The following is a 54,996-nucleotide window of genomic DNA, read 5'->3' on the forward strand; positions in this document are numbered from 1 at the left end:
GGCGGCAGTTCGGTACCGGCGTCGAGCCGGTAGCCACCGTCGGGACCCTTGACGGCCGCGATCGGATACCCGAGTTCGCGCAGGCGGTCGACATCTCGGCGCACGGTCCGCGGGCTGATGTCCAGCCGCTCGGCCAGCAGCGCCCCCGGCCAGTCCCGGCGGGCCTGCAGCAGCGAGAGCAACGACAGCAGCCGCGCTGAAGTTTTCGGCACGCGGTTCATTCTGCCCGAAGAAGAGGCCACAACCTGGCCGCTACCCCTGACATCGTTCAGTACAGACCGGGCAGGGAGCCCGGTCGAAGCGAAAGGGGCCGGACATGTCGGTCAAGACCACCCTCCACCTGAACTTCCGCGGCGAAGCCCGAGCGGCGCTGGAGTTCTACCAGTCGGTCTTCGGTGGTGACCTCGCCGTCGTGACCTACAAGGACGCCGGCAACCTCGACGAACCGGCCGAGGCCGACCAGGTGATGTGGGGCCAGGTCGCCGCGGGCAACGGCTTCCACGTCATGGCCTACGACGTGCCCGCGCGCCTCGCCTTCGACCGCGGCGAGAACTCGTTCTTCGCCTCGGTGCGCGGCGAGAGCGTCGACGAGATCACCGGCTACTGGGAGAAGCTCACCGGCGGCGCGACGGTCGTCCAGCCACTGGGCCCGGCGGGCTGGGCACCCGTCTATGGAATGCTCAAGGACCGCTTCGGCGTGGTCTGGGTCCTGGACGTCGTGAGCGACTACAACGGCTGAGGAACCCACCATGACCGTGCTCACCGCCCGGGCGCTCAACCGCGCCACGCTGCACCGGCAGCTCCTGCTCGAACGCGCCGACCTGCCGGTGCTCGACGCGATCGCCCACCTGTGCGGTCTGCAGGCGCAGGAACCGCAAGAGCCGTTCACCGGGCTCTGGTCGCGGGTGCGCGGGTTCGGCCCGTCAACGCTCTCGGACCTGCTGACCAGCCGGGAAGCGGTGCGGACGCACCTCATGCGCCGCACCGTCCACCTCCTGACCACCGAGGACGTGCTCGCCTGGCGGACACGGCACGACGCCATGCTGCGCCAGCGCGTGCTCGGCACCTACCGCCGCGAACTCGGCGGCGTGGACCTCGACGAACTGGCGGCGGCGGGCCGCGCGGTCATGGCCGACGGTGAACCACGGTCGATGAGCGAACTGGCGCGGGCGGTGGCCCGGCGCTGGCCGGAACCGGGACCGCGGCCACTGGGCGAACTGCTGGTCGCGGCCCTGATCCCGATGGTGCAGCTGCCCCCGCGCGGGCTGTGGCGGACGAAAGGGGGAGTACGCAACCTCCCACTGGCGTCCTGGGTGGGGCGCGAGGTCGCCCCACCCGCGCCCGAGGGCACCGATCCGGCCGGGGAAGCGCTGGTCCGGCGTTACCTGGCCGCTTTCGGCCCGGCCGCGACGGCTGATCTGCGTGCCTGGAGCGGACTCGCCGGACTGCCCGCCGCGGTGTCCGCGGTCCGCGGCGAACTGGTCGGCTTCCGCGACGAGCGAGGCCGCGAACTGCTGGACCTGCCCGGCGCCCCCCGTCCCGACCCGGACACACCCGCGCCGGTGCGGTTCCTGCCGGCGTTCGACAACGCGATCCTCGGCTACCACGACCGCGGCCGGATCATCGACGACGAGCACCGCGGACTCTCCGTCGCGGGGGAGCGCGTCGTCCTGGTCGACGGCCGGGTCTCGGCGATCTGGACCGTCGGCAAGGACACCGGCACGGTGCTCGTCACCCCGCTGCGGCCCTTCTCCCGGACCGAACGCGAGGAGGTCATGGAGGAAGGTTCGGCGCTGGCGGCGTTCCTGTCCGACAAGGACAGCGACCGCGTGGAGCTCACCGGCTGAGCTCAGGCGTAGTCGCCGTCCTCCAGGCGGTCGGCGAATTCGGCCGCCCACGTGGCTTCGCCGTCGAGCTGGGCCGCTTCGAACCGGTAGCTCTCGGCGACGTGCCGCGGGATGGGACCGCCGGCCAGGATCGACCGGACTCCGTCGCGGATCGACCCGGCCCGCGCCCGCAGCTCTTCGGCACGCCGCCGCATCGCCGCGGCCAGTTCTCCGGCGGGCAGGTGCGGGAAGAACGCCAGGCCGATCAGCAACGGGTGGTTCGGCACGCGGGTGTCCCACAGGTTCTCCCGCAGCAGCCGCTGGAACTCCGCCTCGCCCGCGTCGGTCAGCCGGTAGGTCGTGCGCTCGGGACGCGCGCCCTGCCGGTCGGTGCCGACGACCTCGAGCAGCTCTTCCTTCTCCAGCGACTTCAGCGCGTTGTAGATCGAGCCGGGCGCGACATTGGCCCACTCCGCCGCGCCCCAGGACAGCAACTCGCGGCGCAGGTCGTACCCGTGCACCGGCCCGGTCTCGCGGAGCGCGCCGAGCACGAGCAGCCGTGTGGTCGCGGCCATCAGCCGTTCCGCCCGATCATGGACCCAGATTACTCAGCGCGATCTTTCCGTTCGATCCGGAACTGTCGGTGTGCCGTGCTTGGGTTCGTCGTGAGGGCGAAAACGCCGTCTGACGAGGGAGGACACATGGGCGAGCACATCGGGTCGAACGGCACGCGCACCTGGTACGACGTCCAGGGGGAGGGCGAGCCGCTGGTCCTGCTGCACGGCGGGTTCAGCGACGCGCGGGAGTTCACCGGGAACCTGGACGCGCTCAACGAGCACTTCCGGGTGTTCCGGTTCGACCGCCGCGGCCACGGGCGCACCGCCGACGCCCCGGGGCCGATCACCCACCAGCGGATGACCGAGGACACCATCGCGTTCCTGGAGCAGGTCGTGCGCGAGCCGGTGCGGCTGGTCGGCTACAGCGACGGCGGGTTCATCGCGCTACTGGTGGCGCTGCGCCGCCCGGACCTGGTGCACCGGCTGGTGCTGATCAGCTCCGCCTTCGCCACCGAGGGCTTTGTGGTGCAGCCCGACCCGGACGGGCAGATGCCGCAGGAGCTGATCGACTCCTACGGCGAGGTCTCCCCGGACGGCGCGGCACACTTCCCGGTGGTGTTCCGGAAACTGACCGACCCGGCCAACCCCGACCCGTCCCGCACCGCCGGCGAACTGAGCGGGGTGGGCTGCCGGACCCTGGTCGTCGCCGCGGACGACGACCTGGTCCACGCCGAACACACACTGGCCCTCTACCGGGGCCTGCCCGACGCGCAACTGGCGGTGATCCCCGGCGCCTCCCACGCGATCCTGCAGGACCAGCCCGAGCTGACCACCGCGGTCGTCACCCGGTTCCTGACCACCGACCCGGCACCCACGCTCATCCCGATCCGCCGGGCCCCCGCTCAGGCCGTGGCCCCGTAGGCGATGGTCAGCGCGACGGCGGCACCGGTGCAGGCGAAGGTGCGCAGATGATTCCACGCGGTCCAGCGGGACAGGTACCGCTCCCGCCAGAAGGTGACGCCGTCGGCGCTGCCGGCGTCCGCCGCGTCGAGGGCGTTGTTCAGCGGCACGTTGAACACCATGGTGACGGCGAACATGCCGAGCACCAGCAGCAACGCGCCCCCGAGCCGCCACCCGCCGCCCGGCTGGTCGGAAAACGGGGTGACCACCACGAGGAACAGGCAGATCACCGTGGTGCTGCCGAACACCAGGCCGAACAACGGGTTGAGGATCCGGCGGTTGACCCCCTGCATCGCGGTGATGCCCTGGGCCGGCGGCAACTGGCCGAGCACGGTCATCATGAAGGTGGAGAAGACGAAGAACAGGCCGCCGTTGAGGCCCGCGCCGACGGCGGCGGCCAAGGTCAGTGCGGAAATCAGCGCGTCAGGCATCACGGGCTCCTTGAAAGCTTGCGGGGAAGCAGAATTTCACAGCTGCCGGTAGGCGTGGGCGAGTTCGGGCACGAAGTCCTCGAACCGCGTCGGCGTGGAGTTCTCCGCGGTGCGCTCGCCGGTGGCGGCGACCGTGCCGTCGCTGAACGCGGCGGTCATCTCCACGTGCAGCCGCGCCGAATTCGCCGAGAAACCGGCCTGCCGCAGAGTATCGGCCATCTCCGAGGCCGGCATCGGCACGTACGGCAGCTGCGGCAGCCCGAGCGCCTCGCCGAGGATGCGGGTCGCCTCGGTGTAGCTGAGGTCGCGCTCGCCGAGCAGTTCCCGCACCACCACCCCGGTCCAGTCTCGCTTGCGCAGCGCGTCCGCGGCGACCTCGGCGATGTCCCGCGCGGCGATCATCGGGATCTTCGCCTCCGGCGCCACCGAATCGGCGTTGATCCCGGCTTCCTTGATCAGCCCGAGCACAGCGTGGAAGTTCTCGAAGAACGAACCCGGCCGCAACAACAGCACACTGGTGTTTTCCAGCTCGCGCAGCCGGCGCTCCTGCGTGTGGAGGCTGGTGATGAACCCCGTGCCGGACGGGCGGTCCGCGCCCACACTGCTCAGCGAGACCACGTGCCGCACCCCGGCCCGGCGGATCGCCTCGACGATCGCCTCGCCCTTGCGGTCCTGCTCGGCGTGGAAGTCTTCGACGTCCGGCGCCGTGTGCAGCAGCGTGTAGACCGCGTCGGCGCCGCGGAAAGCCTCGGTCAGGAACTCCGCGTCACCCGCGTCGCCGACGGCGAGTTCGGCACCGGCCGCCCGCAACGACTCCAGCCGCTCGGCCGAGCGGCCCACGGCCCGCACCGATTCGCCCGCCGCCAGCAGCAGTTCGGCGATCTTGCCGCCGGTGTTCCCGGTCGCGCCCAGAACGGTGATCATGGTGTCCTCCTTGGTGGGGTTCTTGCTGTGCGTCCAACTATGGCCGGGCACCGCTGGACAAACCATGATCGTGCATCGCGGTTTCCTGCTCGTTCGTCCAGTAGTCGTGGACGATCGATCTTCCGGGGCCGCATACTCGACAACCATGAAGACGGGCGACATCCCAGCGCCGGCGGATCCACTCGGCGAAGCACTGCACTTCCTGCGGATGAGTGGCGCGTTCTACTGCCGCTCCGAGTTGAGCGACCCGTGGAGCGTGACCATTCCGGCGATCCGGGACTGCGTGTGGTTCCACGTCATGACCGCGGGCAGCTGCACACTGGCGGTCGAGGGTGCCGAGCCGCGCGAACTGCGCCCCGGCGACCTGGCGCTGGTGCCGCACGGCCGCGGGCACACCCTCTGGACCGACCCCGGCCTGCGGCCCAACGCGATCGAGTCGCTGCCGCACGAGTACGTCAGCGACCGGTACGCGATCCTGCGGCACGGTGGTGGCGGCCCGGTGGGCGGCATCATCTGCGGCGCGGTCCGCTTCGACCACCCCGCGGCCAGCAAACTGATCGAACTGCTGCCGCGGCTGATCCACGTGGCCGCGGTCGACTCCCCCCACGCCGAATGGTTGCAGAGCAGCCTGCGGCTGATGATCGCCGAGGCCGCCCAGCCGCGCCCCGGCGGCGAAACGGTGATCACCCGGCTGTCGGACATCCTCGTCATCCAGGCGATCCGGTCCTGGATGGAGACCGACCCGGTGGCGCGCACCGGCTGGCTCGGCGCACTGCAGGACCGCCAGATCGGGCGGGCGATCTCGCTCATCCACCGCGACGCCGCCCGCGATTGGACCGTCGCCGCGCTGGCCGACGAGCTGGCCATGTCGCGCTCGGCGTTCGCCGCCCGGTTCACCGAGCTGGTCGGCGAGCCCGCGATGCACTACGTCACCCGGTGGCGGATGAACGTCGCGCTGAGCACCCTGCGGGAGGACGGCGCCACCGTCGCGGAACTGGCGGGCAAGCTCGGCTACCAGTCCGAGGCGGCGTTCAGCCGCGCGTTCAAGCGGGTGATGGGGGTGTCGCCGGGCTCGGTCCGCCTTCGCGAACGAAGTAGGACCGAAGCTGACCTACTTGCCTTCTAACTTGGGGTCCACCACGACACCGAGGAGAACGACATGAGCAAGACCGCCGCCGTGAACGGGGTTCCCGCCGGGTACACCACCGTCACCCCGTGGATCATCTCGGCCGACACCGGCAAGCTGATCGAGTTCGTCACCGCGGCTTTCGGCGCCGAGGAAGTGTTCCGCGTCGCCGACGAGCACGGCTACATCGGGCACGCCGAGTTCAGGATCGGCGACGCCATGGTGATGGCCTTCGACAAGCGTCCCGACTGGCCGGACACGCGGAGCTTCCTGCGCCTGTACGTGGCCGACTGCGACGCCACCTACCAGCGCGCCCTCGACGCGGGCGGACGTTCGTTCACCCGGCCCACCACCGCACCGTTCGGCGACCGGGTGTGCCGGGTGCTCGACCCCTTCGACAACCTCTGGTGGGTGCACACCCGCGTGGAGGACGTGGACCCAGCCGAACTCGAGCGCCGCGCCACCGACCCGGAGTGGATGGCCGCCATGGCGTACCTGCAAAGCGCCGACCTGGCCGACCTCGCCCGGTAACCAGCCCAGGCGCCGGACATCGGCTCGACGCGCCGGGCAACCGCCCGATCACGCCGACCCGATGCCCGGCGCCCGCGGCCACCACCGCAGCGGTACTGACAGCCGCGCGCCTGCGGCACCACCGCAGCGGGCCCCACACCCGGCGGCGATGCCGCCCAACTCGCGCCCGCGGCGGCGGCCGCATCGCGGGCGGTGCTAACCACCCCGTCCGGCGGCGGCCACCATCGCGGCAGGGCCAACCAGCCCCGTGCCCGACGGCGGCCACCGTCGCGGGCCTGGCAATCAGCCCACACACCCGCCGCAGCCACCGCCCATCGCGGGAGGTGCTGACCAGCCCGCGCCGGCGACCACCATTACGGCAGTGCCGACCCACCCGGCGACCGCTCATTGCGGGCGCTGCCGCCAGCCCGCGTCCACGCTTGCGGCGACCATCGCGGCGATGCTGACCAGTCCGGCGCCCGGCAGCGGCGCCATCGCGGGCGGTGGCGACCAGCTCCCGAACCCGGGCAGCGGCCACCGTCGCGACGGTGCTGACCAGTCCGCGCCCGGCGGCGACCGCCAGTAGCGGTGCGGGCGCTGCCGATCAGCCCGCACCCGCGGCCACCGTCGCGGCGGTGCTGAACAGCCCTGCGTCCGGCAGCGACTCCATCGCGGGCGGTGGCCACCAGCCCCCGAACCCGGCGGCGGCCACCGTCGCGACGGTGCTGACCAGTCCGGCGCCCGCAGCGGCGCCGCCATCGTGCGATGCCGAACACGGCAGCGGGCGCAGTCGCAGCGGTGCTGATCAGCCCGAAGCGCCCGCGCCAGCGATTGCCCCAATGCCCGGCGGGGCGCCATCGCGGCAGGGCACATCAGCTGGTTAGCGGAGGCGTTCGAACCAGCGCACCGGCCATTTTTCGCCGTAGACCTCGCGTTGGGTGGGCATTCCCTCCATCCGGTGGAAGCCCGCCTTCTCCGCGACGCGCTGCGAGCCGAGGTTGTCCGCGTGGGTGTAGAGCCGGAGTTCGGTGATCGGCCAGTGGGTCAGCGCGCGGGCGCACAGTTCGTCCAGAGCCTGCGTCGCCACGCCTTGGCCGCGGGCCTGCGCGCTCACCCAGTAGCTGACGACCGCGGTGTCGCCGTTGCGCAGGGCGGCGACATTGGCCAGTCGCTGACCGGAAATCGCGTTCACCGCGACGAAACCGAGTTCGTCGTCCGAGCTGGTGAGCCGGTCGAGTGCTTTCCGGAACTCCTCCACGGTCAGCGTGGCGGACTCGGTGGTGAACCGGCGGATCTCCGGATCGGCGACCTGCCGCACGTACCACTCGGCGTCGTCGGGCGACCAGTCCCGCAGGGCGATTTCGGTAGGCACCAGCGCTCCGGTCGTTTCGTCGCTAAGCTGATCAATCGATGACCCTAGTCCTGCCAGGGCGGCTTCAAGCCTGTTTTGTCGTGGAAGCCGAAAAATTCGCCTGGTGGGGGGTTGACAATCCGGCGGCCGCCGTGTCTCGGGTGGGCTTACCCGGCGGCGAGCCGACGAACTTGCGCCTCGCGCTTCCGGTGGACGGCGAAGTGGTCCCGGCCGAGGTCCCGGCGGTTCTCGTGGCGCCGGAACCGGCGCTGACAGCGCTGGCGGAGTGGGCACCACCACCTGACGCGGGGGAGTCGGTGCACGCGTGGTCGCGGATCGCCGCCGCGTTGCGCCGCGGGGCTCCGGCGGACGAGCTGAGCCTGCCCACCGCCGGGCACGCCGCGCTGGGACTGGACGGGACGACCATCTGGTCCGCCAAGGCCGCCGTCGACGCGGCCCGCCGCAGCCTCACCGCCGAGGGCATCGCGCTGCGGCCGTACCAGCGCGCCGGGGTGGCGTGGCTCCAAGGCGCCGACGGGGGCGGGGTGCTCGCCGACGAAATGGGCCTCGGCAAGACGGTGCAGGCCATCGCCCTGCTCGCGGCCCGCCGCGCTGGGCCGCACCTGGTGGTCTGCCCGACCTCGCTGCTGGGCAACTGGGCCCGCGAACTCGCGAAGTTCGCCCCCGAGATCACCATCGGCGGCGGCGAACCCGGCTCGGTCGAGCTCATCAGCTACGGCCGCATGCGCTCCGGCGCCGAACGGCTCGCCGCGATCGCGTGGGACGTGGTGGTGCTCGACGAAGCCCAGCAGATCAAGAACCCCGACTCGCAGACCGCCCGTGCCGCGCGCACGCTCGACGCCCGGCTGCGGGTGGCGATGACCGGCACGCCGGTGGAGAACCGGCTCGACGAACTCTGGTCGCTGCTCGCGTTCACCAACCCCGGCGTGCTCGGCACCCGCGCCCGCTTCCGCCGCCGGTTCGCCACCGCCGTCGAGCAACGGCGCTCCAGTTCGGCCGCCGTGCGCCTGCACGAGGTCGTCGGACCGCACATCCTGCGCCGCCGCAAGACCGAGGTCGCGCCCGAACTGCCGCCCAAGCTCGAAGTCACCGTGGTCTGCCGGATGACCGGCGAACAGGAACGCCGCTACCGCGCCGGCCTGGACGACGCCTTCCGCGACGGACTCGGCTCCGGCATCGAACGCCGCGGCCGCATCCTCGCCCTGCTCACCCGGCTCAAACAGATCTGCAACCACCCCGAACCCTCGGCCGAGCAGCTCGACGGCCGCTCGGGCAAACTCGACCGCGTCACCGAGATGCTCGCCGAGATCGCGGACAACGGCGATCGCGCGCTGGTGTTCACCCAGTACCGCGAAACCGGCGAGATGCTCGGCAGGCACCTCGGCGCGCCGTTCCTGCACGGCGGGCTCTCCCTGCCCGCCCGCGAGGAACTGATCCGCCGGTTCCAGGAGGACGACCAGGCACCCCCGGTGCTGATCCTGAGCCTGCGCGCGGCCGGGTTCGGGCTCAACCTCACCCGCGCCACCCACGTCGTGCACTACGACCGGTGGTGGAACCCCGCGGTCGAGGACCAGGCCAGCGACCGCGCCCACCGCATCGGCCAGACCCGCGCGGTCACCGTGCACACCCTGCTCACCGAACGCACGCTGGAGGAGACGATCGCCGAACTCCACGCCGGGAAACGCGACCTGGCCGGGATCGCCACCGGTGAGACCCGCACGATCGAGAAGGACCTGGCGAAGCTGTCCGACGAACGGCTGCGGGAAGTGCTCGAACCGGGAACGCGCCGATGAGCGGGGAATTCGGCATCACCGTCTGGGGCCGCGACTGGGTGCGCCTGGCCGAGCCGACGTCGGTCACCCGCCCGGACTCGCGCCTGCCCAAGGCCCGTTCGCTGGCACGCCGGGAACAGGTGCGAGAGGTCGGCTTGGCGCCCGGGGTGGTCACCTCCGCGGTCGACGGGCACCGGGTGCGGATCACCGTGCCGCAGTGGGACGCCGCCACGCTCGAAACCGCCCGCGAGAAGCTGCGCGGGGACGACCTGCCCGACGCCGCGCACGCCGATCTGCCCGGCATGAGCCAAGTGCGCGCGGACTGCGACTGCGCCCAGCGCCGCAACCCGTGCCTGCACGCACTGGCCACCTTCTACGAGGTCGCCCGGCGCCTCGACGAACGCCCCCGCCTCGCGGTGGTGCTGCGCGGGCTCACCGGCCACGCCCCGGCCAGGGACGCCAGCCGCATCCCCCTCGGGCTGATCGACCCGAACACCTTCTACGGCGGCTGAACCGTGCCAGGATCGGCTGGGTGCGCATCCTGTTCACCTTCGCCGGGGGTACCGGCCACTTCAACCCGCTCGCGCCGATCGCCAGGGCCGCCGAAGCCGCCGGTCACCAGATCGCCTTCACCGGGCAGGCGGCACTGCTGGAAACCGTGCGGGCCGCGGGTTTCACCGCGTTCGACACCGGCGGCGACACCTTCGGCTCCCGCGAACGCCGGCCACTGGCCGAGATCGACCTCGACCAGGAGGAACAGGCGCTGCGCGAGGGATACGCGCGCCGGGTCGCCGGCGAACGCTGCCCGCGCATCATCGAACTCTGCCGTCATTGGCGAGCCGACGTCGTGGTGTGCGACGAAGCCGACTTCGGCGCGGTGGTCGCCGCGGAAAGCCTCGGCCTGCCACACGCCACCGTGCTGGTCATCGCCGCCGGTTCCCTGATCCGGCCCGGCCTGGTCGGTGAGCCGCTCAACGAACTGCGTGCCCGCCACGGACTCGACCCTGACCCGGAGATGGCGATGCTGGGCAGGCACCTCGTGCTCTCCCCGTTCCCGCCCAGCTACCGCGATCCGGCGTTCTCCCTGCCGCCGACCGCGCGGTCGCTCACCTTCGACCCCGTGGTCCCCGACGTGCCCGCCCCCGACTGGCTGCGCACCGACGCGCCCACGGTCTACTTCACCCTCGGGACCGTGTTCAACACCGAATCCGGCGACCTGTTCCACCGCGTGCTCACCGGACTGCGTGAACTACCGGTCAACGTGGTGATGACCGTCGGCCCTCACATCGACCCCGCCGAGTTCGGGCCCCAGCCGGACTCGGTGCGGATCGAGCGGTACATCCCCCAGGCCAGCCTGCTGCCGTGGTGCACGGCGATGGTGTCCCACGGCGGATCGGGCAGCGTGCTCGGCGCGCTCGCCCACGGAATGCCGATGGTCCTGCTGCCGCTGGGCGCCGACCAGCCGCACAACGCCGAACGCTGCGCGCAGCTCGGCGTGGCCCGGGTGCTCGACGCGATGACCGCGTCCTCGGCCGAGATCGCCGCCGCGACCGAGGACGTCCTGCACGAAGACGGCTACCGCCAGGCCGCCGGGCGCCTGCGTGACGAGATCGCCGGCCTGCCCGACGCCACCCACGCCGTCCGGTTATTGGAGGATCTGGTGCGGGCTCAGTAGTAGCCCTCGACCGGGACCCGGGCCTCCTCGTAGAGCGCGGGACCTTCCTGCGGCACGGGCGCGAATCCACCGCCGGGCTTGAGGCCGAGCAACTGTTCGTTCGACAGCGCGAAGACCACCCGGCCCAGTCCCGACCGCTCCAGCGCACCCGCGCACATGCCACACGGCTGGCAGCTGGTGTACAGCGTGGTCTTCGCCGCGGTCTCCGCGTCCAGGTTCTGCGCCGCCCAGCGCGCCAGCTTCAGCTCCGGGTGCGCGGTGATGTCGCCGTCGGTCAGCGAGGTGTTGTGGTCCTCGGCGAGCACGGTGCCGTCCGGCCCGGCCAGCAGCGAGCCGAACGGCGGGTTGCCGCCCTCGCGGGCCTTCGCCGCGAGGCCGATCGCGCGGCGCAGCAGTTCTTCTTCGGTCATCGGGTCAGCTCCCAGTTGTCGGCCACGGCCGCGAGCGCGTGCCAGGCGGTCTGCGGGTGGCGGGTCTCCTCAGGATCGCCGCCGAACGGGTCCAGCACCACGGTTTCGGCACCCAGGCGCCGCAACTCTTCGAGATCGCCCACGATCTGCTCGATCGTGCCTTCACCCGCCAGCCGCTCGGGACCCTCGATCGGGGAGTCGGTCAGGCGCAGGATGATGCGCGGCGCGAACGCCGGCGCCGGACGGCCTTCCGCCGCGGCGGCCTCGCCCAGCCTGACCAGCCCATCGCGCAGCCACGGGATCGTGTTCCGCAGCGGGTGCCAGGCATCGCCCAGGCGCGCGGCACGCCGGATGCCCGCGTCGCTGTTGCCGCCGATCCAGAGCGGGATCTGCTCGGTGCGGTAATCCTCCTTTTGTTCCCACGCCTCGCGCATCGCCCGCAGGTAGTCGTCGGTCAGTTTCCCGCGCCGCTCGTAGGGCACGTCCAGCGCCGCGAACTCCTGCCGGGCCCAGCCGACCGCCATGCCCAGCACCAGGCGGCCGCCGCTGAACTCGTTGAGGTTGGCGGCCATCCGCGCGGTCAGCAGCGGATGCCGGTACGGCGCCAGCAGGACCGTGGTGCCCAGCCGCACGCGGCTGGTCAGGCCCGCCAGCCACGACAACGTGGTGAACGGCTCGTAGAACGGCGGCGGGTACTGCTCGGCCACATCGGGGGTGATCACCAGGTGGTCGGAGACCATCAGCAGGTCGTAACCGAGGCCCTCGACCAGCTGCGCCCACGCGCGCAGCCGACCGGGATCGGTACCCGGGCCGAAATTGGGGACATTGACACCTATTCGCACGGGCTCAAGGCTAGGAGCGCGACCCACGAACGGGGAAGAGGATCTTCACGCCGTATCGCGGCCCTCGCCGTGGATCTGCCGGTATCTTCGCCCGGTGACCGAGAATCTCGACGCGACCGACTGGGCCATCCTGATCGAGGTCCAGCAGGACGGCCGGATCCCGCTCACCGAACTGGGCAAGCGGGTCAACCTCAGCGCGTCGGCGACCACCGAGCGGGTGAAGCGGCTCGAAGCGGCGGGCGTGATCACCGGGTACCGCGCCACCGTCGACCTCGGCAAGGCCGGTTATCCCGTGCTCGCCGTCGTCCGGCTGAAGTACCCCGGCAGCAAGCACGGCCCGCTGCACAAACTGCTCGGCGAACGCATGGAAATCCTCGAATGCCTGCGCACCACCGGTGACGACTGCTACACGCTCAAGGTCGCCGCCGGTTCGATGGCCCACCTCGAACGGCTCATCGACGACCTGGCGCAGTTCGGCAGCACCACCACGAACGTGGTCTACAGCCAGACCCTGCCCTACCGCGGCCCCCAGTCGCCGCCGGGTGTCGATCCTGGCTGAGCCCGCTCGTGTAGGGGGTGAGAGCCAACCCCGAGGAGGAACCGTGCAGCAGTACCTGCTCAACATCCAGCAGCCCGTCGGCGACCCGCCGCCGCCCGAGGTGCTGGAACCGATCATGCGCGGGCTGACCGCGCTCAACGACGAGATGCGCGCCGCGGGGGCGTGGGTGTTCGCCGGCGGGCTGCACGACCCGGACGCGTCCTCGGTGGTCCGCGTCCAGGACGGCGAAGTGGTGGTGACCGACGGGCCCTACATCGAAGGCAAGGAGCACGTCGGCGGGTTCACCGTCCTGCGCGCCGCCGACCTCGACGAGGCACTGAAGTGGGCGGGCAGGCTGACCCGGGTGCTCGGGTTGCCGATCGAGGTCCGGCCTTTCCACGACCGGGTCTGATGCACGCGGAGATCGAGCGGGTCTTCCGCGAGGAGTACGGCCGCGCCGTCGCCGTGCTGGTCCGCTTCCTCGGCGACATCGACCTCGCCGAGGAAGCGGTCCAGGACGCGTTCGGCGAGGCCGTGCGCCGCTGGCCGTCGGCCGGGCTCCCGCCGAGCCCGGCAGGCTGGATCATCACCACCGCCCGCAACCGCGGGATCGACCGCCACCGCCGCGAAGCCACCCGCGAGGACCGGCACACCGAGGCGGTGCGCCTGGGCAGGCTGCACTCCGGGGGCGAACCACCGGAGGAGGGACCCGTGCGCGACGACCGGCTGCGCCTGATCTTCACCTGCTGCCACCCGTCGCTGGCCGTCCCGGCGCAGGTGGCGCTCACCCTGCGGCTGCTCGGCGGGCTCACCACCACCGAGATCGCCCACGCCTTCCTGGTGCCCGAGCCGACCATGGCGCAGCGGCTGGTCCGCGCCAAGGGCAAGATCCGCAAGGCCGGCATCCCGTACCGGGTGCCCCACGAGGCCGACCTGCCCGCCCGGCTGCGTGCCGTGCTCACCGTGGTCTACCTGATCTTCAACGAGGGTTACTCGGCCAGCTCCGGCGACCGGCTCGTGCGCGAGGACCTGTGCGCGGAGGCGGTGCGGCTGGGCAGGCTGCTGGCCGAGCTGATGCCGGACGAACCCGAAGCGCTGGGCCTGCTCGCGCTGATGCTGCTGACCGAGTCGCGCCGGCCCGCGCGCACCACGACCGGCGGTGACCTGGTGCTGCTCGCCGACCAGGACCGCGGCCGCTGGGACCGCGCGCTGATCGACGAAGGCCAGGACCTCGTCCGCCGGTGCCTGCGCCGCAACCGGCCCGGGCCCTACCAGCTCCAGGCCGCGATCAACGCCGTGCACAGCGACGCGCCCACCGCCGCGGACACCGACTGGGCCCAGATAGTCCAGCTCTACGACCAGCTCCTGGCGCTCAGCCCGGGGCCGGTGGTGGCGCTGAACCGGGCGATCGCGGTGGCCGAGCGCTCCGGCCCGGCCACCGCACTGTCCCTTGTGGACGAACTCGACCTGGGTTCCTACTACCTGTTCCACGCCGTGCGCGCGGATCTGCTGCGCCGGCTCGACCGCCGCGCGGAGGCCGCCGAGGCCTACGACCGGGCAATCTCGCTGGCGGAGAACGCCGCCGAGCGGCGGCTGCTGACCGAGCGGCGGGCCGCGCTCACTTGAGCAGCCCGGCCTCGTGCAGGTGGTCGAAGACCAGGCGGCCGACAGGCGAGAGGCGGTCGCGATCGGCGTAGGTCAGCCAGCCGATCTCTTCGACCTCCTCGCTGGCGCGCAGCGTGCCCTCGTAGTCGGCGGTGTAGCAGGTCATCCGCACTTCGGTCCCGGCGCTCTTGCCGTGTGCCTGCGCGCTGAAGGTGCCCGCCGCGGCGACGCTTCCGGGCACGATGGTGACCGCCAGTTCCTCTTCGATCTCCCGGACCAGGGTCTGCAGATCGGTCTCGCCGGGGTCGCGCTTGCCGCCGGGCAGGTAGTAGGTGTCCTTGCCGCGCGAGCGGGCGCCGAGGATCCTGCCGTCGCGCAGGTGGATCCAGGCGATCTTGTCGATGGTCATCGGGCTCCCCGCCTTGTCTTCGAGATAACGCCGTTCGGGCTCGCTGAGCGTGCGCGCCGCGGCGAGACGGTAGTGCTCCCGCGCGGCGTCGTGCGCACCGGCCAGCTCGAGCAGGTGCGCGCGAACCGCGGCGAGCCGGTGGTGCCCGGCCAGCGCCGGTTCCGCCTCGGCTTCGGCCAGCCGCTCCAGCGCCGCTCGCGGGCCGTGGACCATGGCGAACGCGACCAGCCGGTTGAGCGTGACCATCGGACCGGGCGCCAGGGTGTGCAGCAAGCCGTACAGGGTCAGGATCTGCGGCCAGTCGGTGTCCTCGGCACGGGCGGCTTCACCGTGCACAGCGGCGATCGAGGCCTGCAACTGGTACGGCCCGATCGGCGCGGACGCCAGCGCCTCGGTGATCAACTCGGTGCCTTCGGCGAGCATCTGCGCCGACCAGAGCGTGCGGTCCTGCTCGGCGAGCGGGACCAGGGCGCCGTCGGCACGCGTGCGGGCCGGGCGGCGCGCGTCGGTGAGCACCATCAGCGCCAGCAGCCCGGCGACCTCACCGTCGCCGGGCAGGCTCGCGTGGAGCTGGCGGGTCAGGCGGATCGCCTCGGCGGTCAGGTCCACGCGATGGAGTTCGGCGCCGGAACTGGCGGTGTGGCCTTCGGTGAAGATCAGGTAGAGCACGCCGAGCACGGAGGCGAGCCGCTCGGCCCGTTCGCCCTCCGGCGGCATCTTGAACTGGGCGCCGCCCGCCTTGATCTGCTTCTTGGCACGGCTGATGCGCTGGCCCACCGTCGATTCCGGGACCAGGAACGCCCGCGCGATCTCCGCGGTGGTCAGCCCGCCGACCGCCCGCAGGGTCAGCGCCACCTGCGAGACCGGGGTCAGCGACGGGTGGCAGCACAGGAACAGCAGGGTCAGGGTGTCGTCGGCATCGGGCACCACGACCGGCTCGGCCGGGGTCCGCGCGAACACCGTCTCCTCACGACGGCGGCGCGCGGTGTCGCTGCGCCACTGCTCGGTCCACCGGCGGGAGGCGACGGTGATCAGCCAGCCCGCCGGATTCGACGGCACACCCTGCTCCGGCCACTGCAACGCGGCCGCGAGCAACGCCTCCTGCACCGCGTCCTCGCAGGTGTCGAACCCTCCGTGGTGGCGGACCAGCGCGCCCAGCACCCGCGGCGCCAGCTCACGCAGCAGATCCTCGATCATGCCATCCCGGGCATGGCCAGCACCGGACGCACCTCGACCAGGCCGAACGCGGCTTCGGGCACCTTGGCGGCGATCTCCACCGCACGCTGCTCGCCGGCGCAGTCGACCAGGTAGAACCCGGCCAGCTGCTCCTTGACCTCGGCGAACGGGCCGTCGGTGGTGATCGCCCTGCCCTCGCGCGCCAGCACCCGGGTGGTGCGCACCTGGTCGAGCGGCTCGGTGACGATCAGCTCGCCCGAGGCGGTGAGTTCGCGGTTGAGCGCCTCGTACGCGCTCCAGCCCTCGGCCCGCTCGTCGGCGGAGAACGCCTGCCACAGCTCACGGGATTCCGGGTTGCTGTAGATCAGGATCAGGTATTTCACGAGCCGAGTCTGCCAGGCCGGTTCGGCGAACGCGCCCCAGTTCGCGGACCGAGGCTGGTCCTCGCCCGTGATCGCGGGTCGTCGACGAGGTCGCCGCTGTGCAGAACGCCGTCCATCGCCCGGCCCCGCCACCGCGCCGTCGAGTCGTACAGCTCGGCGTCGGTGTCCACTTCGGACACCAGTACCCCGGCCCGGTTGCGGGGCAGGCGCCCGGTGACGATGCCGTCCGCGCGCACGAAGAACGCACCCCAGCAGCTCTGCGGCGCCGAGGAGTTCGGGCAGCTGATCCAGACGTGGTTGGCCGCGGCCGCGGCGATCATCGACGGCGGCATGGTGGCCGCGGGATACGGCCGGTCCGCCAGTTCGCCCGCCGGGACATTGCCCGCGTGGTAGGAGTGGAAGACCAGGTCGACGTCCTCCCGCCGGTACTCGCGGTACAGCTCGGGAAACCGGTACTCATAGCAGATCAACGCTCCACAGCGGACCCCGTCGATGGTGAACACGCTCCGGTGGTCACCGGGGGAGTAGTGCGCCAGATCCACCGAAGCGCAGAACCGCTTGTCGTAGCGGTCGACCAAGCCGCCCGTGTCGTCGACGAGGTACAGGCTGTTGTGCGGCTGGTGGCCCTCGCTCAGCCGGTGGGCCGACCCGAGCACCAACCACATCCCCAGTTCCGCGGCCAGCTCCCTGATCCGGCCGACCGCGTCCTCCAGCGCGGGCCAGTCGAATCCTTCGTGGCTCTCGAAATCGGCGACCGCGTAACCGGACAGCGCGCATTCCGGGAAGTGCGCGACCCGCGCGCCCCGCTGACGCGCGGACCGCATCTGCCGCCGGATGTAGCCGGCGTTGCGCGCGATGTCCGCGCTCACCGGGAACTGGCAGGTCGCCACCGTCAGCTTCGGCATCACCCGAGGATCACAGCCGGGCCCCGGCGCGGGCAACTCGGTTGTGGGAGACCAACCTCCGGTTGTTTGAGCCGCGGGTGGCGGCTTGCTTGGATCACCGCGTGCGGGAGCGACTGGGGCGGCGGTTCGGCTGGTTGTGGGCGGCGTACGCGGTCAGCACCTTCGGCACCCGGTTCGCGCTCAACGCGTTCACGCTGATCGCCATCGTCGCGCTGCACGCCGGCCCGGCCGAGGTTTCGCTACTCGCCGCCGCCGGCCTGGTGGCGGGCGCGGTGGTGGCGCTCCCGCTCGGCCCGTGGGTGGAGTTCCGCCGCAAACGCCCGGTGATGCTCGGCATGGACCTGATCCGGTTCGCGGCCATGCTGAGCGTGCCCGCCGCCTACCTCGCCGGCTGGCTGAGTTTCGCCCAGCTGCTGGTCGTTTCCGTGATCTGCGCCGCGGCCGACATCACCTTCCAGGCCGCGAGCGGCGCCTACCTCAAAGCCCTGCTGCCCCCGGCGGACCTGCTGGTGGCCAACGGGCGGTTCGAGTCCACGAACTGGACCGCCACCGTGCTCGGGCCACCGCTCGGCGCGGCCGCGATCGGCTGGTTCGGCCCGGTCGCCGCGGTCCTGGGCAACGCGGCGGGCTACCTGCTCTCCGCACTGGGCATCCGCGCGATCGGCGGCGGCGAACCACCGCCCGCGCGCACCGGCGGCCCACTGAGCGGCCGCGACCTGGTCGAAGGCTGGCGCTTCATCCTGACCCACCTCGAACTGCGACGGCTGTTCGTCGACACGGTCCTGGTCAACGGCCTGATCCTGGCCCCGCAGCCGGTGCTGGCCGTGCTGATGCTCGGCGAACTCGGCTTCGCGCCGTGGCAGTACAGCCTCGCGTTCGCCGCGCCCTGCATCGGTGGGCTGCTCGGCTCGCGGCTTTCACGCGGGCTCGTTGCGCGCTTCGGGCACGACCGGGTCCTGCGCACCGCGGGTCTGCTGCGCGTGTGCTGGCCCGTCGGGCTCGTGTTCGTCCACCCCGGCACCACCGGCCTGCTGCTGGTCATCGTGGTCGAATTGGGGCTGATCACCTCGATGGGCGTGTTCAACCCGGTGTTCGCCACCTACCGGCTCGGGCAGGTCCCGGCGGGCCGGGTGACGCGCACGCTGTCGGCGTGGTCGGTCACCGCCAAGACCACCACCGCCGCGCTGACCGCGCTGTGGGGCGTGCTCGCCGCGGCCACCGGCCCGCGCACCGCCCTCGCCCTGGCGGGCCTGCTCATCCTGGCGACACCGGGCATCGCGCGCCGAGCCGCCCGCCGCTGAGGACCGTTCACAGGTGGGGGTGCGGGTCCAGCGGTGGTTCGCCGCCGACCGTGTCCAGCCCGGCGGCCCGCACCACCGGGATGTACTCGTCCTCGATCTCGATCACCAGGCCGCCGACCGTGCAGGTCGCCGACAGCGAGCCGTGCCGCTCGATCGTGGCCCGGCCCCACCGTCGCGGGTGGCGCGCCCAGATCTTCGCCGGCTGGTACCGGCTCAGCAGTTTGACGCGGAAGACGACGATTTCCTTCTCCGTGACCGCGAGCAGCACGTTGAGGGGCGTCCCGCCGACCCCGTACGCCAGGATCATCGTGCCCGGCAGGACGTATTCGACGGTGGTGTCCGGTTCGAGCAGTGCGCGGCACTGACCGGGCACCGAATTCGGCATCGGCATGAACCCCTCCCCTGGGTGTGCCGCTCCCAGGATAGTCGCGGCCTTCTCGCGTCACCGCGATTTCGCCAGGCTGAGCGCATGGACGACTTCGAAACCGTGGCGACGGCACACGCGACCTGGTTGCGGGGCTGGGATCGCGAACCCGGCGACCCGCCCTTCGACTTCCGCGCGGTGCAGGGCGAGTTCTACGACTGGACCGCCCAGGACCTGCTGCTCTACGACGACGCCGATCCCGCGCACCGGGTGGCGCGCAGCGCCGAGGAGTACCGCTCGTGGTGGGAGCCGGTGTTCAGCGGACTCACCGCCGCCTACCACCAGCTCGCCGACGGCCCGCACGTGCTGGTGTCCGGCGATCTCGCCACCTCGCGACTGATGTTCATCGCCCGCCTGGTCGCCGCCGACGGGACCGAAACCGTTCTGCGGGCCACGAGTTCCCTGGTGTGGCGGCGCCGGCCCGATGGCTGGCGGATCGCGTGGGACCACACCTCGTCGGTCGAACTCAGTGAGCCGGTGTGACGTAGCGGGCGATGACCTGCCTGAGCGGACCCGGGACGAACCGGCGGGCACGCCAGAGCTGGCGCGTGCCGAAGCCGGGGAAGACGAACAGCGGCGCGCCCGGGTCCGCGATGGCACGGTCGACCGCGTCCAGCACAGCGCCGGGATCGGCGCCCGCACGATCGCCGAGCACCCCGGGATCGGCGGCCCGGACCCCGGCGGCCAGCGGCGTTTCCACGTGATCCGGGCACGCGCACAGCACCCGCACGCCGGTGCCCGCGGTTTCCATGGCGAGCACCTCGCAGTAGGCGTGCACCGCACCCTTCGACGCCGAATAGGCGGCGAGCCGGGGCGAGGGCAGCCACCCGGCGAGCGAGCCGAACACGACCATGGTGCCGTGCCCGGCCTCGATCATCGGCGGTATCGCCGCGCGAGCCAGGTGCACGGTGCCGAGGTAGTTCGTGTCGAGCACCCGCCGAAGTTCATCCAGGGGCTGGTCCAGCGCGCGGCCGATCCGGCAAAGCCCGGCCGCGTGGATGACTAGGTCGATCGGGCCGAGTTCCGCCCACGCCGTCGCGGCCGCTTCCCTCACCGCGGTCTCGTCGGCGACATCGCACTGATAGCCACGAACAGCGGGCGCCCGCCACGCGGTGGCGGCGAGGTTGTCACCGTCGATGTCCAGGGCCGCCACCGGCCGGCCCGTCGCGGCCAGGCGCAGTGCGGCCAGCCTGCCCAGGCCACTGGCCGCGCCGGTGACCAGCGCCGTGCCGGTCACCGCACGACCTCGGCCTCGCCGAAGGTCATCCGCATCCGGCCGATGACATTGGCGGACAACGCGCGCCGGGGCAGCCCGATCGTGCGGAGTTCGGCGGCGATCGGGTGGTCGCCGAGCAGGACCTCGGCGCCGCCAGGGCGCGCCCGCACCCCGGATGCCCGCAGTTCCCAAGGCGTCCGCCGGAGCACTCCGTCCAGGCAGGAGTAGGCGTCGATGGAGGTGGCCGCGGCGCCACTTGGCACCGGAACACCGGGTTTGACCAGCAGCCCCATGGCGAATTGCCCGTCCGCCCGCACCACACAGCTCTTCGTGCGCCCGGCCAGCCGCAGCTCGATGTCGGTCATCTCCTTCGGAAAACCCCAGATGGTGCGGCCCGCTTCGAGCGTGAACGGCTGGTTGACCGGCAGCCAGTGGATGAACGCGCCGAACCCGCGCCCGGCGGGGGAGCGGATGAGGTAGGCCACGCCGAATTCGTGGTACGGCCCCAGATCGCCGTCGAGATACCGGACGAAGACCAGCGAACACAGCGCCCGGCCGGGTACCGGCTCGACCAGGTCCACCCCGGCGTAGCGCAGCAACGGCCGCACGGCGGACGCGCGCACGGCGAAGGTGGCCGCGCACGCCGTGGCATCGCGGATCTGGACCGGCAGCGTCACTTGCTGCCCCTGGATCGTATGGGTCGTCACGGCCGTACCTTTCGCCGCAGGAACGCGAGCTGGTGGTCGACGGCGAGCCGGAACCACCGGTTGCCGGGGAAGACGTCGAAGTGGTCGCACGGGTACCGGCGCACCTCGGCACGCGCGGCCACCGCGGCCTTGGCGGCGGACTGGGGCGGGCTCATCCGGTCGAGGTCGGCGATCTGGACCAGCAGCGGACCGCGGACCGCCCGCGCCTGCCTCACCGGCCGGTACCGGGCGATCTCCACCATGGCACGCGGATCGACCTCGTTGCGCCAGCTCGGCCCGGCCATCGCGGTGTACGCCTCGAACTGCCCTGGCAAGGACAGGAGCGCGCCGGACCCCGGCAGTCCGACCAATTGCACGTTTCGCCGCGCCACCAAGCTGGTCACCGCAGAGCGGGCCATGCCGCCGGGTGGGTGGCTCCCGACCGCGTGACGGACCGCGGCGAGTCCGTCGACCAGCGGCACCAGGGCCACGGTCGCCGCCACCTCGGCGTCACGGGCCGCTGTCACCAGAACGTGCCCGCCCGAAAGGGAAGCGCCCCACAGCACGATCCGCCGAGGATCCACCCCGTCGAGCCCGCGAGCCGTGGCCACCGCCGCGCGGTAGTCGGCGAGCTGGCGTGCGATCGACACCGCCTGCCGCGGTCCGCCTCCGCTTTCGCCGAAACCGCGGTAATCGAAGGCGAGCGTGTCCAGCCCGGCGCGGGCGAACTCGGCCGCGAAGGCATCAAGACCGCTGTCGCGAGTCGCGCCGAAACCGTGGGCCATGACCACACAGGGCACGCCGTCCGCGGTGCGCAGCTCGTCGGATTCGGCCGGAAATCGCCGACCCGAGCAGGTGGCGCCTTCGACGGCGAAGGTGACGGTCATGGGCAGCTGCCGTAGATCGTCCGCAGCCACACCGTGACCAGCGTGTCCAGCAGCGCTTCGGCGGGCACCGACGCGCTGCCGCGGGAGAGCCGTTCCAGCGCACGATCGTTGAGTTCGAGCAGGACGGTGGCGAGCAGCGCGGCGTCGGGACCGTCCGGCGCGTGACCCGCCGCGCGTTCCTGCTCGATCATGGACGCGACCTGCGGCACGAAGGATTCCCGGTCCTGGTCCCACAGCTCGCGCACGGTCCGGTCGGCGTCGCGGGCGTCGAGCATCGCGCGGAAGACGTGCCGGTGCTTGGTCCAGGCGTCGAACAGGCCGGCCATCGTGCGGCGGATCCGGTCCTCGGGAGCGCCCTCCGCCGACAGCAACTCGGTGCCCGCGGTGAACGCCTCCTGGTACATCTCGTCGCACAGGGCCGCGACGGCGATCGCCTTGTTCTCGAAGTAGAAGTAGAAAGCCGAACGCGTGACCTCCGCGCGCTGCGCGATGTCGCGCACGTTGATCGCGGCGAAGGTGTCCTCGCGCAGCAGTTCGTCGAGCGCCCCGAGCAGCGCCCTGCGCCGCTGATCACCCCGGTTGGGGCCACGGCGGTCCAGTACCTGGTCCTTCGCCGGGCTCATGCCGTCCTCCTCGCCCGCGCCAGTCCCGCGGGCAGTTCCCGGGTGCGGATGTCGTGTTCGTAGATGAAGTAGTCGACCTGCTGGGTGTGCCGCGGCCGGTCGGCGAAGTGCGCGACGAACCGCCGCTCGTCCTCGGCGAGGACCCGCTGCATCTCCGGCTCGTCCGGAAGCCGGTAGGTGCCCGCGAGCCAGGCCGCGAGCAGCCGCGCCTGGCACTCCACGAACGGGAACAGCGTCGGCGTCGCCTGCGCGAACCCGATGAACGCCAGATCGTCCAAGCCCGGCTTGAACATCCTCTTGTAGAGCGGGAACCGGTTGCCCGGCGCGCTGAGGAACTCCGGGTCGAAGAACGGGAACGAGATGTTGTACCCGGTCGCGTAGATGATCACGTCGAACTCGGCGGAGGTGCCGTCGGTGAAGTGCACGCGGTCGCCGTCCAGGCGGCTGATGTCGGGCTTCGCGGTGACGTCCCCGGAGCCGAAGCGGAGCGGGAGTTCCTGCGACTGGGTGGGGTGCGCCTCGAGGAAGTGGTGGTCCGGCGTGGGCAGGCCGAAGCGTTCCGGTCGCCCGGTGAGCAACCGGGGGCCGTTGCGGGCCAGCCGCCGCTGCCAGGACAGCGGGAGGTGGGGAGAGGTGGCGAAGAGCCGGTCGGCGGGCACGCCCATGATGTACTTCGGCACGATCCACGCCCCCGAGCGGGTCGAGAGCACCACGGTGTTGTCCAGCGCCCGCTGGGAGAGTTCGACGGTGATGTCGGCGGCGCTGTTGCCGAGGCCGACCACGAGCACCCGCTTCCCGTGGATCTCCAGCGGATCAGTGGGATCGACGTAGTGGTGCGAATGCAGGACCTCGCCGCTGAACTCGCCGGGGAAGTCGGGGAAGCGCGGATCCCAGTGGTGGCCGTTCGCGACGACCAGCGCGTCGAACAAATGCACCTCGCCGTCACCGGTCCGGATCTCCCAGCCTCCGCCTGGGCGCCGCCGCGCGTGTTCCACCGGCGTCTCGAAGCGGATGTTGTCCTTGAGGGAGAACGCTTCCGCGTACCGCTCCAGGTACTCCTTGATCTGCGAGTGGTGCGGGAAGTCGGGGAAGTGCTCCGGCATCGGGAAGTCCATGAAGGACAGTCGGTGCTTCGAGGTGTCGATGTGCAGCGACCGGTACGCGCTGGAATGGCCGTTGGGGTTGCCGAACGCCCAGTTGCCGCCGATCCGGTCCGAGGACTCGAAGCACTCGTACGGCACGCCGTAGTCCGTCAGCATCTTCCCGGCGCAGAGCCCGCTCAGGCCCGCCCCGATCAGACACGTCCGCGTGGTCATGCCGACCCACGCTACGAGCCCATTTGACACGTGTCAATTGCTGCGGACGCCTGTCGACATCCGCTCCGCCTGCCGCTAGCGTGGTGGTGCATGAACAGCAACGGCGCTGACCCGCGGCAGGCCCTCGCCGCGCTGACCGGACCGGGTGGCGAGTTCGAGATCGCCGAGCAGGAGGTGCTCGGGGCACGCATGCCGGTGTTCACCCGCCGGGCGCCGAACCTGGGCGCACTGCTGGCCGGAGCGCCCGCGCCGGGGGACCGGGAGTACCTGGTCAGCGCGCGCCGCAGGCTCACCTACGCCGAGCACGCCGAGCTGAGCGGTTCGTTCGCGGCCGTGCTGTCCCAGCGCTACGGGGTCGGCAAAGGGGACCGGATCGCCATACTGGCCGCCAACTGTCCGGAATGGATAGTCGCGTTCTGGTCGACCGTCCGGCTGGGCGCGATCTGCGCCGCCTACAACGCGTGGTGGTCGACCCCGGAGATCGCCTACGCCCTCGAGCACGCGCGGCCCACCGTGCTGATCGCCGACGCGGAACGAGCGGCCAAACTGCCGCCGCACCCCGGTATCCCGGTGCTGTCGCTCGAAACCGGCCTGCCGGAGCAGCACGGGCAGCCGCCCGAGGTGGCGGTCGGCGAGGACGATCCCGCCGCTATCGTCTACACCAGCGGCACCACCGGGAAACCCAAGGGCGTCACGCATTCGCACCGCAACCTGGTGGCCACGGCGAACTACCACCGGCTGATGAAGGCGATGTCCGCCGCGATGGACCCACGCCAGGCGGAACCGGGCCGCTGGCTGCTGAGCCTGCCGCTGTTCCACATCGCGAGCCTGCACAACGTGGCGGTGCCGCGGCTGGCCACCGGCGAAACCGTGGTGCTGAGCGAAGGCGCGTTCGACGCCCGCGCGACGCTGGACCTGGTGTCGCGGGAACGGGTGACCAACTGGACCGTGGTGCCCACGATGGCGAACCGGCTGGTGGCGGCCGGAACCGCCGGCTACGACCTGTCCGCGCTGAAGGCTTTCGGCCTCGCCTCGGCGCCGTCCTCACCCGCGCTGCAGGCCCGGCTGCGCGAGCTGGTCCCGGCCGCGCGCCAGAACCTGGTCACCAGCTACGGCCTCACCGAATCGGGCACCGGCGCGACGGTCACCAATCCCGCCGCGCTGGCGGCCGATCCGGAGACGGTCGGCACGCCGATCCCCACCGTGTCGATCCAGGTGCGCGACGACTCCGGGGCGGTCGTGCCGGACGGCGTGCCGGGGGAGATCTGGCTGCGCAGCCAGTACAACATGACCGGCTACTGGAACGACGAGGCGGCGACGGCCGCGGTGTTCGACGACGACCGCTGGATGCGCACCGGCGACATCGGCTGCCTGCGCGACGGCCTGCTGTACCTGACCACGCGGCGCAGCGATCTGATCCTGCGCGGCGGGGAGAACGTGTACCCGATCGAGGTCGAACACTGCCTCGACGAACACCCGGCCGTCGCGGAATCGGCCGTCATCGGGCTCGACCACGCGGACCTCGGACAGGAGGTGTGCGCGATCGTCGTCCTCGACTCGGAGGCGGACGAATCGGCGCTGCGTGACTACGTCGCCGAACGGCTGGCGTACTACAAGGTCCCGTCACGCTGGCACCTCACCACCGCGACACTGCCGCGGAACGCCACCGGCAAGGTCAAGCGCACCGAACTGCGCGGCTACTTCGGGTCGAGCAGGTAGACCGGGCTGCGGTCGCCGGTGTAGTCGGTGCGGTCGTAACGCATGGCGGTGTCCAGGCTGGCGACCCCGAGCAACGCCTGCACCGCCCGCGGTGGCGCGCCCTGGCGCAACGCGCGGGTGGCCACCGTCGCGCGCCCGGAGTGCGGCGAGAGCCGGACCTGAATCCCGGCCTCGCGGGCGATCCGGGACAGGATGCGCTGGGCGTCGCGCTGGGTGAGCGCCCGGCCGCCGGTGTGCTGGGGCTGGTGCGGATGCGGGGTCGAGGCGAGGACCGGCCCGCTGAGCTTGTCCCGCGGCACGCCTTCACGTTCGGCGCGCACGGCCCAATACCGCTCGAAGGTGGCGAGGGTTCCCGGCCCGATGGGGACGTGGGCGTCCTGCCCGCCTTTCTTGGTGTAGTGCAGGTTCGTGTGCTGACCGACCCGGCGGATGTTCTCGATGCGGGCGGTGCACAACCCGGTGACGCGCACGGCGAGGGTGAACAGCGCGCGGATCAGCGCGGTGTCCCGGAACGCGGTCTCGGTGCCCAGGCGGGTGGCGCGTTCCTCGATGTAGTCGAGAAACGCTTGGTACTCGGCGTCGTCGTCGAGCACTTGCAGCGGTGAGGTCGCCGGGACCGGCGGGCGGGTGACCGCGACCATCGGATTGCGCTGGGCGCGTTCGTGGCGCAGGAGGTAGGCGTACCAGCTGGACACCGCGTCGATGCGGTGCTTGACCGTGGTGGCACTGGGTTTCTGGAGCGTGACGGTGCCGTCGGGAGCCCGTTTCCTGGCGGTCATGGTGGCCTTCCAGGCGTCGCCGTCGGCTCCGTGCGCGTCGAGCGGATCGAGCTGGTTGGCCTCGCACCAGTGGAGCCAGTCGTCGAGTTCCCGCAGGTACCCGCGCTGGGTGTGCGGGGACTTGCCACTGAGCCAGGTCACCGTGAGCGCGCGCGGGGTGTAGCGGTCCTGCGGATCGGGCGGGGGGAGCGCGGGCAGTTCGGCGACCGTCCGGATCAGCCGTCCACGCTGGCGTTCGGCCTCCAGCACCTCCGCACCCACCGCCGTGGCGACCCGGTTCGCCGGCGCCTGCCGAGCCAGGATCCGCGCGGCTGCCTGCGCGTCGCCGGACTGGACCAGGGCCGGGTGGTTGTCTGGGGCGGGCATGGGCTCATTGTCGCGTAGCCGCGGGCGGCTCACCGGTTCGGGACGACCAGCCCGGTTTCGTAGGCGATCACCACCGCCTGCGCCCGGCTGGACAGGTTCAGCTTGCTCATCACGCGGTTGAGGTGGGTCTTCACCGTGCCGTCGGTGACCGTCAGCCGGTGCGCGATCTCGGCGTTGGTGATTCCGGTGCCCACCAGGCGCAGCACTTCCCGTTCCCGCGCGGTGAGCGCGTCCAGTGCGGGCGGCTCCCGCTCGGCCCTGGCGGCGAAGGCCTCGACGAGCCGCCGGGTGACGCTCGCGGCGAAGAGCCGGTCCCCGGTGGCGACCGCGACGATGGCGGCCAGCAACTGTTCCGGCGACACATCTTTGAGGAGGAACCCGTTCGCGCCCGCGCGCAGGCCGCCGTAGACGTACTCGTCGACGTCGAACGTGGTCAGCAGCAGGATCGCCGGCGCCCGGTCCGGCCGCTCGGCCAGTATCCGTTCGGTGGCGGCGATCCCGCCGATGCCGGGCATGCTGATGTCCATCAGGATGACCTCCGGCGACGTGGTCCCGGCCAGCTCGACCGCCTCTTCACCGCTGCTCGCCTCGCCGACGACCTCGAGTCCGGGGGCGGCGTGGATGAGCGCCGCGAGGCCGGCCCTGATCAGGACCTGGTCGTCGACGACCAGCACCGTGGTCATGTGCACCCGTTCCGTCCCGCAGCCGGCCCTAGCCGTGCTGTCCGGCGCGCGTCGCCGAGGACACGGGAAGGGTGAGCACGACTTCGAACCCGTTCGGCGACCGCGGCCCGGCGACCAGCGACCCGGCGTACAGCTTCGCGCGTTCCCGCATGCCGATCAACCCCTGCCCGGCGCCCGCCGATCCGCGACCGGTGTCGTGCCCGTCGTCGGTGACGCGCACGACCAGCCGGTCCGGCTCGAAGGTCAGCGCCACTTCGGCGTGGTCGGCCCCGGCGTGGCGCACGGTGTTGGTGAGCGATTCCTGCACCACGCGGTAGACGCAGAGCTGGGCACCGTGGGTCAGCGGCCACGGGGTGCCCGTGACGACCATGGTCGTCGGAACCCCGCTGAGCGAGACGCGCTGCACCAGCGCGGGCAGCCCGCCGAGTCCGGGCGATTCGGGATCGTGCGGCTCGCCGGGTTCCACACGCAGCAGGTTCAGCAGGAGCCGGAGTTCCTGCAACGCCTGGCCCGCCACATCGGAGACCGTGTGCAAGGCGGCCGACGCGGCGGCCGGGTCGGATCCCAGCACGTACCGGGCCAGCCCGGCCTGCACGGAGATCACCGACATGTGGTGGGCGACGACGTCGTGCAGTTCCCGGGCGATGCGGATCCGTTCCTCCATCACCGCCCGCTGCGCGTTCGCCGCCCGATCGCGGTTCAGCTGCGCGGTCAGGGCGGCCAGTTGCCGGTTGCGGTCGGCGAGCGTGCGCCGGACCTCCCCGGGCGCCCACGCGACCACGCAGAACAAGGCGGCGAACGCGACCTCGGGCCACCACGCCCGGCCCCCGGCGCCCACCGCCGCGCCGGACGCCACCACCCAGACCAGCACGGCCGACGGCAGCGAGATCCGCCTCGGGCGCAGCACGGTCGTGGTGTAGAGGGCGAACAGGCAGCCGAAGTTGTTGAGCGGGTTCCACAAACCCAGTGCCGCGTAGGTGATCGCGCCGGCGCAGCAGATCAGCAGCACCGGCAGCGGAGCCCGGCGCCGCAGGGCCAGCGGCAGGTTCGAGACCGCGATCAGCAGCAGTCCGAGCCCGCTTTCGGGCCGGGCGGGGGTATTCAACCCGGCGCGGCCGGCTTCCGCGATCACGACCACCATGACCACCGCGAGCACGGAGTCCTGCAGGAGCGGTCGCGCCTCGGCCCACCGCCGCACCGAGACGATCGCCGGCCGCATCCGCACGACGATAGCTCTCCTCCGGCCACCGGTCGTCCACCCGCCGGAGCAGAAGGCCTACCGCGATGGTTGACCGAGCACGGTTCCCGGTGTCCCCGTCGCTCCGGCGCTCGTTGGATGCCTTGACCGCACCACGACTCCTAACCTCGGACGCCTCGGATTCCGCCGACGGGGGGCAGAGCGATGATCGCGTTCCACAGCACGCCGGGAACTTCGCTGAGAGAGCTGCGCAGCCGCACGGGGATGAGCCAACTGGAACTGGCCGAACGGTCGGGGCTCAGCGTGCGCGCGGTACGGGACCTGGAGGGCGGCCGGGTGGCCCGGCCGCGAGCCACTTCGCTGCACCGGCTGGCGACCGCGATGCGGCTGTCCGAAGCCGAACGGGCGGCGCTGGCGACGGCCGTCTGCGCCGGGGTGGAGCCGGGGGTGCGGCTCGCCGTTCTCGGCCCGTTGTCGTTGTGCCACCGGGGAAAGCCGGTCGTGCTCAACGCACCTGCCGTGCGCACGGTGCTCGTCCTGCTGGCGTTGCAGCCGCAGCGGTGGGTGTCGCGCGAGGAGATCGTGGACGCGGTGTGGGGCGAGTGCCCGCCCGCGACCTGCCTTCGCCTGGTGCACCGCTACATCGGCCAGTTGCGGGCACTGCTCGAACCCGGACGGCGGACCGGCCATGTCGTGCGCGCCGAACCAGGCGGCTACCGGCTCACCCTGACAGCTGCTCAACTCGACGTCGCGCGGTTCGACGAGCTGGTGGGCTCAGCCGCACGCCTGCGCGAACGCGGCGAAGCACGGCACGCGCGGACCCTGCTCGCACACGCACTGGCCCAGTGGCGCGGCCCGGCCGCGGGCGGTCTCGCCGGGCGACTGGACCAGCACCCCGCCCTCGTCGCGCTGACCCACAGCCGGATCACGGCCGCGCTGGACCACGCAGACCTCGCACTGGCCGACGGGGTGCCGTCGCAGGGCGTCCGGACTCTGCACGCGCTGGCGGACGAGCACCCGTGGCACGAGGGCATCGCTGCCCGGCTGGTGCTGAGTCTGGCCGCTGGAGGCGAACAGGCCGCGGCGCTGCGGCTCTTCGGAGAAGTCCGGGCCCGGCTCGCCGAGCAACTGGGGGTCGAGCCGGGCCCGGAGCTGACGAAGGCGCACTCGGCCGTGGTGCACGGCCGAGTGCCGGTATTTCCGCCGCTTTCTGCCGCCGCCTCGCCCGTTCACCCGCGAACCCCGCGATGAGCAGCCGTGTTGGCTCGATCCGGCGGCCGCGTCGGGTGGCGATTCGAGTGCCCCGGCCGCGAACACCCCGTGCCTAACGTGGTTTTCGCCCGATGAAGCACCCGTTCCCAGACCAGGAGGAATCCCATGACCGCCACGCTGAGGAAGCTCGCAGCCGGGGTCACCGTCGCCGCCGCGGCTCTGCTGCCGGGGGCCGCCGGAGCGACTGTGGCCGCCGCCGACCCGGAGACGGCCGCGTCCCCCAGAGCCACCTGCAACGACTTCACCACGTTCGTCTACGGCAGCACTCCCTACCGGGTGCACATCCCGAGCGTCGGCCACCAGACCGGGGCCACCAACTGCACCCTGCGCCAGGGCGATTCCGGCCCCGGTGTGTTCGTCCTGCAGGACGCCCTGCGCAGGTGCTACAACCAGCCGATCATCCAGGACGCCCAGTACGGCTCCGCCACCAGGAACGCCGTGTTGAACGTCCAGAACTTCCACGGACTCGTGGCCGACGGCATCTACGGTCCCCTCACCCGCAACGCGATGGCGTGGCCGAAGTACACCACCGGCGGCGCCTTCGTCGGCTGCTGGTTCTGACCACCCGGACCCGCCGCCTCCGCGCGGCGGGTCCCGGCCGGGAGGTCAGCCCCGCACGAAGTAACCCCCGTACGCGGTCTCGAAGAACGGGACGGCACCCGTGCACGGCAGCACGTCCTGCTCGAACGAGCCGTAGGCCCAGCTCCAGCCGATCCGGTCCGGTCCCTTGTTCTGCTGGAAGGTCAGCCCGATGCGCCGCCCGACGATCTCCACCCCCGGCACCCCGGGCAGTTCGGCGCGCTCGACCACGCCGGTGACGATCGCGAGGTTCCCCTGCACCGCGACGCAATCGACCCGGCCGTCGAAATCGGCGTACGGGCCACCTTCGGCCGTCTTGTGGTTGACGTGGAACCGGCCGGTCCCGGTCCCCGGCTTCCCTTCGGCCACCACGTCGAACCGCACGGGCTGCCCCGGATAGCCGGGGAAGGTGAGCGGCCCGCCCGCCGAACCGACCACGCCCGGCAGCCTGCCCTCCGCCGCGGCCGTCGCCGGTGCCGTCACCACCGCCAACGCCGCGACGGCGGCCAGCGTCGCACTCCAGATCCGTGTCCCCATCGGTGTTCCTCTCGGTCGATACTGCGCCTGTACCGAAACCCTGGCCCCCGGTCCAAGCGCGTTCCTCCCGCTGCGGAGGGAGCCCGGTCCCTCGCTGGTATCGGCATACACCGGGAAGGATCACCAGGAGTCCGTGACTATGCTGTCGCGATGATTCTGGGGGCAAGGCTTCACGGGATTCCCGCCGTCATCCCGAGTCCGACGCAAGGGGTCTGGCACCTCGGGCCGATACCGGTGCGCGCCTACGCCCTGTGCATCGTGGCCGGCATCCTCGTCGCGGTGTGGCTGACCCAGCGCCGGTGGGTGCGGCGCGGGGGCAAACCCGGGCAGGTACTGGACATCGCGACCTGGGCGGTCCCCTTCGGGATCGTCGGTGCCCGCTTGTACCACGTCGCCACCTCCTGGCAGCCGTACTTCGGCCCCGGCGGGAATCCGCTCCACGCGCTCTACATCTGGGAAGGCGGCATGGGCGTCTGGGGTGCCGTCGCCTTCGGTGCGCTCGGGGCCTGGATCGGCGCCCGGCGTGCCGGTGTGCCGCTGCCGCCGATGGCCGACGCGGCGGCGCCGGGCATCGCGCTGGCCCAGGGTATCGGCCGCCTGGGCAACTGGTTCAACAACGAGGTCTACGGCGGCCCGACCGAACTGCCCTGGGGCCTGCGGATCCACCAGTGGGACCAGTCCGCGGGCCAAGCCGTTCTCGGCCCGGACGGTCAGCCCGTCGTGCTGGGGACCTTCCACCCCGCGTTCCTCTACGAACTGCTGTGGGTCTTCGGGGTGGCGGCGGTGGTGATCTGGGCGGACCGCCGATTCCAGCTGGGCCACGGCCGCGCCTTCGGGCTGTACGTGGCGCTGTACACGGCGGGCCGGCTGTGGATCGAAGCGCTCCGGGTCGATCCGGCGAACCACATCCTGGGGCTGCGCCTGAACATCTGGACGGCCCTGCTCGTGTGCCTGACGGCCACCGCGCTCACCGTGCTGTCGGCCAAGCGGCATCCCGGGCGCGAGCAGTCGATGCTCCGGCCCGTCGGCAGCACCTGATCCTGCCGGACCGTGGTGATCAGTCGCCCCACCCGGCGGCGTCCACGCTCATGTCCCAGGTCTGGTAGGGCAGCGACGGGTAGCGCTGGTGGAGGACTTCGCCGGGGAAGGTCATCGACGGAGCCTTGCGCGGGCTGGACATCGCGTGTGCGACGACCGCGTCGGTGAGCGGGCGGGTCCCGCCGAGACGCGGGTAGGCGGCGTGCACGCGGTCCGCGTAGCCGGGTGGCAGGTCGCCGGGACCGCCGAGCACGTCGATCCCGATCCCGCCGGTGGCGATGCCGATCTCCGGTGCGCGACGGCGCTGGAACACCGGGGAAGACAGGTACGAGGGGGAGGTGTGCTGCGCGATCGCGTCCCAGACGACGTCGACCCGGCCGTCGGTCACCCCTCGCTGTTCGAGGAACTCCGCGGCCAGGTCCGCACCGGCGACCTCGAACCGCTGGTCGGTGGTGGCTGACGCGGTGAGGCCCATGTCGTGCAGCACGCAGATGAGGAAGGTCAGCTCGACGTCGTAGTCCCGGCCCGGTTTCCGGCCCTCCTGCGCGGCGGCCTCTCTCGCGAACAGGAAACTGCGCAGGCTGTGGTTGAGCAGGTAGGTCTCCTGCGTGCGTTGCGCCAGGTGCCGGGCTTCGCGGGCGAGCCGGGTCGCCGGGAAGGACAGATCCGCATGCGCGGCCGGGCCGGGCTGCGCGGCGGACGGTGAGCCGGTCAGCGCGACGGCACCGCCGGCGAGGCCGGTCGCGAGCACGGTGCGACGGGACACGGGGAAAGGCATGAGCGCACTCCTAGGGTCGACGGTCTGCTCTGACTCGGTGGTTGGCCAGCCGGAAGCGGTTCCGGTAGGCCGAAGGCGCGACGCCGAGGACCCGCAGGAACGCTTGGCGCATCGTTTCCGGCGAGCCGAAACCGGCGGCGCCGGCGACGGCCGGGACGGTCGCGTCGCCGGATTCGAGGAGCGCCTGCGCCGCTTCGACCCGGAGCCGCTCGACGAACTGGCCGGGCGTCGTCCCGAGGTCGCGGCGGAACAGGCGGGTCAGGTGGCGTTCGCTGATGGCGAGTTCGGCGGCCATCGTGGCGAGGCGGTGATCGCCGCCCGGATCCGCCACCACCCGCTCCAGCGCTTGACGCAGGGTGGCGTTGCGGGGCGCGGCGACGGCACCGCGGGCGCTGAACTGCGCCTGGCCACCAGGCCGTTGCAGGAACACGACGAGGTGCTTCGCGACCGCGCGAGCCCGGTCCTCGCCGCGGTCCTCACCGACCAGAGCGAGCGCGAGGTCGATCCCCGCGGTGGCGCCCGCCGAGGTGACGATCGAGCCGTCCCACACGTAGATGGCATCGGGTTCGAGCGTGACCCGCGGAAACCGCCTCGCGAATTCGGCGCAGGCCTCCCAGTGCGTCGTGGCCCGCCGGCCGTCCAGCAGACCGGCTTCGGCGAGCAGGAACGCGCCGGTGCAGACCGAGACCACCCGCCTGGCACGAGGAGCCGTCCGCCGCACGGCGTCGGCCAGCTCGGGCACCATGGCGGCGAACTCGTGACCCGGGTACCCCGGCACGACGAGCGTATCCACCTCGTCCACATCGGACAGTCGCAGGTCGACGCTCAGGGAGATGCCGACGTCGGTGCGCACGGATCCGCCGTCCAACGACGCCAGCCGCACCCGGTAGCCACCGGCGTCGGTGAAGACCTGGACCGGACCGGCGACATCGAGCAGCAGCACCCCGTCGGCAACGGCGACTATCACTTCGTCGGGTCCGGTCGTCACGGTGGCCAGTCTGTCGACTCGCGGCCGATGGCCACAAGGACACCTATCCCAAGGATCCGGACATCAGGCGACCGGATGAGCGCAGTGCATCGCCTCGTCGCCGAGGAGCTCACCACCGGTCCGCTGCAGGTGAGCCTCACCCCACACCCGGACGCTCTCCACGACGGGCAGGACCGTGGTGCCGTAGGGCGTGAGCCGGTAGAGGACGGGAGCCGGGACCGGCCCGGTCACCACCCGCTCGACGAGCCCGTCGGCCTCCAGTTCCCGTAGTTGCTCGGCCAGGACCTTGGGCGTGATCGGCGTACCCCGGCGACGCAGCCCGGCGAAGTGGGACTCGCCGTGGGCGAGCCAGTACACCAGGGTCAGCTTCCACTTCCCGCCGATCGCCGCGAACGCCGCGGCCATCGGGCAACCCGGCAGGGGATTGGGACGCGGCTGGGCGGGGTTACCTGCAGGTGCCTTCTTGTTCATGGTCGTGCTCCCCTCGGATAGTCGGGCCCGTGAACCTCCACAGACCGCTCACCGTGCCACACGGACGAATCCTGGTGGCCCTCCTCGCGATACTCATGCTGACCGTGCCGGCCTCGGCGTCGAGCCTTGAAGCGGAGGCCGGTCAACGGGACTTCGACTGGGAGATCGGCACCTGGCACACCGATGTCCGGGTGCTCGCCGATCCACTGTCGGAGACCCCGGACGAATGGCTGCGTTTCGGCGGGAAGTCCGTCGTGCGTCCGTTGCTGGACCGGCGAGCGAACGTCGTCGAACTCCAGGTCTCCGGACCGACCGGACGGATCGAGGCCCTCAACATGCGGCTCTACGAACCACAAGCGGATCGGTGGAGCCTGACCTTCATCAACCTGGGCGACGGCCTGCTCACCCCCTCACTGCACGGCGGTTTCCACCACGGCACCGGCGAATTCCACGGCGACGACCAGTTCGGCGGACGCCCGATCAAGGTGCGCTTCCTCATCCACCGGCAAGGGCCGGACCGGGCCAAGTTCGAACAGGCCTTCTCCGCGGACGGCGGCCTGACCTGGGAAACGAACTGGATCGCCGTCGACCGCCGCATCGGCCACACGCCGGAAAGCTGAGTCAGGACAGCAGCCGCTGTCCTTCCCCGGCGCGGTCGCGCGGATCGCCGAGGCGAGCGGCCGCCGGGATGCCCTTCCGTGGGCGGGAAAGGCGCAGAATCACCGCGGTCATTCTGCGCCCTCCGCCGCATCAGCACGAGAAGTACACGCTCGCGGGCTCTACGCGGCGTACTGCCCGCTGTTCGCACCGCCGGTAGCGAAATCGAAGCCGAACCGCGTACCGTCCTGCACGTTGGTGGCGACGACAGTCCATTGGTTGGGAACGGTATAGACCCAGTTCGGCTGGCATACCACGCCGCCCCCTGAGGGAAGGAAGCAGACTTTGACTCGTCGCTGCGCGGTGGTCTTGATGTTGATGTCGGCGCAGTTGGCCGTCGTGGTGAACCACGCGCCGGGGAAGGTGGGGGGTGCGTAGCGTACGTCGAACAACTTGCTGTAGGGCTTGGCGTTGCCATAACAGCTCAGGACGGTGAGGTCGTCCGCCGTGGCTGTCTGTCCTCCCGTGAGCAAGCCGCCCACGGCGCACGCGGACGCCAGCATAACGAGGGTTCTGCGCATAATCGCTCCTGGTGTGTGATAGGTGGCAAGCAAGGGTCTTGCCCACAGATATCCAAAGTGCAATCAGCCGTCGTATGAGCTCTCCTCTCACTCTCGGATCACCTGGCGCTCCTCCGCGAATCCCTCCCCATCGATTCGGCTCACCGTTGTGTAGCGCCGATCGGTTGTCCACGGTCGGCCACTGGACGCTGCACAACAGACCGTGCACAATCCCCGCAGGGGAGGGGGTGGCGCGTTGCCGCGTGGCGAACGCCCGCTGGGCGACGAGGACGACGTGGTAGTGCGGTTCGCCGGTGATCTCCGCCGGCTTCGGGAGAAAGCCGGGAAACCGTCGTACCGGGAACTCGGCGCGCGGGCGCACGTGTCCGCCTCGGCTCTGTCAGGGGCGGCCGGTGGCCGGAAACTGCCCAGCCTGACGATCGCGCTGGCCTATGTGCGTGCTTGCGACGGGAATTCCGAGGAATGGGAGAAACGCTGGCACGCGGCCGCCGCCGAACTCGCCCGGCAGACCGAACCGGATCCGGCCGACCCCGATGTCCGTGCGCCCTATGTGGGTTTGAGTGCGTTCCAAGAGGATGACGCCGATCTGTTCTTCGGCAGAGTGGGCCTGCTCGGAAAGCTGAGTGACCGGCTCCGGGAAAATCGCCTCGTCGCCGTGGTCGGCGCTTCTGGCGCGGGGAAGACTTCGCTGTTGCGCGCGGGTTTGCTGCCGGAACTGCGGGCCGATGAGCCGGTTGTCCTCACCATGACGCCGGGGCAGCACCCCATCGAGGAGTGCGCGATCCAGTTCGCCACCCCGCTCGGGTGCGGCCCGGCCACGCTGGCCGGCGACCTGGCCGGAGACTCGCGTGGCCTGCACCGGCTGGTGCGGCAGGCGCTGACCAGCCGGCCGGACCACGCCGAACTGGTCCTGCTCGTGGACCAGTTCGAGGAGGTCTTCACGCTCTGCGGTGACCAGCGGGAGCGCTCTCGGTTCATCGACCTGCTGGTGACCGCGGCGGTCGCGGAGAACAGCCGGGTGCGGATCGTGCTGGGGATCCGGGCCGACTTCTACGGTCACTGCAGCCGGTACCCGGAACTGGTGGAGGTGTTGCAGGACCACCAGGTGGTGGTCGGCCCGATGTCGGGCCAGGACCTCCGCGACGCGATCACGAAACCCGCGACCCGCGTGGACTGCTCGGTGGAATCGGCCTTGCTGGCGACCCTGTGCACCCACGCGGACGGTGAGGTCGGCGTCCTGCCCCTGCTCTCCCACGCGCTGCTCGAAACCTGGCGGCGAAGGCGCGGGAACTCCCTTTCCCTGGCCGGGTTCCAGGCAGCCGGTGGCATCGACGGTGCCTTGCGGCAGACCGCGGAAGCGGTTCACCACTCCTTCGAACCCCGCCAGCGCCAAGTAGCGGCCGACCTGTTCCTGCGACTGACCGCGCTGGGCGAGGGCACCGCGGACACCAAACGCCGGATCACCCGCGCCGAACTCGACAGCGAGGACACGGATCTGGCTCTGGTGCTGGAACGCCTCGCGAAGGCGAGGCTGCTCACGCTCGACCGCGACACGGTGGAGATCACCCACGAGGCCCTCATCAGGTCGTGGCCGCGGCTACGCGAGTGGCTGACCGAAGACCGGGAAGCGCTGCACCTGCACCGGCGGCTGACCGAGGCCGCGGCGGACTGGGACAGCCACGACCGGGACCCCGGCCTGCTCTACCGCGGTGCCCGGCTGGCCGCGTGGGAGAGCAGGCCCGAAACCGCGCTCAACGACCAGGAGCGAGCGTTCCTCACGGCCGGCCGAGCTGGGGCGCTGCGGGAGCAGGCAGTCGCGCGGCGCCGCCGGAACATGGTGGTCATGGGCCTGAGCTGCGCGCTGGTGGCGGTCAGCTTCCTGGCCGGGCTGGCCGCCGTGCAGGCGGGCCGGGTGGTGACCGAACGCGACCTGGCCTCGCACCGGGAGCAGGTGGCCACCGCCCGTGCCGAACTGGCCAGGCAGCCGGAACTCGGGCTGTCGCTGGCCTTGCGGGCATTCGACGCTTCGCCGTCCGGTGAGGCGTCGGCGGTGTTGCGCCAGGCGGTGGCGGATTCCCGTGGCCGGGCCGCGGTGGACACCGGTCAGGGCCGGCTCTCCGGGCTCGCGGTGAGTGCCGGGGGCGCCAAGGTGGCGAGCGCCGGGTTCGACGGCACGGTCCGGATCTGGGACCGGGCGGGGGACGCATTCGGGACACAGCCCGCAGTGCTGGTCACCGGCGGGCCGGTCACCGGAATCGACTTCAGCCCCGATGACCGGCTGCTGGCCACCGTGGGCGCGGGTGGTGCGGCCACACTGTGGGAGGTCGGCTCGGGCGCCCCGCAGCGAACGCTGCCGGGGCACAGCGGGAACGTCAACGCCGTGGCGTTCGGCCCCTCCGGGCAGCTGGCCACCGGTGGTGACGACGGTACCGTCCGCCTCTGGGAACCGGCCGTCACCGAGCCGCGGGTGCTCACCGTGCCCGGCCGGGTGCTGAGCCTGGCGTTCGATCCGCGCGGGCAGCGGCTCGCGGTGGGCGGGGACGACCGGGCAATCCGCGTTTGGCCGGTCGGGACGCCGGGCGATCCCGAGGTCCTGACCGGCCACACCCACCACGTCAAGGCGCTGGACTTCAGCCACGACGGCGGCCGGTTGGCCAGCGCGGGCGGGGACGGCTCGCTGCGGGTCTGGCACCTCGGCGGCGAGCGGCCCCCGGCGGTGTTCGACAGCCACACCAGCGAACTCACCTCGGTGGCGTTCGGGCCGGACGGACGCTCTGTCGTCACCGGTGGCAACGACGGCGCACTCCGGCTCTGGGAAGTGACCACGCGAACCGAACCGTTCGTGCTGCGCGGGCACGACGGCGGGGTGGTGGCGGTGCGGTTCGGCCCGGACGGCACGCGCCTGGTCAGCGCCGGGGCCGATGGCACGGTGCGCCTGTGGGATCCCGCGGGCGGGGAAGTGCTCGCCCTGCCCGCCGGGCACCAAGGCCCGGCGATGGACACAGCGGTGACCCCGGACGAGGCGACCGTGGTCAGTGGCGGCTACGACGGCACCGTGCGGGTCTGGCGAACCGGGACCGGCGAGCCACCGACGGTTCTGCGGGGCGATCAGCCCACCGTGCTCGGTGTCGCGGTCAGCGCCGACGGCCGCCGGGCCGCCGCGCTCGCCGAGGACCGGGTCATCCGCGTCTGGGACACCGGCAGTGGCCGCCTGCTGCTCACCCAGCCATCGGATCCCGACGCGCTGGGAGTGGCGCTGAGTCCGGACGGCCTGCTGGTGTCCGGGTCCGGGCCGGAGGGTTCGGTGCACCTGTGGCGGGTCGACGAACCCCACCGGTCGACGGTGCTGCGGGGGCACCGGCATTCCGTGCGCCGCACGGCTTTCAGTCCCGACGGCGGGCGGCTGGTGAGTGCGTCGGACGACGGCACCTTGCGCGTCTGGGACATCGGAACCGGTGCGCAACTGCACGTACTGGGGGACCAGCTCATGTGGAGCGTCGAGTTCAGCCGGGACGGAAGCGGGATCGTCGCCGGGGCGCAGGACGGGACCGTGCTGTTGTGGGCGGTGAACGCCTCCGGACCGCCGGTCGTCCTGCGGGGTCACCAGGGCATGGTGTGGGACGTGGCCTACAGCCCGGACGGCCGGTGGGTCGCCAGCACGGGCAGCGACAAGACGGTCAGGTTCTGGCCGGTCGGCGACGGCCAGGCCCCGATCGTCGTGCGCTGGACCGGCTCGATGGCACCGTCGGTCACCTACGGCCGGGACGCGCGGCGGCTGGTCAGCGCGCACGCCGACGGCGTGACCCGGCTGTGGACCTGCGAACCGTGCGCGCCGATGGAGCAGGTCCGGGCGCTGGCCGCGCAGCGAACCGCGTCGACTGGCTACGCTGCCGCACGATGACCGCTTCGATCACCCGGGGGCCGAACGACGATCCCCGAAGTAGATCTTGAGGATGGCCAGTGGGAGTAGGGCTCGAGGTCGGCGAGACCGTCCACCTCTGAGGCAGTGTGATGGCCGTGAAAGTGCGGTGAAAGCTCCCGTCCCCATGATCGTCGGCGAATGAGTTCGAGCGTTCCACTCAGCAGAAAGGGAACCGAATGAAGCGAATTCGCGCCAGGGCGACGAGAATCACCGGCGTAGTGGCCGCAGTGGGAGCTTTCCTCCTCATGGCCGCTGGAGGGGCGCAAGCCTCGGCCACGGGCATGAGCCTCCAGGCGGAAATCACCCAGGCACTCGAACAGACGCCGGGCGGCGTGCAGATCAGCCCGAACCAGGTCGCCTGGCAGAACGGGAAGGTGGTGCTCACCATTCCGCTGTCCGGCGAGAAGTTTGCCCGTGCGGCGGCAGAGCCCGTGTCCGCACTGGGCACGAAGAACTGCCCATACACCTGGGTCTGCCTCTACGACGGCAAGGATTTCGAGGGGCGCCGGCTCCAGTTCAGCGAATGCAATGAATTCAACGACCTCAGCAGCTGGGACTTCAACGACAAGATGACGTCTTGGCACAACAATCAGACGTCGGGCACCAAGGCACGATTCTACAACTGGTCGAACGAAGAGTGGGTGCTGGTCTACACCACTCCAGGGGCGGAATCATGGGACGGCCTCGTCTCCTCCAGCATCAACAACAAGGTGGACGGCATCAGAGCCTGCTGAGCCGGCCCGGCCGGTCCGCAGGCCGCGGACCGGCCGGGTCCAGCCGTTCCTGCCGACGGCCGCCGCATCCGAGACTTCCCGATCACCGGCGAAGCGCCGCGGTGAGACCGTTCAGCCGGACACCTTGCCGGTAGCGGACTCCGCCTCCTGGGTGGCGGCCCAGGATGCGAGCAACCGCAGACCTTCCGCGGAGGGGGAACCGGGTTCGGCGGTGTAGACGGTGAGGGTCAACCCGGGCTCCGCGGCCATTTCCAGTCCCTCGTAGGCGAGGATGAGTTCACCGACCGCGTGGTGGTGGAAGCGCTTGGTGCCGGTGCCGTGGTGGCGGACGTTGTGCGCACCCCAGCGGGTGCGGAACTCGTCGCTGCGGGTGGACAGTTCGCCGACGAGGTCGTGCAGGTCCTTGTCGTGCGGGTCGCGGCCGGCCTCGGTGCGCAGGATGGACACGGAGACGTCGGCGGCGAGGTCCCAGTCGGGGTAGAAGCGGCGGGAAGCCGGGTCGAGGAAGGTGAACCGGGCGAGGTTGGCCTGGTTGTGGGGCGAGGCGTAGATGTCGCTGTAGAAGGCGCGGGCGAGCTGGTTGACGGCGACGATGTCCGAGCGGCCGTTGCGGACGAAGGCCGCTCCGGCGGTGACCGCGTCCAGTGTCCACTGCAGACTGCGGTGCGGGGTCCACTGCCGCCCGGCGCGGCGTCGCGGCCGGGTGAGGGTGTCGGAACCGTCCGCGGCCTGGGCCAGGTGCAGCAGGTAGGCGCGTTCGGCTTCGTCGAGCTGGAGGGCGCGGGCGACGGCCTCCAGCACGGCGGGGGAGACACCGGCCAGCGTCCCGCGTTCGAGTTTGGCGTAGTACTCGACGCTCACGTCGGCGAGCGCGGCGACCTCACTGCGCCGCAGGCCGGGTACGCGCCGCCGGGTGCCGGAAGGCAGACCGGCCTGCTCCGGGGCGATCTTCGCGCGCCGCGAGGTGAGGAACTCGCGGACCTCGTCACGGTTGTCCACCCCCCGACGGTACGTCCACCGCGCCCCCGGAGGGATGTACTGCCAGTACATCCCCCGTTAGTGACTCGCTGTGCGCGCGAGGCGGGGGCATGGTGGTCGACGTGGTGCTTTCCGGCACCTCCTGACACCGAACAGCGAAGGAACCCCATGCGCGGCGCAGTGATCCACGCCCCCGGCGATGTCCGCTTCGAGACCCTGGAGGACCCGAAGGTCCTCGACCCGGCTGACGCGGTCATCCGCACCGCGGTGACCTGCGTGTGCGGCTCGGACCTGTGGCCCTACCGCGGCCTGGAGCCGATCGGCGAGGCGCACCCGATGGGCCACGAGTACGTCGGCTTCGTCGAGGAGGTCGGCAGCGAGGTGACCGCGGTGAAGCCGGGCCAGTTCGTCGTCGGCTCCTTCGCCACTTCGGACAACACGTGCGCGAACTGCCGCAACGGCTTCCAGTCCAGCTGCCTCAACCGCGAGTTCATGAGCACGTGCCAGGCCGAGTACGTGCGCATTCCCCACGCCCAGGGCACCCTGGTCGCCGTCGACGGCACACCGGCCGAGGAACTCTGGCCCAGCCTGCTCGCCGTCTCCGATGTCATGGGCACCGGCTGGTGGGCCGCCGAGGCCGCCGAGGTCAGGCCCGGCTCCACCGCCGTGGTGGTCGGTGACGGTGCCGTCGGCCTGTGCGCGGTGATCGCGGCCAAGGAACTGGGCGCGGAGCGGATCATCGCGATGAGCCGCCACGAGTCCCGCCAGCGCCTCGCCCGCCAGTTCGGCGCCACCGACATCGTCACCGAACGCGGCGACGACGGCGTGGCCGCGGTGAAGGACCTCACCGGCGGCATCGGCGCCGACGCGGTGCTCGAATGCGTCGGCACCGACCAGGCCATGCGGCAGGCATTGCGCTCCGCGCGCCCGGGCGGCAACGTCGGCTTCGTCGGCGTCCCGCACGAGGTCGCCATCGACGGCCAGGAACTGTTCTTCTCCCACGTCGGCCTGCGCGGCGGTCCGGCCCCCGTGCGCCGCTACCTGCCCGACCTGATCGAGCGGGTCGTCTCCGGCCGCATCGACCCGGGTCAGGTCTTCGACCTCACCCTGCCCCTGGACCAGGTCGCCGAGGGCTACGCGGCCATGGACGAACGGCGCGCCATCAAAACCCTGCTCAAGCCCTGACGACTCGCCATGACCACCCACGCCATCGAAAACGTAGACGAAGTGTCAGTGACCACTTCACTGGTCGACGTCACTCCGGTGCCGGGTATTTCCCTTGCACGTCGCCGTGGGGAAAGCTGAACAGGGCGAGTTGGCTGCCGGTGGCGAGCAGTGCGTTCCGGTCGGGGTCCCAGAGTTCGATCTCGAGTGAGACGTAGCCGTCGCCGGCGTGTTTCGCCCGGTTGCGCGCGAGGATCCACTCGGTGCGGGTTTCGCCGAGGAGATGGACGGTGAGGTCCGCGCTGGGGGCCAGCCACCTGGGCAGACCTGAGCCCATGCGCTCGGTCACCGACCCGATCATCGTGTCGCAGAGGACGAGGTAGGCCAAGGGGTCGAGGTGGCCGCCGGGTCGTAGCGGGGGTTCGGCGAATCGGTACCAGTAGGCCTGTTCGGAGGTGGTGGGCCGGGGGTTGGCCCATGGTGGGTGCCCCATGGCCGTCTTGGCGTTGACCCGGTCCCACAGCGACGCCGGGATGAGGCCGGGCGCGTCGTCGGGGGTGTCGGCGAACGATGGGCAGTCGTCGACATGGGGGAGTCCGGGCGGCATGGCCGTGTCGGTGAAGGCGAAACCGGGCCGGGGAGCGCCGAACACGGCGCTGGCGAGCAAGCCGACGGCGCCTTCGGGGTTGTACATCGTGGCGGTCGCCTGGGAGATCGATCGGCCGCGGCGGAGCAAGGTCACGTCGACGGTCACCTCGCCCGGCGGGATCTTCGAGACGAACGTCGTGGTGATCGTGCGCAGCGGCTGTTCCGGTGAGGCCAGTTCCCGTTCCATGGCCCGGGCCGCGATGGCCGTGGTGAGTCCGCCGTGCGGCAGGAACGGCGCGTTCCACTTGTCCGTCAGGGCCACCCGGAACCGGCCCGGCCGGGTGTCACACGGTTCCGGATCAACCTGCGCCGAGAAACCGAAGCCGCCCACCGGCCACTCCTCGCGGTCCGAAAGCAAGGGTCGTCAGCCTACCAAGAAGCGCGAAGTCAAGGCGTCGGTCAACTCGGACACCGCGTGCGATACCCGCCGGGCGCGCTCAGCTGGCCTGAGCGCGCTCGTCCGCTCGCGGCCGGTTCTGAGCAGCCCGTGCTTTGCGAATCGCCGACTTGATAAGCAGACCGAGCGCGGCCCTGCAGAAGCCCGATGGGCGGCTCCTCGTCCCGCGGACTTTCCGCCGCCGTCAGACGGGTGGCTGCTCTGCTTGCAGGTTCTCGAGGATCGTGGTGGCAATGTCGGCGAACTGATCGAGTTCTTCGCGCGTGAGGCGGTCGATGACAAGGCGGCGGACCTCCTGGGCGTGGCTGGGCGCGGCTTGCGTGAGCGCGGTGAGGCCTTTCACGGTGATCACCGCCTCCATGCCGCGCGAGCCGCATCGTTCCCGCGTGATCAGGCCTCGCTTACACATCCGGGTGAGCTGGTGGTGCATGCGGCTCTTCTCCCAGGTGGCCATCCGGCTGAGCTCGTAGGCGCGCATCCGTCCGTCCGGCGCCTCGGACAGCAGCGCGAGCACGGTGTAGTCGGCGTTGGACAGACCGCTGCTGGCCTGGAGCTGCTGCTCAATGCGTGTCCGCAGCAGCTCCAGCATCTGGAAGGACACCCGCCATGCGCGGAGCTCGTGTGCGGTCAATCCCTGCTGCTTCATGGCGTCATCCTAGCCCGTGAGTTGACAAATCAACTCAGTGGCGTAGCCTTTAGTTGATACATCAACTCGTAGTGCTGATCAGGACGCGTCGCCGTCGGCGGGCCTTCGTGAACAGTCAGGCTTGATCGCACAGGCGTCCGCGACTCCCGCGGCCACCGCACGCAGGAAGGCCCACCATGACCAAACAACATGACGATGGTGAGCCGCCGAAGGACAGCGGACAGCGGGGACGCCGCTACGTCATCCGTGGCGGCGCAGTGATGTCCATGGACCCGAACGTAGGCAACTTCGCGGTCGCCGACGTCCTGGTCGAGGGCAGCAAGGTCGTCGACATCCAGCCCCGCATCCGAGCCGCCGGCGCCGGCGTGATCGACGCGCGGGGACGCGTCGTCCTGCCGGGCTTCGTCGACACGCACCACCACCTGTTCGAAACCGCGGAACGTGCGTTTCTCGCCAATGGCCTGCTTCTCGACGATCACTCGGGCTCGCCGAGCGCGTACCCGAACTACAGCGAGCACATCCTGCGGGGCTTCGCGCGGGTCTACCGGCCGGCAGACGTCTACATCAACTCGTTGTTCGCCGGGCTTTCGCAGCTCGACACCGGTGTCACGACGGTGCTGGACGTCTCGCAGATCCACCACTCCCCAGAGCACACCGATGCGGCGATTCAGGCGCTGGTCGACACCGGGCGGCGTTCGGCGTTCGGGTTCTTCGAGGGTGACGGCCGCGCGGCAGCCCGGTACCCGCAGGACGCCTACCGCATCAGGGACCGGTGGTTCTCCTCGGACGACCAGCTGGGGAGCATGGTCATGGGCGGTGAGCTGCACCTCGGCCGGCAGGTGTACACCCGCGCCTGGGCGATCGCCCGCGAGCTGGGTATCCGGATCGCCGCGCACTCCGTCGGCTCGTGGGGGATGCGGCCCGTCTTCGACGACCTCGCCCAGGGCGCCGCTGGGGTCGAAGTGGGGCCGGACAACCTGTTCATCCACATGACCGGCATGTCCGACCAGACCTGGCGACGGTTGCGGGACGCCGGTGCGCAGGTCTCACTGGCCTTCCCGATCGAGATGACGATGCGGCACGGCACGCCGCCCATCCTCAAGATGCAGCAACTCGGCATGGAGCCCTCGCTGAGCTCCGACGTCGAGACGACGATGACCGCGGACCCGTTCACCCAGATGCGCTCCGCGATGACCATGCAGCGCATGACCGTCAATCAGATGATCCTCGACCAGGGCGACCTCGTGCCGCCGAACAATTGGCCGACGCCGGCCCCGGGCACACCCGAACTGCTTACCGTACGGGACGTGCTGCGGTACGCGACCGTCAACGGAGCCAAGCACCTCGGACTCGACAGCAAGACCGGCACGCTCACGGCCGGCAAGGAAGCCGACATCGTCCTGCTCGACGCCACCGCGCTCAACGTGGCCCCGCTCAACAGCGTTCCGGGAGCGGTCGTGTCGCTGATGGACCGCTCCAACGTCGAGACGGTGATCGTCGCCGGCAAGGTGCGCAAGTGGAAAGGTCGGCTGCTCGGCGCAGACCTGGCCCGGTTGCGCGGGGAACTCGAAACGTCCCGCGACTACCTCTTCGCGGCGATGGGCCTGACGCAGGACCTGTTTGCCTGGAGCTGAGCACCACCCGAGCAACGGGGGATTGCCGTCTCACGCCGTCCGTGATGTGAGCACCTGAGGCGGACACCACAGGCGTCTGCGTCACCGCGGGTTCTTGGTTGTCTGCGGAGTTGCCAGGCCGCCGGATGCCCCACCCCTCACAGCCGCACCATCGGGCGAACTCCTCTACGTCTGCGCAGCATCCGGCTGATAACAGCGATTATCACCCATACTTGATTGTCCGGTTGTGTCTCTAACTAGTTAGAGATAGAGTCTAATCTAGGAGATTACAGTTAGACTGGAGCGATCAAGTTGCTTGATAGGGAAAGCCGGGAGCGGGAAGACGGCGGAGAAGAAGCCTCAACCGGCGGCAGCGCAGTGGGGGCGGGGGAGCGGCGCACCCGTCAATGCGCGCTGGATGGCTGCGATCGGCGGTTCGTCCCGGCGTCCAACCGGCAGAAGTTCTGCGGGCCGGGGCACCAGCAGCAGGCCCAGGCCCTGCGCCGCCGGCCGGTTGAGCCGGAGTTGCCCTTGGTCGAACTCGAACAGATCCGCGACGACGCGGTGACCACCATCGTGCCCGCTGCCGAGGCGCTGACCGAGAAGCTGACCGCCCTGGTGGAGCGGCTCACCGGCATCAACGAAAGCGCGGTCGCCCGGATCGCGGCCGCCGAGACCGCCGCGGCGGAGGCCCGGGCTGCTCAGCAGGAGTCGGCCGAGCGTGCGGCCGATGCCGACGCCGCACGCGAGCGCGCCGAACGGCAGGCCCGCATCGACGCGGCAGCACGCACCGCTGCGGAGAACGAGGCCGCGGCCGCCACCCGCGACGCCGAATCCGCCCGTGCGGACAAGCACCGCGCCGAGGTCGCCCACGCCGAGTCCGAACGCGACGCCCGTTGGCTGGCCGAACAACTCACCGACCTGCGCGAGCGGCACACCGAGCTGGAAGCTGAGCACCAGCGGCTCGCAGCGGAACACGGATCACTCACCGAGGCGCACACCGAACTCGCCCGCGCCCGCGACGCCGATCGCGCCACCCACACCCAAGCGACATACGAACTCGAGTTGCGGCACCGCGACCAGCTCAACGAAGTCCAGCAGGCCCACGCCCACCAGCTGGCCGAGGCCGAACGTCGTCACGTTGCCGACCGCGAGCAGCTCACCCAGCGGCTTCGCGCCGACCACACCGCAGCGCTCGACCGCCTCACCGCCGATCTCGAGCAGGCCCGCACCCGCGACTCCGAGCAACGGCGCGCACTCGAGGAGAAAACGGCCCAGCTCGCCGAGCACGAGCGAGCCGCAGCCGCCGCCCGCATCCTCGCCCGCGACTACGCTGCGCTTTTCGAGGTGGCAACCGACCTCGCAGCCGAGGACACCGAGGCGCCACGAGACATCCGTGCCGAACTCGCTGCCGTGCTACGGGGACGCACCACCCCGCACCAGCCACCTGGGTGAAGCCCTCCAGGTGGCTGGTGCCGCGCACCGGCAAGGCTTCGCGGGCCGACGCAGAATGTCGGTGCTCGCTCGTAGGGTCACCGGCATGACGACCCAGCCAGTGCACGACCCGCGCCCATCCTTCGCTCAGGCACTGGACCAAACCGCGCGGCAGATCAGCATGACCCGCACCGATGAGCTGGGCAATCGCACTCCCTGTGCCGATTACGACGTTCGCGCGCTGCTCGGGCACCTGATCGCGGTGCTGCACAAGCTGTTCCACGTCAGCGCCGGCGGTGACGCGCGTGAGCTCCCCGATGTGGTCGACGACATCGCCGACGAGCAGTGGACCGGCGCATTCGCCCAAGCACGGGGCGAGGTGGAGCGGGCGTGGGCCGACGACGCGATGCTCGAGCGCATGGTCACCCTGCCGTGGGGCACCATGCCCGGCCGGGTGGCTCTGGACGCCTACACCCACGAGTTCACCGTGCATTCCTGGGACCTCGCCCACGCCACCGGGCGGCTCGCCGACCTCGAGCCCGCCCTCGCCGTCGAGGCGCTCGAAGCGTTCGTGGAGTTCGCGCCCCCTGACGAGCGCGGCGAGCAGGGTCCGTTCAGGCCGGTCGTGCAGGTGTCCGAAGACGCCGACGCCTACACCCGGCTGGCCGCCTACCTGGGCCGTCAACCGTAGCGGCTGAAACCGGTTCCTGCGGATCCCCGGCGGGCTAAGGTCATCGGATGTCGAAGGAGAGTTGGAGACCGGTCACCTCGCACTCGTCGTGGGCATGGGTCCATATGGCCACCTCGGTGTTCGTCGGGCTGTTCGGCTTGGTGATGCTGTGGAGCCAGGTCTTCTACATGATGAAGCACGGATTGCACGGGTTCGTCCTGTTCACCGCGTTGTTGGCGCTGGCGTTCGTGCTACTGGTGTGCCGCTCGAGCGTGGCCGGGCTCTCCAGCGGACCTGCCGGGCTGCGACGGCGGTCGTTGACCAAAACCCGCTACTTCGCCTGGAACGAGATCGCGAGCTTCGAGCTGCGTCCCCGCAAATGGCGCGGGATGAGCGTTTCCGGCATCACCTTCGTCACCACCGCGGGCGAGGCGATCAACACCGAAGTCATCATCGGGCCGAATGGCCGCCAGCCGTCCGTCGGCCTGTACTCCGCGGAGGAGGTCGACGACCTGCTGGCGGAGTTGGAAGCTCAGCGGGCGGTAGAAACGAAGTCATGATCACCCAGCGCGCCTTCCCGCTCGAGCCCACGCCGATCCAGGTGTCCGAAGAGGTCCTCGATGACCTGAACGTCCGTCTCACCCCGGACTCGTCCGCAACCGGCCCCTCACCGAAGACCAGCCCGCCGAAGTCCGCGCCCGCACCATCGAGCTGGACCGCCGCTCGGCGTCCCACCTCGCCGTGCACCTGCTCGACGGCGCCACCCTGGCCCACGGGCTGAGCGACTCACCCGCCGGACTGCTCGCCTGGCTGCTGGAGCTGGAACGCCTGGAGCGACAACGGCGGTGACCTCGAGTCCGTCTTCACCAAGGACGACCTGCTCACCCACGCCACGATCTACTGGGGGAACAATTCCATCGCCACGTCGATGCGTTACTACGCCAACGCCAACCGCTACCCCTGGACGCCTGCCCACGACCGCACCCCGGTCGTGCAGGCCCCGGTCGGCCTCACGTTCGTCGACTACGAGAACCCGCCCGGCATCCACACCACCGACGAGCGCGTCCGGGCGTTCGCCACCGGTCCGCAGGCCGAGTGGTTCAATTACGTCCACGCCCACGAGCACGGTGGTCACTTCATCCCCTGGGAGAATCCCGATGCCTGGGTGGGCGACCTACGCCGCACCTTCCGCGGCCGCAGGCCCTGAACCAGCGCACAAGCGGTCCAGCGCCGACTGGCTCTCGGGGTCCGCGGGGCGGAAGATCACCAGGCGCTGGTCCGGGTCTTCGAGGGGCGTGAGCACTTCGAAATCCACCGCGAGCACGCCGGCGCCGGGGTGTCGCAGGACCTTGTGACCACGGCCGTTGACCTGGATGTCCCGCTCGGCCCACAGGCGGGCGAAGTCCTCGTCCCCGGTGATGAATTCCGCGATGAGGTCGGTCAGCACCCGATCCTCCGGGTACGCCGACCACGCGGCGCGCAGGTGAGCGATCCCTTCCCGCACAACGCGTTCCCGGTCGACGTAGTACTCCCGTATCTCCGGGTGCATCAGGCACAGCCACATCGCGTTGCGCTGCGACGGAGGCAGGGTGTCGAAGTCCACCAGCAGCTTCGTCAGTTCGCGGTTCCAGGCCAGGAGGTCGTACCGGTGGTTCACCAGCATGACCGGCAGCGGCGACAGGTCATCGACCAGCCGGGCCAGGGGCGGCGGCGTGGTGGTGGCGGGTTTGCCGGGGTTGCGGGGGCGTTGCCGGGTCAGGTTGAACAGGTAGGAGCGTTCGACGGGGGAGAGGCGCAGCGCTTGGGCGAGCGCCTCCACGACCTCCGCTGAGGGGCGCAGCCCGCGACCCTGTTCCAGCCGCACGATGTAGTCGACGCTGACCCCGGCCAGTTCGGCGACCTCTTCGCGACGCAGTCCCGGGGTCCGCCGGGCCTGCCGGCGGGACGGCAGGCCGAGGTCGTCCGGGTCCAGTCGTTCGCGCCGGGTTCGCAGGAACGCGGCCAGCTCCACGGTGTGGGTCGTCATGTCCGGTGCAACAGCGAGGGTGGGACTGGCGTTCCCAGGAACCTCCTTCCCTTACCCCCGGCTCGGTGCGGGACGAGCCTGGTGCTCGGCAGAAGATCACGAGCACAGGAGGACACGATGCCGCTCACCCTCGACACCTACCGGCTGCTGGGCCGCTCCGGGCTGCGGGTGTCACCGCTGGCGCTGGGCGCGGCGACCTTCGGCACCGAGTGGGGCTGGGGAGCCGAGCAGGACGAGGCCCGTAAGTTGTTCGACCTCTACGTGGAGCGAGGCGGCAACTTCATCGACACCGCCAACACCTACACCGACGGCAGCTCCGAGCGCCTGCTGGGCGAATTCGCCCGCGACAGGCGCGAGAGCCTGGTGCTGGCGACGAAGTACACGACACAGCGGCGGCCCGGCGACCCGAACTCCGGGGGCAGTCACCGCAAGAGCCTGTTCACCTCGGTGGAAGCGAGCCTGCGCCGGCTCGGCACCGACTACCTCGACCTGCTCTACCTGCACGTCTGGGATTTCACCACCCCGGTCGAGGAGATCCTGCGCGGCATGGACGACCTGGTCCGGCAGGGCAAGGTCCTGTACGTGGCCATTTGCAACACCCCGGCCTGGGAGGTGTCGCGCATGCAGGCGATCGCCGACCTGCGTGGCTGGTCACCGCTGGTGGCGCTGCAGATCGAGTACAGCCTGATCGAGCGCACCGGGGAACGCGACCTGATCCCGATGGCCCGCGAGCTGGGGCTGGGGGTGGTCCCGTACTCACCGCTGGCCGGTGGGGTGCTCACCGGGAAGTACACCCGCGACGACCTGACCGCGGCGAAGGACGACGGCACCCGCAAGAGCTTCAACCGCGCGCTGGGCACGGTCACCGAACGCAACCTCGCCATCGCCGATGTCGTGAAGGAGGTCGCCGCGGAGCTGGGTCGTACTCCCGCTCAGGTCGGACTGGCCTGGACGCTGCAGAATCCGAGCGTGACGACCCCGATCATCGGCGCCCGCACCCCCGGGCAACTGGAGGACAACCTGGGCGCACTGGAGATCGACTTCACCGCCGCCCAGCTGACCCGGCTGGACGAGGCCAGCGCGATCGGGCTCGGCTACCCGCACGAGATGCTGGCCAGTGACCACATCCGCGCGGTGACCACCGGTGGCCTGAAGATCGAAGCTCGCCGCTGACTCACAGGGGTGGGTCGACCCGGTGGCGGGTGTGGCGTTCGTAGGCTCCGGCCAGCTCGAACAGGAGCGGTTCGGCGAACGGCTTGCCGAGCAGCTCCAGGCTCGCGGGCAGGGACCGGGTGTAGCCCATGGGGACGCCGATGGCCGGGAAGCCGGTGTTCTCGCTCCACCTGGTGAACACCCCGCCCTGCTCGACGCCGATCGGCTCCGGTGGGCGCATCGCCGAGGCGTACCCGATCGCGTCGAGCCGCTCGTGCGCCATCAGGTCCAGCGTCAGCTCGCGCAGCGCATCGCGGTTCCGCAACGCTTGCTGGTAGTCCACGTTGGATTCGAGGCTATCCGGGTCGACTTCGATCTCCCGGTCGAAGGCTTCCTTGGCGTAGGGGGTGTAGGCGCCGGAAGCGTGCAGTTCGGCGAACGAGCGCACCGGCACGCCCGGCCCGGCGGCACGCAGGTAGCCGGTCATGTCGCGGTTCGCTTCGTAGGTGATCACCGAGGACCCGCCGAGCAGGTCGCGATCCGGCGCGGGCAGGAAGACCACCGTGGCCCCGAGTCTGCGCAGGTCGGCGGCCGCGCGGTCGAGCAGGGCCAGCACGCCCGGGTCGTCCGCGCCGAACAACGACAGTCCACTGCGGACGATGCCGATGCGCTTGCCGTGCAGGGCACCGTGGCGCGCGTGCCAGGCGTAACCGCGCTCGGGCAGCCGGGCTCCGGCGGTCGCCGGATCGGCCGGGTCGGGCCCGGCGACCAGTTGCAGGCCGGTCGCCACATCGGCGACCGTGCGGCCCAGCGGGCCCGGGGTGTCCTGGGTCAGCGCTCGCGGCATGGTGCCCGCCCTGGACACCAGGCCGACCGTCGGCCGCACGGTCACCACGCTGGTGAACGCGGCGGGGATGCGCAGCGAGCCGCCGGTGTCGGTGCCGAAGGCCAGCGGAACGTATCCGGCCGAGACCGCGGTGGCCGGGCCGCCGCTCGAACCGCCGACCGTGCGCTCGGTGGCGTACGGATTGCGCATCGCGCCTTCGAGCGAACTCACGCCGTACACCGCGGCGGCGAAGTCGTCGAGGTTGCCCTTGCCCAGGATGATCGCCCCGGCCTGCCGCAGCCGGGCGGTCACCGTCGCGTCCTCGGGTGGCACCCAGTCGGCGAACAGCGGTGAGCCGCCGGTCGTCGGCAACTCCGCGGTATCGATGTTGTCCTTGAGCACTACGGGAACGCAGTGGGCCGGTGGCAGTGCCGCGCCCCGATGGGCGTCCTTGTCGCGGGCTTCGGCCATGGCGTCCGGGTTGACGGTGATCATCGCGTGCAGCGCGGGCCCGGTCCGGTCGAGCGCGGCGATGCGGTCCAGCGCCGACCGGATGACGTCCGTGCAGCTCAGGCGGTGATGGACCAGTGCGTGGTGCAGTGGGGCCAGGGTCAGCGTGTGCGGGGGTGCCGCGGCCGCCGGCGGGGCCACCAGGAGCACCGAGAACAGGGCGAGCACCAGCGCGCGGTGGGCGATTGTCCACCCGTGTCCCTTGACCGGCCGCTTCCGCCGCGCCCACGATATCGGCAGCGAGGGTGCTTTCACCGACCGATGGGCAGGTGACCGCGTCATGGTGTTCCTCCGCCGGTCGGGCATGGGCGTCCTCGTCCTGTCGCTGCTGTGCGCCGGTGTTCCCGCGGCCGGCGGGAACACCGTGAACAGCACGGACACCTTCGATCCCACCACGTACGTCAATCCGCTGACCGGGACCGCGCCCGGCGACCCGGAGCTCAACGCCAAGATGGGCGACGGCTGGGGCAACGGCAACACCTATCCCGGCGCGACCCTGCCCCACGGCATGACGCAGTGGAGTCCGGCCACCCCGAGCGCCCCACCAGGGGGCTATTCCCACGAAGACACCGAAATCACCGGCTTCGGCCTCACGCACGAATCCGGCGCCGGCTGCCCGATGTACGGCGACGCACCGATCATGCCGGTGCCGCAGCCGCCTGCGGTCTCCCCGGCCGCCGACCCCGCCCGCTACCACAGCGGTTTCCGCCACCACGACGAACAAGCCGCGCCCGGCACCTACTCGGTCCGGCTGGGCTCGGGGATCGAGGTGCGCCTGGCGGCCGCGCTGCGCGGTGGTGCCGGAGCGTTCACCTTCCCCGCCGGCTCGGACGCCACGCTGCTGGTCGACGCGGGCGGCAGCGCCAACGGCGCGAGTGCCGCGAGCGTGCGCATCCTCGGCGACGACACCCTGGTCGGCCAGGTCACCAGCGGCGAGTTCTGCGGCGCTCCGGCGACCTACACGCTGTACTTCGCCTACCGCTTCAGCCGCCCGTTCCACGCCCATGGCACCTGGTCGGCCGACGCGCTGACCCCGGGCGGACGGTCCGCCGACGGCCCGGAATCCGGTGGCTGGGTCACCTTCGGCGGATCCCGGGTGGAAGCCACCGCCGGGATCTCGTTCACCGACGCCGAGGGCGCGCTGACCAACCTCGAAACCCAGTCCCACGACCAGGTCGCCGCCGCGGCACACCGGGCCTGGCGCACCGAACTCGGCCGGATCCGGGTGGCGGGCGGCCGCGAGGAGGACCTGCGCACCTTCTACACCGCGCTCTACCACGTCATGCTCGGCCCGACCGTGTTCAGCGACGCCGACGGCCGGTACCGCGGCTTCGACGACCGGGTGCACCACGTGCGCCCTGGCAGGCTGCAGTACGCCAACTTCTCCGGCTGGGACACCTATCGCACGCACATGCAACTGATCGCCCTGCTCGATCCGCGGCGGGCGTCGGACATGGCCCAATCGCTGGTCGACGCGGCCGGACAGAGCGGGTGGCTGCCGCGGGTCTCCTTCGCCAACCGGCACACCAGCGTGATGGCCGGTGATCCGTCCAGCCCGATCCTCGCCGGTGCGCTCGCCTTCGGTGCCCGGGACTTCGACACCACCGCCGCGCTGGCGGCCATGATCCGCGGGGCCACCGTGCCGGGCGATCCGGCCACCGGCTACGTGCCCCGGGAGGGCCTGCGCCACTACCTGGACCACGGATACCTGCCGATCGGCCTGCTCGACCAGAGCGGCGCGGCCGGGATCACGCTGGAGTACACCACTTCCGACTTCAGCATCGCCCAGTTCGCCGCCGCGCTCGGCGACCGGGGGACGGCCGCGGAGTTCACCCGCCGCGCCCAGAACTGGCAGCACCTGCTCGACCCGGGAACCGGTTCGGTCGCGCCCCGGCTGGCCGACGGATCGCTGCTGCCCGTACGCAGTCCGTCCCGGATGACCGGCTGGGTGGAAGGCAGCCAGGCCCAGTACGCCTGGATGGTGCCGTACAACCTGGACGGCCTGGTCACGGCGGCGGGCGGCCCGGACGCGGTGGTGGCCCGACTCGACGACCACTTCGCCAAGCTCAACGAGGGTTCCCGCTCACGTCACGCCTTCCTCGGCAACGAACCGAACCTCGTCACCCCGTGGGTCTACCACGCGGCGGGGGCACCTTGGCGGACGCAGGAGGTCGTGCGCCGCGCGCAGCGCGAGTTGTTCTCCGCACGGCCGGACGGACTGCACGGCAACGACGACCTCGGGGCGATGTCGGCGTGGTACGTGTGGACCGCGCTCGGCCTGTTCCCGGCCATCCCTGGCCGCGCCGAGCTGGCGCTGACCACGCCGTTGTTCCCGAAAGCCGTGCTGCAGCGCGGTTCCGGGCAGGCGTTGGTGATCCGCGCGCCGCGGGCGCCGGACGCCGGTTACCTCCGCGGGGTGACGGTGAACGGCCGTGTGCACGACCGCGCCTACCTCGATCCGGGCTTCGTCGAAACCGGTGGCGTGCTGGACTTCCGGCTCGGCGACACCCCACGGCGGGACTGGGCGGGCCCCGGGCTGCCCAGTTTCTCCGAAGGCCAGGCGCCCGTGACCGGTGCGGTATCGGGCACGCATCTGCGCTTGCAGGGGTTCACCGATCAGCCGGTCACGGTGACCTGGGCGCTCGACCCGTTCGCGGACCTCACGGTCACTCCCTCGTCGGGCACGGTGACCGTTCCCGCCGGAGGCCGGGTCGACGTGCCGTTGTCCGTCCAGGCCGCCGATGGCGCGCCCGAGGGCTATCGGCGAGCCGCGCTGCGTCTGTCCACAGCAGACGGCAAGCAGTGGCCCGCCCCGA

Annotated in this window: 58 protein-coding genes and 1 pseudogene (2 of these 59 running past the window's edge); 28 read left to right on the forward strand and 31 right to left on the reverse strand. The window is 71.1% G+C overall.

Features of this window, described 5'->3' with window-relative positions; genetic code table 11:
- Positions 1–212: the 5' end (the start) of a helix-turn-helix transcriptional regulator gene (locus tag L3Q67_RS33535; protein ID WP_499185418.1), read on the reverse strand. Its footprint begins 739 nt before the window's first position; only the first 212 of its 951 coding nucleotides appear in the window; the start codon lies at positions 210–212; its stop codon lies off the left edge, out of view.
- Positions 213–316: 104 nt separating this feature from the next.
- Here L3Q67_RS33535 and L3Q67_RS33540 point away from each other — a divergent pair, with 104 nt between their 5' ends.
- Complete coding sequence (locus L3Q67_RS33540) at positions 317–739, forward strand: VOC family protein (protein WP_499185419.1); 423 nt, start codon at positions 317–319, stop codon at positions 737–739.
- Positions 740–749: 10 nt separating this feature from the next.
- A complete protein-coding gene (locus L3Q67_RS33545) occupies positions 750–1,847 on the forward strand; it encodes a winged helix DNA-binding domain-containing protein (protein WP_499185420.1) in 1,098 nt (365 codons plus the stop codon).
- 2 nt (positions 1,848–1,849) lie between these two features.
- On the opposite strand, the gene L3Q67_RS33550 is transcribed toward L3Q67_RS33545, so the two are convergent.
- The gene (locus L3Q67_RS33550) at positions 1,850–2,401 is read right to left on the reverse strand and encodes a PadR family transcriptional regulator (protein ID WP_499185421.1); all 552 of its coding nucleotides are present in this window, start codon (positions 2,399–2,401) and stop codon (positions 1,850–1,852) included.
- Positions 2,402–2,527: 126 nt separating this feature from the next.
- Here L3Q67_RS33550 and L3Q67_RS33555 point away from each other — a divergent pair, with 126 nt between their 5' ends.
- Complete coding sequence (locus L3Q67_RS33555) at positions 2,528–3,304, forward strand: alpha/beta fold hydrolase (protein ID WP_499185422.1); 777 nt, start codon at positions 2,528–2,530, stop codon at positions 3,302–3,304.
- Here L3Q67_RS33555 and L3Q67_RS33560 read toward each other — a convergent pair.
- Positions 3,286–3,774 (reverse strand): anthrone oxygenase family protein, encoded by a 489-nt coding sequence (locus tag L3Q67_RS33560; RefSeq protein ID WP_499185423.1) that lies wholly within the window; start codon positions 3,772–3,774, stop codon positions 3,286–3,288. The two genes, L3Q67_RS33555 and L3Q67_RS33560, sit on opposite strands and share 19 nt — an antisense overlap.
- Positions 3,775–3,810: 36 nt before the next feature.
- Positions 3,811–4,698: a Rossmann-fold NAD(P)-binding domain-containing protein gene (locus L3Q67_RS33565; protein WP_499185424.1), complete on the reverse strand. Its 888-nt coding sequence runs from the start codon at positions 4,696–4,698 to the stop codon at positions 3,811–3,813.
- 145 nt (positions 4,699–4,843) lie between these two features.
- Between L3Q67_RS33565 and L3Q67_RS33570 the strand changes: the two genes are divergently transcribed.
- Positions 4,844–5,824: an AraC family transcriptional regulator gene (locus L3Q67_RS33570; RefSeq protein WP_499185425.1), complete on the forward strand. Its 981-nt coding sequence runs from the start codon at positions 4,844–4,846 to the stop codon at positions 5,822–5,824.
- 33 nt (positions 5,825–5,857) lie between these two features.
- Positions 5,858–6,355: a VOC family protein gene (locus tag L3Q67_RS33575; protein WP_499185426.1), complete on the forward strand. Its 498-nt coding sequence runs from the start codon at positions 5,858–5,860 to the stop codon at positions 6,353–6,355.
- A gap of 384 nt (positions 6,356–6,739) precedes the next feature.
- Here L3Q67_RS33575 and L3Q67_RS33580 read toward each other — a convergent pair whose 3' ends face one another.
- On the reverse strand, positions 6,740–6,949 hold the full coding sequence (locus tag L3Q67_RS33580; protein WP_499185427.1) for a hypothetical protein: 210 nt from the start codon (positions 6,947–6,949) through the stop codon (positions 6,740–6,742).
- A 265-nt stretch (positions 6,950–7,214) separates the two neighbouring features.
- Positions 7,215–7,706 (reverse strand): GNAT family N-acetyltransferase, encoded by a 492-nt coding sequence (locus tag L3Q67_RS33585; RefSeq protein WP_499185428.1) that lies wholly within the window; start codon positions 7,704–7,706, stop codon positions 7,215–7,217.
- Positions 7,707–7,876: 170 nt separating this feature from the next.
- Between L3Q67_RS33585 and L3Q67_RS33590 the strand changes: the two genes are divergently transcribed.
- From L3Q67_RS33590 to L3Q67_RS33600, 3 genes are read left to right on the forward strand one after another with little or no spacing between them, the layout of a single operon-like run.
- Positions 7,877–9,499, forward strand: a complete 1,623-nt coding sequence (locus L3Q67_RS33590) for a DEAD/DEAH box helicase (protein WP_499185429.1) — start codon at positions 7,877–7,879, stop codon at positions 9,497–9,499.
- On the forward strand, positions 9,496–9,990 hold the full coding sequence (locus L3Q67_RS33595; protein ID WP_499185430.1) for an SWIM zinc finger family protein: 495 nt from the start codon (positions 9,496–9,498) through the stop codon (positions 9,988–9,990). The genes L3Q67_RS33590 and L3Q67_RS33595 overlap by 4 nt, the downstream gene beginning before the upstream one ends.
- 20 nt (positions 9,991–10,010) lie before the next feature.
- Positions 10,011–11,153: a glycosyltransferase gene (locus L3Q67_RS33600; protein ID WP_499185431.1), complete on the forward strand. Its 1,143-nt coding sequence runs from the start codon at positions 10,011–10,013 to the stop codon at positions 11,151–11,153.
- Here L3Q67_RS33600 and L3Q67_RS33605 read toward each other — a convergent pair.
- Positions 11,147–11,563: a nucleoside deaminase gene (locus L3Q67_RS33605; protein WP_209667051.1), complete on the reverse strand. Its 417-nt coding sequence runs from the start codon at positions 11,561–11,563 to the stop codon at positions 11,147–11,149. The genes L3Q67_RS33600 and L3Q67_RS33605 overlap by 7 nt on opposite strands.
- Entirely contained in the window at positions 11,560–12,405 is an 846-nt protein-coding gene (locus L3Q67_RS33610; RefSeq protein ID WP_499185432.1) for an LLM class oxidoreductase, read from the reverse strand. Before L3Q67_RS33610 ends, L3Q67_RS33605 begins: the two co-directional genes overlap by 4 nt.
- Positions 12,406–12,499: 94 nt before the next feature.
- Between L3Q67_RS33610 and L3Q67_RS33615 the strand changes: the two genes are divergently transcribed.
- From L3Q67_RS33615 to L3Q67_RS33625, 3 genes are read left to right on the forward strand one after another with little or no spacing between them, the layout of a single operon-like run.
- Positions 12,500–12,964, forward strand: a complete 465-nt coding sequence (locus L3Q67_RS33615) for an Lrp/AsnC family transcriptional regulator (RefSeq protein ID WP_499185433.1) — start codon at positions 12,500–12,502, stop codon at positions 12,962–12,964.
- A 43-nt stretch (positions 12,965–13,007) separates the two neighbouring features.
- Positions 13,008–13,355: a YciI family protein gene (locus L3Q67_RS33620; RefSeq protein WP_499185434.1), complete on the forward strand. Its 348-nt coding sequence runs from the start codon at positions 13,008–13,010 to the stop codon at positions 13,353–13,355.
- Positions 13,355–14,569: an RNA polymerase sigma factor gene (locus tag L3Q67_RS33625; protein ID WP_499185435.1), complete on the forward strand. Its 1,215-nt coding sequence runs from the start codon at positions 13,355–13,357 to the stop codon at positions 14,567–14,569. Before L3Q67_RS33620 ends, L3Q67_RS33625 begins: the two co-directional genes overlap by 1 nt.
- Here L3Q67_RS33625 and L3Q67_RS33630 read toward each other — a convergent pair.
- The 4 genes and pseudogenes from L3Q67_RS33630 to L3Q67_RS33645 form a co-directional block, all read right to left on the reverse strand.
- A complete protein-coding gene (locus L3Q67_RS33630) occupies positions 14,562–14,957 on the reverse strand; it encodes an NUDIX hydrolase (RefSeq protein ID WP_499191709.1) in 396 nt (131 codons plus the stop codon). The genes L3Q67_RS33625 and L3Q67_RS33630 overlap by 8 nt on opposite strands.
- A gap of 9 nt (positions 14,958–14,966) precedes the next feature.
- A pseudogene (locus tag L3Q67_RS33635) lies at positions 14,967–16,154 on the reverse strand (RNA polymerase sigma factor); the annotation flags it as partial.
- Positions 16,151–16,516 carry a YciI family protein gene (locus L3Q67_RS33640; RefSeq protein ID WP_499185436.1) on the reverse strand — a complete coding sequence of 122 codons (366 nt, stop codon included), beginning with the start codon at positions 16,514–16,516 and terminating at the stop codon, positions 16,151–16,153. The pseudogene L3Q67_RS33635 and the gene L3Q67_RS33640, both read right to left, overlap by 4 nt.
- Positions 16,513–17,421: a carbon-nitrogen hydrolase family protein gene (locus L3Q67_RS33645; protein WP_499185437.1), complete on the reverse strand. Its 909-nt coding sequence runs from the start codon at positions 17,419–17,421 to the stop codon at positions 16,513–16,515. The genes L3Q67_RS33640 and L3Q67_RS33645 overlap by 4 nt, the downstream gene beginning before the upstream one ends.
- Positions 17,422–17,522: 101 nt before the next feature.
- Here L3Q67_RS33645 and L3Q67_RS33650 point away from each other — a divergent pair, with 101 nt between their 5' ends.
- Positions 17,523–18,722, forward strand: coding sequence for an MFS transporter (locus L3Q67_RS33650; protein ID WP_499185438.1), 1,200 nt, complete (start codon positions 17,523–17,525; stop codon positions 18,720–18,722).
- 7 nt (positions 18,723–18,729) lie between these two features.
- On the opposite strand, the gene L3Q67_RS33655 is transcribed toward L3Q67_RS33650, so the two are convergent.
- Positions 18,730–19,113, reverse strand: coding sequence for a hypothetical protein (locus tag L3Q67_RS33655; RefSeq protein WP_499185439.1), 384 nt, complete (start codon positions 19,111–19,113; stop codon positions 18,730–18,732).
- A 78-nt stretch (positions 19,114–19,191) separates the two neighbouring features.
- Here L3Q67_RS33655 and L3Q67_RS33660 point away from each other — a divergent pair, with 78 nt between their 5' ends.
- Positions 19,192–19,629 (forward strand): YybH family protein, encoded by a 438-nt coding sequence (locus L3Q67_RS33660; protein ID WP_499185440.1) that lies wholly within the window; start codon positions 19,192–19,194, stop codon positions 19,627–19,629.
- Here the strand turns inward: L3Q67_RS33660 and L3Q67_RS33665 are convergent.
- From L3Q67_RS33665 to L3Q67_RS33685, 5 genes are read right to left on the reverse strand one after another with little or no spacing between them, the layout of a single operon-like run.
- Positions 19,613–20,383 (reverse strand): SDR family NAD(P)-dependent oxidoreductase, encoded by a 771-nt coding sequence (locus tag L3Q67_RS33665; RefSeq protein ID WP_499185441.1) that lies wholly within the window; start codon positions 20,381–20,383, stop codon positions 19,613–19,615. The genes L3Q67_RS33660 and L3Q67_RS33665 overlap by 17 nt on opposite strands.
- Positions 20,380–21,069: an acetoacetate decarboxylase family protein gene (locus L3Q67_RS33670; protein ID WP_499185442.1), complete on the reverse strand. Its 690-nt coding sequence runs from the start codon at positions 21,067–21,069 to the stop codon at positions 20,380–20,382. Before L3Q67_RS33670 ends, L3Q67_RS33665 begins: the two co-directional genes overlap by 4 nt.
- Positions 21,066–21,935, reverse strand: coding sequence for an alpha/beta hydrolase (locus L3Q67_RS33675; RefSeq protein ID WP_499185443.1), 870 nt, complete (start codon positions 21,933–21,935; stop codon positions 21,066–21,068). The genes L3Q67_RS33670 and L3Q67_RS33675 overlap by 4 nt, the downstream gene beginning before the upstream one ends.
- The gene (locus L3Q67_RS33680; RefSeq protein ID WP_282772046.1) at positions 21,932–22,558 is read right to left on the reverse strand and encodes a TetR/AcrR family transcriptional regulator; all 627 of its coding nucleotides are present in this window, start codon (positions 22,556–22,558) and stop codon (positions 21,932–21,934) included. Before L3Q67_RS33680 ends, L3Q67_RS33675 begins: the two co-directional genes overlap by 4 nt.
- Entirely contained in the window at positions 22,555–23,874 is a 1,320-nt protein-coding gene (locus tag L3Q67_RS33685) for a flavin-containing monooxygenase (protein WP_499185444.1), read from the reverse strand. The genes L3Q67_RS33680 and L3Q67_RS33685 overlap by 4 nt, the downstream gene beginning before the upstream one ends.
- A gap of 90 nt (positions 23,875–23,964) precedes the next feature.
- Between L3Q67_RS33685 and casG the strand changes: the two genes are divergently transcribed.
- Positions 23,965–25,593 (forward strand): class I adenylate-forming enzyme family protein, encoded by a 1,629-nt coding sequence (gene casG / locus L3Q67_RS33690; RefSeq protein ID WP_499185445.1) that lies wholly within the window; start codon positions 23,965–23,967, stop codon positions 25,591–25,593.
- On the opposite strand, the gene L3Q67_RS33695 is transcribed toward casG, so the two are convergent.
- From L3Q67_RS33695 to L3Q67_RS33705, 3 genes are read right to left on the reverse strand one after another with little or no spacing between them, the layout of a single operon-like run.
- On the reverse strand, positions 25,572–26,738 hold the full coding sequence (locus L3Q67_RS33695) for a tyrosine-type recombinase/integrase (RefSeq protein ID WP_499185446.1): 1,167 nt from the start codon (positions 26,736–26,738) through the stop codon (positions 25,572–25,574). The genes casG and L3Q67_RS33695 overlap by 22 nt on opposite strands.
- Before the next feature lie 29 nt (positions 26,739–26,767).
- Positions 26,768–27,421: a transcriptional regulator gene (locus L3Q67_RS33700; protein WP_499185447.1), complete on the reverse strand. Its 654-nt coding sequence runs from the start codon at positions 27,419–27,421 to the stop codon at positions 26,768–26,770.
- A 28-nt stretch (positions 27,422–27,449) separates the two neighbouring features.
- Positions 27,450–28,640, reverse strand: coding sequence for a sensor histidine kinase (locus L3Q67_RS33705; RefSeq protein WP_499185448.1), 1,191 nt, complete (start codon positions 28,638–28,640; stop codon positions 27,450–27,452).
- 183 nt (positions 28,641–28,823) lie between these two features.
- Here L3Q67_RS33705 and L3Q67_RS33710 point away from each other — a divergent pair, with 183 nt between their 5' ends.
- Both L3Q67_RS33710 and L3Q67_RS33715 read left to right on the forward strand, forming a co-directional pair.
- Positions 28,824–29,870: a BTAD domain-containing putative transcriptional regulator gene (locus L3Q67_RS33710; RefSeq protein WP_499185449.1), complete on the forward strand. Its 1,047-nt coding sequence runs from the start codon at positions 28,824–28,826 to the stop codon at positions 29,868–29,870.
- Between the two features lie 126 nt (positions 29,871–29,996).
- Positions 29,997–30,452 (forward strand): peptidoglycan-binding domain-containing protein, encoded by a 456-nt coding sequence (locus tag L3Q67_RS33715; protein WP_499185450.1) that lies wholly within the window; start codon positions 29,997–29,999, stop codon positions 30,450–30,452.
- Positions 30,453–30,497: 45 nt separating this feature from the next.
- On the opposite strand, the gene L3Q67_RS33720 is transcribed toward L3Q67_RS33715, so the two are convergent.
- Complete coding sequence (locus tag L3Q67_RS33720) at positions 30,498–31,007, reverse strand: hypothetical protein (RefSeq protein ID WP_499185451.1); 510 nt, start codon at positions 31,005–31,007, stop codon at positions 30,498–30,500.
- 150 nt (positions 31,008–31,157) lie between these two features.
- Between L3Q67_RS33720 and lgt the strand changes: the two genes are divergently transcribed.
- Positions 31,158–32,045 carry a prolipoprotein diacylglyceryl transferase gene (gene lgt, locus L3Q67_RS33725; RefSeq protein WP_499185452.1) on the forward strand — a complete coding sequence of 296 codons (888 nt, stop codon included), beginning with the start codon at positions 31,158–31,160 and terminating at the stop codon, positions 32,043–32,045.
- A gap of 19 nt (positions 32,046–32,064) precedes the next feature.
- Here the strand turns inward: lgt and L3Q67_RS33730 are convergent, their stop codons facing one another.
- From L3Q67_RS33730 to L3Q67_RS33740, 3 genes are all read right to left on the reverse strand, one after another.
- Positions 32,065–32,823 (reverse strand): HD domain-containing protein, encoded by a 759-nt coding sequence (locus L3Q67_RS33730; protein WP_499185453.1) that lies wholly within the window; start codon positions 32,821–32,823, stop codon positions 32,065–32,067.
- 10 nt (positions 32,824–32,833) lie between these two features.
- The gene (locus tag L3Q67_RS33735; protein WP_499185454.1) at positions 32,834–33,811 is read right to left on the reverse strand and encodes a GlxA family transcriptional regulator; all 978 of its coding nucleotides are present in this window, start codon (positions 33,809–33,811) and stop codon (positions 32,834–32,836) included.
- Positions 33,812–33,874: 63 nt separating this feature from the next.
- Complete coding sequence (locus tag L3Q67_RS33740) at positions 33,875–34,282, reverse strand: winged helix-turn-helix transcriptional regulator (protein WP_499185455.1); 408 nt, start codon at positions 34,280–34,282, stop codon at positions 33,875–33,877.
- A gap of 29 nt (positions 34,283–34,311) precedes the next feature.
- On the opposite strand from L3Q67_RS33740, the gene L3Q67_RS33745 reads away from it, so the two are divergent.
- Positions 34,312–34,902 carry a hypothetical protein gene (locus L3Q67_RS33745; protein ID WP_499185456.1) on the forward strand — a complete coding sequence of 197 codons (591 nt, stop codon included), beginning with the start codon at positions 34,312–34,314 and terminating at the stop codon, positions 34,900–34,902.
- 159 nt (positions 34,903–35,061) lie between these two features.
- On the opposite strand, the gene L3Q67_RS33750 is transcribed toward L3Q67_RS33745, so the two are convergent.
- Positions 35,062–35,460: a hypothetical protein gene (locus L3Q67_RS33750; protein ID WP_499185457.1), complete on the reverse strand. Its 399-nt coding sequence runs from the start codon at positions 35,458–35,460 to the stop codon at positions 35,062–35,064.
- Positions 35,461–35,695: 235 nt separating this feature from the next.
- Between L3Q67_RS33750 and L3Q67_RS33755 the strand changes: the two genes are divergently transcribed.
- Complete coding sequence (locus tag L3Q67_RS33755) at positions 35,696–39,361, forward strand: nSTAND1 domain-containing NTPase (RefSeq protein ID WP_499185458.1); 3,666 nt, start codon at positions 35,696–35,698, stop codon at positions 39,359–39,361.
- A 197-nt stretch (positions 39,362–39,558) separates the two neighbouring features.
- Positions 39,559–40,116 (forward strand): peptidase inhibitor family I36 protein, encoded by a 558-nt coding sequence (locus L3Q67_RS33760; protein WP_499185459.1) that lies wholly within the window; start codon positions 39,559–39,561, stop codon positions 40,114–40,116.
- 111 nt (positions 40,117–40,227) lie between these two features.
- Here the strand turns inward: L3Q67_RS33760 and L3Q67_RS33765 are convergent, their stop codons facing one another.
- Entirely contained in the window at positions 40,228–41,115 is an 888-nt protein-coding gene (locus L3Q67_RS33765) for a helix-turn-helix transcriptional regulator (protein WP_499185460.1), read from the reverse strand.
- 147 nt (positions 41,116–41,262) lie between these two features.
- Here L3Q67_RS33765 and L3Q67_RS33770 point away from each other — a divergent pair, with 147 nt between their 5' ends.
- On the forward strand, positions 41,263–42,279 hold the full coding sequence (locus L3Q67_RS33770) for a zinc-dependent alcohol dehydrogenase family protein (protein ID WP_499185461.1): 1,017 nt from the start codon (positions 41,263–41,265) through the stop codon (positions 42,277–42,279).
- 70 nt (positions 42,280–42,349) lie between these two features.
- On the opposite strand, the gene L3Q67_RS33775 is transcribed toward L3Q67_RS33770, so the two are convergent.
- Together L3Q67_RS33775 and L3Q67_RS33780 are read right to left on the reverse strand one after the other, a co-directional pair.
- Positions 42,350–43,237: a thioesterase family protein gene (locus tag L3Q67_RS33775; RefSeq protein ID WP_499185462.1), complete on the reverse strand. Its 888-nt coding sequence runs from the start codon at positions 43,235–43,237 to the stop codon at positions 42,350–42,352.
- A 250-nt stretch (positions 43,238–43,487) separates the two neighbouring features.
- Positions 43,488–43,949 carry a MarR family winged helix-turn-helix transcriptional regulator gene (locus tag L3Q67_RS33780; protein WP_499185463.1) on the reverse strand — a complete coding sequence of 154 codons (462 nt, stop codon included), beginning with the start codon at positions 43,947–43,949 and terminating at the stop codon, positions 43,488–43,490.
- 176 nt (positions 43,950–44,125) lie between these two features.
- On the opposite strand from L3Q67_RS33780, the gene L3Q67_RS33785 reads away from it, so the two are divergent.
- The 5 genes from L3Q67_RS33785 to L3Q67_RS33805 all read left to right on the forward strand — a co-directional run bounded on the left by L3Q67_RS33785 (position 44,126) and on the right by L3Q67_RS33805 (position 48,873).
- Complete coding sequence (locus tag L3Q67_RS33785; RefSeq protein WP_499185464.1) at positions 44,126–45,583, forward strand: amidohydrolase family protein; 1,458 nt, start codon at positions 44,126–44,128, stop codon at positions 45,581–45,583.
- Positions 45,584–45,874: 291 nt separating this feature from the next.
- Complete coding sequence (locus L3Q67_RS33790) at positions 45,875–47,017, forward strand: coiled-coil domain-containing protein (protein WP_499185465.1); 1,143 nt, start codon at positions 45,875–45,877, stop codon at positions 47,015–47,017.
- Between the two features lie 85 nt (positions 47,018–47,102).
- Positions 47,103–47,687: a DinB family protein gene (locus tag L3Q67_RS33795; protein WP_499185466.1), complete on the forward strand. Its 585-nt coding sequence runs from the start codon at positions 47,103–47,105 to the stop codon at positions 47,685–47,687.
- Positions 47,688–47,734: 47 nt separating this feature from the next.
- Positions 47,735–48,226 (forward strand): hypothetical protein, encoded by a 492-nt coding sequence (locus tag L3Q67_RS33800; RefSeq protein WP_499185467.1) that lies wholly within the window; start codon positions 47,735–47,737, stop codon positions 48,224–48,226.
- Positions 48,227–48,594: 368 nt separating this feature from the next.
- Positions 48,595–48,873, forward strand: coding sequence for a hypothetical protein (locus tag L3Q67_RS33805; protein ID WP_499185468.1), 279 nt, complete (start codon positions 48,595–48,597; stop codon positions 48,871–48,873).
- On the opposite strand, the gene L3Q67_RS33810 is transcribed toward L3Q67_RS33805, so the two are convergent.
- On the reverse strand, positions 48,841–49,692 hold the full coding sequence (locus L3Q67_RS33810) for a helix-turn-helix transcriptional regulator (RefSeq protein WP_499185469.1): 852 nt from the start codon (positions 49,690–49,692) through the stop codon (positions 48,841–48,843). The genes L3Q67_RS33805 and L3Q67_RS33810 overlap by 33 nt on opposite strands.
- Positions 49,693–49,809: 117 nt before the next feature.
- On the opposite strand from L3Q67_RS33810, the gene L3Q67_RS33815 reads away from it, so the two are divergent.
- The gene (locus L3Q67_RS33815; RefSeq protein WP_499185470.1) at positions 49,810–50,865 is read left to right on the forward strand and encodes an aldo/keto reductase; all 1,056 of its coding nucleotides are present in this window, start codon (positions 49,810–49,812) and stop codon (positions 50,863–50,865) included.
- Between the two features lies 1 nt (position 50,866).
- On the opposite strand, the gene L3Q67_RS33820 is transcribed toward L3Q67_RS33815, so the two are convergent.
- Positions 50,867–52,462, reverse strand: a complete 1,596-nt coding sequence (locus L3Q67_RS33820; protein WP_499185471.1) for an amidase — start codon at positions 52,460–52,462, stop codon at positions 50,867–50,869.
- On the opposite strand from L3Q67_RS33820, the gene L3Q67_RS33825 reads away from it, so the two are divergent.
- Positions 52,461–54,996, forward strand: the 5' portion of a protein-coding gene (locus L3Q67_RS33825) for a GH92 family glycosyl hydrolase (protein WP_499185472.1). 599 nt of this gene lie beyond the right edge of the window; only the first 2,536 of its 3,135 coding nucleotides appear in the window; it begins with the start codon at positions 52,461–52,463; the stop codon falls past the right edge of the window. The two genes, L3Q67_RS33820 and L3Q67_RS33825, sit on opposite strands and share 2 nt — an antisense overlap.

Source organism: Saccharothrix sp. AJ9571, assembly GCF_021725495.1.
Lineage (GTDB): Bacteria > Actinomycetota > Actinomycetes > Mycobacteriales > Pseudonocardiaceae > Amycolatopsis > Amycolatopsis magusensis.

Coding starts and splice junctions, on each gene's coding strand:
- L3Q67_RS33655 (WP_499185439.1), bottom strand. CDS start 19,113: ATGCCGATGCCGAATTCGGTGCCCGGTCAGTGCCGCGCACTGCTCGAA.
- L3Q67_RS33815 (WP_499185470.1), top strand. CDS start 49,810: ATGCCGCTCACCCTCGACACCTACCGGCTGCTGGGCCGCTCCGGGCTG.
- L3Q67_RS33695 (WP_499185446.1), bottom strand. CDS start 26,738: ATGCCCGCCCCAGACAACCACCCGGCCCTGGTCCAGTCCGGCGACGCG.
- L3Q67_RS33705 (WP_499185448.1), bottom strand. CDS start 28,640: ATGCGGCCGGCGATCGTCTCGGTGCGGCGGTGGGCCGAGGCGCGACCG.
- L3Q67_RS33660 (WP_499185440.1), top strand. CDS start 19,192: ATGGACGACTTCGAAACCGTGGCGACGGCACACGCGACCTGGTTGCGG.
- L3Q67_RS33715 (WP_499185450.1), top strand. CDS start 29,997: ATGACCGCCACGCTGAGGAAGCTCGCAGCCGGGGTCACCGTCGCCGCC.
- L3Q67_RS33780 (WP_499185463.1), bottom strand. CDS start 43,949: ATGAAGCAGCAGGGATTGACCGCACACGAGCTCCGCGCATGGCGGGTG.
- L3Q67_RS33700 (WP_499185447.1), bottom strand. CDS start 27,421: ATGACCACGGTGCTGGTCGTCGACGACCAGGTCCTGATCAGGGCCGGC.
- L3Q67_RS33785 (WP_499185464.1), top strand. CDS start 44,126: ATGACCAAACAACATGACGATGGTGAGCCGCCGAAGGACAGCGGACAG.
- L3Q67_RS33685 (WP_499185444.1), bottom strand. CDS start 23,874: ATGACCACGCGGACGTGTCTGATCGGGGCGGGCCTGAGCGGGCTCTGC.
- L3Q67_RS33630 (WP_499191709.1), bottom strand. CDS start 14,957: ATGACCATCGACAAGATCGCCTGGATCCACCTGCGCGACGGCAGGATC.
- L3Q67_RS33625 (WP_499185435.1), top strand. CDS start 13,355: ATGCACGCGGAGATCGAGCGGGTCTTCCGCGAGGAGTACGGCCGCGCC.
- L3Q67_RS33795 (WP_499185466.1), top strand. CDS start 47,103: ATGACGACCCAGCCAGTGCACGACCCGCGCCCATCCTTCGCTCAGGCA.
- L3Q67_RS33820 (WP_499185471.1), bottom strand. CDS start 52,462: ATGACGCGGTCACCTGCCCATCGGTCGGTGAAAGCACCCTCGCTGCCG.
- L3Q67_RS33595 (WP_499185430.1), top strand. CDS start 9,496: ATGAGCGGGGAATTCGGCATCACCGTCTGGGGCCGCGACTGGGTGCGC.
- L3Q67_RS33750 (WP_499185457.1), bottom strand. CDS start 35,460: ATGCGCAGAACCCTCGTTATGCTGGCGTCCGCGTGCGCCGTGGGCGGC.
- L3Q67_RS33605 (WP_209667051.1), bottom strand. CDS start 11,563: ATGACCGAAGAAGAACTGCTGCGCCGCGCGATCGGCCTCGCGGCGAAG.
- L3Q67_RS33680 (WP_282772046.1), bottom strand. CDS start 22,558: ATGAGCCCGGCGAAGGACCAGGTACTGGACCGCCGTGGCCCCAACCGG.
- L3Q67_RS33565 (WP_499185424.1), bottom strand. CDS start 4,698: ATGATCACCGTTCTGGGCGCGACCGGGAACACCGGCGGCAAGATCGCC.
- L3Q67_RS33805 (WP_499185468.1), top strand. CDS start 48,595: ATGCGTTACTACGCCAACGCCAACCGCTACCCCTGGACGCCTGCCCAC.
- lgt (WP_499185452.1), top strand. CDS start 31,158: ATGATTCTGGGGGCAAGGCTTCACGGGATTCCCGCCGTCATCCCGAGT.
- L3Q67_RS33540 (WP_499185419.1), top strand. CDS start 317: ATGTCGGTCAAGACCACCCTCCACCTGAACTTCCGCGGCGAAGCCCGA.
- L3Q67_RS33570 (WP_499185425.1), top strand. CDS start 4,844: ATGAAGACGGGCGACATCCCAGCGCCGGCGGATCCACTCGGCGAAGCA.
- L3Q67_RS33730 (WP_499185453.1), bottom strand. CDS start 32,823: ATGCCTTTCCCCGTGTCCCGTCGCACCGTGCTCGCGACCGGCCTCGCC.
- L3Q67_RS33645 (WP_499185437.1), bottom strand. CDS start 17,421: ATGCCGAAGCTGACGGTGGCGACCTGCCAGTTCCCGGTGAGCGCGGAC.
- L3Q67_RS33810 (WP_499185469.1), bottom strand. CDS start 49,692: ATGACGACCCACACCGTGGAGCTGGCCGCGTTCCTGCGAACCCGGCGC.
- L3Q67_RS33740 (WP_499185455.1), bottom strand. CDS start 34,282: ATGAACAAGAAGGCACCTGCAGGTAACCCCGCCCAGCCGCGTCCCAAT.
- L3Q67_RS33675 (WP_499185443.1), bottom strand. CDS start 21,935: ATGACCGTCACCTTCGCCGTCGAAGGCGCCACCTGCTCGGGTCGGCGA.
- L3Q67_RS33710 (WP_499185449.1), top strand. CDS start 28,824: ATGATCGCGTTCCACAGCACGCCGGGAACTTCGCTGAGAGAGCTGCGC.
- L3Q67_RS33545 (WP_499185420.1), top strand. CDS start 750: ATGACCGTGCTCACCGCCCGGGCGCTCAACCGCGCCACGCTGCACCGG.
- L3Q67_RS33560 (WP_499185423.1), bottom strand. CDS start 3,774: ATGCCTGACGCGCTGATTTCCGCACTGACCTTGGCCGCCGCCGTCGGC.
- L3Q67_RS33800 (WP_499185467.1), top strand. CDS start 47,735: ATGTCGAAGGAGAGTTGGAGACCGGTCACCTCGCACTCGTCGTGGGCA.
- L3Q67_RS33550 (WP_499185421.1), bottom strand. CDS start 2,401: ATGGCCGCGACCACACGGCTGCTCGTGCTCGGCGCGCTCCGCGAGACC.
- L3Q67_RS33720 (WP_499185451.1), bottom strand. CDS start 31,007: ATGGGGACACGGATCTGGAGTGCGACGCTGGCCGCCGTCGCGGCGTTG.
- L3Q67_RS33770 (WP_499185461.1), top strand. CDS start 41,263: ATGCGCGGCGCAGTGATCCACGCCCCCGGCGATGTCCGCTTCGAGACC.
- L3Q67_RS33575 (WP_499185426.1), top strand. CDS start 5,858: ATGAGCAAGACCGCCGCCGTGAACGGGGTTCCCGCCGGGTACACCACC.
- casG (WP_499185445.1), top strand. CDS start 23,965: ATGAACAGCAACGGCGCTGACCCGCGGCAGGCCCTCGCCGCGCTGACC.
- L3Q67_RS33760 (WP_499185459.1), top strand. CDS start 39,559: ATGAAGCGAATTCGCGCCAGGGCGACGAGAATCACCGGCGTAGTGGCC.
- L3Q67_RS33555 (WP_499185422.1), top strand. CDS start 2,528: ATGGGCGAGCACATCGGGTCGAACGGCACGCGCACCTGGTACGACGTC.